Below are 57,222 nucleotides of genomic sequence, written 5' to 3'. Positions count from 1 at the left end.
AGCGGCGGTATGACGCCACTTCGAGGGCCCGGAGCGCCACCGGCCCCGGGAGCACCCCTCCGGACCGGCCAGCACGGGGCCCAGAGTAGCACATAGTGGCGGAATCACGCCGAGCGCCACCGACGGCCCCCAGAGCCCTCCGCGCGCCGACTTCCAACCAGGTTATGCGGAAAGGTCGGCATTGAAACGCCTTACTGCAAACGTGCAACATAACGCCCTGTTCGCTATACCGTCCCACCAGCCACAGCAGCACCTTCAACATCAGCCGGTCCGACCCCGCCGAGGCCATCCCGCACCCGGTGGAACCCGACGAGACTGCCGTCGGATATCCCGACGCATCGAGAACCGCCCTCCGTGCGGTGACCAATTCCGGTGCGCGCGCATTCACAGGAATGCGATGCGAGAGCCTTTCTCGTCCGGAACGGCAGGAACCCCTTAATGCGGCGGTAATTCCCCCGAGATTTCCCCGCCGGCAGTCCGTCCAGGAATCCTTCTGACGAGGAAGGCCCGGTGAATGGGTGTGGCGATGGGAAGAGGCGCTGCAGAAGATGGGAGTGTGAATCGGTCGGCAACCAGGTATGTCGAATCGAATGCCGTTTCCACCGGTCTCGTGTGTCATATCCGTCGGCTTTGCGTGTCATATTCGCCGGTCTCGCATGACTTCTCCGCCGGTTTCGGCGACGATTGATGGGAGATGAGGAGAGGGGCGCGGCCCGCGGGTCGGGGACCGGTGTCCCGGCCCGCGGGCCCTCGTCGTCGAGGAACCCGACCCCCGGATGTCCCAAACCCGGGAGGAAGTTCCTCCTTCGCCGGGACGGCGGCCGCGGGCTCCCTTGGACCCGTGGCCGCCTCGGAGATGGGACCGGTCATCGGGCTCCCCAACCCTGGCGGCGTCCCCCGCCCGGCGGTGAGTCATATGCAACCCGTCGGACCTGGGGGTTCTCCTGACGGGCGCCTGGGAGGGGGCCGGGAAACGAGACACACTCGTGCAACGGCGGACGGGCCGCGAGACGGGGCCGTGACCCGGAACGGTTCGGGTCCTGGACGGCTGGACGGTCCAGGGCGGGAGATGGCGCTCTGGGAGGATCGTTCCGCCCCGCACTCGATCGCGCCGCCGTCGCAACCGCGGAATCACGCGGAAATCGCCGGGCGCATCCGAGGTGCCCGTCCGAACGATCCTCCCGGAGCGCCAGAATCAGGTCCCGCCCGGATTCCCCGCCCCCGCGGTCCGGTCGGCGGGGTGTCCCACGGGCGCGTGGCCCGCGCCGACGGCCACCCGCCCCCGCGGACCGGTCACAGGGTCGTGCCCAGCAGCCCCATGAGCGCGAGGACGACGCCGCCGAGGGCGACCGCGCCGCCCAGCCACTGCAGTGGGATGAAGAACAGGGAGTTCCGGTTGCGCAGCCGCCGCTCGATCGTCGGCCTCTGCCGGGCGACGATCTGCTCGACCTGCTGCGCGGCCTCGGCCTCGTCGCGCGGCGCCGCCGCCCCGGGCTCGACCTGGAACGAGCCCTCGCGCACCCGCCGCCACAGGTCCTGGCGCAGGTCCTCCACGTATCCGCCGGCCTGCTGCCTCGGGCGCGCCACATTGAGCCAGTACCCGAAGACCGCGCAGGCCGTGCCGCCGAGCAGGAGGCCCGCGCCCAGGGACACGGTTCCGGCGGGGCTGTCCGTTCCGTTCTGGCCGGTCAGCCCCATGACCGCCGCTATGCCCAAACCGATGAGGAGGAAACCGATAATGCCCCACCCGCGCCAAATGATCATGACGGCAGCGTAACCGAATCGCGATGCCCACGCCCAGAGGGTGAAAAAGGATGAAGATCACCCGTTCCGGCAGAAATGTGGGACGTCGCACGGTCGCGGCGGAGACCGGGCCCGGGCGCGTCCCGGGCGTCCGCGACGGGACGGGCGGAGTCGTTCCACGTGAAACAACCGGACCGCGCGCCCCGCGCATCCGCACAGCCCCATTGCGGGCCCGTTGCCGGCATGGGGCACACTGTCGGCCATGACACAGCCCGACGACACCCCCGTCCCCCCGCCGCGCAGGCCCACGGGCTCCCTCGCCGGTGGCGGAGGCCCCGAGGGGTCCGCCCCCCCGCCGTGCGAGCCCGCGGCGCCCGGGGGCGCCCGCCCGCCCCTGCCGCGCACCGGCGTGGGCGTCGACGTCCACGCCTTCGCCGCCGAACCCGGCGCGCCCCTGCACCTGGCCTGCCTGACCTGGCCGGGCGAGCCGGGCCTGGAGGGCCACTCCGACGGCGACGTCGTCGCCCACGCCTGCTGCGACGCCCTCTTCTCCGCCGCGGGGCTGGGGGACCTCGGCTCCAACTTCGGCACCGCCGAACCGCGGTGGAAGGGCGCCTCCGGGGCGGTGCTGCTGGCCGAGGCGGCCCGGCGCGTGCGCGCCGCCGGCTACGAGATCGGCAACGTCGCCGTCCAGCTCGTCGGCGCCCGGCCCCGCGTCGCCGCCCGCATGGCCGAGGCCCGCGACGCCCTGTCGGCCGCCGCCGGGGCCGACGTCTCCTTCTCCGCGACCACCACCGACCGCCTGGGATTCCTCGGGCGCGAGGAGGGCCTGCTCGCCGTGGCGACGGCCCTGGTCCACCCCGTCGGCCAGTAGGTGCGGAGGGGCGGCCTGCGATTTCGGGGGTGAGCGAGGAGCAGTGGGACGTCGGCGCAGTGGGCGCGGAGGGGCGGCCCGACGGCGCCGGGCGGACGGCGGCCTCCGCCCGATCCCGGCCGGCGGCCCCGGCGGAACGGGGTCCGGCCGCCTGGCGCGACCCCCTCCCGGTCCCAACCGGGCGGGCCGGTAGTCTGGCCCGGTGAGCACCCAGACCGCCTCCGCGCCCGCCCTGCGCCTGTACGACTCCGCCGCCCGCGCCGTCGTCCCCCTGGCGCCCACCGTCACCCCCGGGACGGTCGCGATCTACCTGTGCGGCGCCACCGTCCAGGGCTCGCCCCACATCGGCCACATGCGCTCGGCCATCGTCTTCGACGTCCTGCGCCGCTGGCTCGAAAGATGCGGCCAGCGGGTCAGCCTCATCCGCAATGTCACCGACATCGACGACAAGATCCTCGCCAAGTCCGCCGCCGCCACCCCTCCCGAGGCCTGGTGGGCCTGGGCCCAGCGCCACGAGCGCGAGTTCGACGCCGCCTACCGGGCCCTGGGCGTGGCCGCCCCCACCTACGAGCCGCGGGCCACCGGGCACATCCCCGAGATGCTCGACCTCGTCCGGCGCCTGCTCGACGCCGGCCACGCCTACCGCGGCGAGTCCGGCAACGTCTACTTCGACGTGGCCTCGCTGCCCGACTACGGCTCGCTGACCCACCAGCGGCTGGAGGACCTGGCCACCACCGAGGACGAGACCCAGATCGACGCGGCCGTAGAGGCCGACAAGCGCGACCCGCGCGACTTCGCCCTGTGGAAGGCCGCCAAGCCCGGCGAGCCGGCCGACGCCGCCTGGGACGCCCCCTGGGGCCGCGGACGGCCCGGCTGGCACCTGGAGTGCTCGGCCATGAGCCGGCGCTACCTGGGCGACGCCTTCGACATCCACGGCGGCGGCATCGACCTGCGCTTCCCCCACCACGAGAACGAGCAGGCCCAGTCCCACGGCGCCGGCTGGGGCTTCGCCCGCCACTGGGTCCACAACGCCTGGGTCACCGTCAAGGGCGAGAAGATGAGCAAGTCCCTGGGCAACTCGCTGACCGTCGCCGAACTGCTGAGGATCTACGACCCCGCCGTCCTGCGCCTGGCGCTGGGCACCGTCCACTACCGCTCCACCGTGGAGTTCTCCGACGAGACCCTGGCCGACGCCGCCGCCCTGTGGGAGCGCCTGAGCGGCGCCGTCGTGCGCGCCCGGGAGGCGGTCGACGGCGCCCGCGGCCCCGGCGGCCCCGACGCCGGTGGGCCCGACGGCGCTGACGGAGCCCGCCCCGGCGGTGCGGCTGGCGTCGGCCCCGGCGGCCCCGCCAGCCCCGACGGCGCGGCCGGCGCGGTGGACGCCCCCGCCGAGGCGGTCCGCGCCCGCGCCCTGCCGGCCGAGTACGTCGCCGCCATGGACGACGACCTGGGCCTGGCCGGCGCCATGGCGGTCATCCACGCCACCCTCAAGCGGCTCAACACCGAGCTCGCCGCCCCGGCCCCCGACGCCGGCGCCGTCGCCGGGGCCGCCCTCGACCTGCGCGCCCAGCTCGACGTCCTGGGCCTGGACCCGCTCGCCCGGCCCTGGCGCGACCGGGTCCTGGGCGCCGGACCGGGCGGGACCGGCGGCGCCGCCACCGCCGCCCTGGACCGCCTCGTGAGTGCCCTGCTCGACGAGCGCGCCGCCGCCCGCGCCGTCAAGGACTGGGCGCGCGCCGACGCCCTGCGCGAGCGGCTCGCGGCGGCCGGAGTCGTCGTCGAGGACGGCGCCTCCACGGCGCGCTGGCACCTGGCCTGACATCGACCGCCGGCCCGACCACCGGCCCAGAAAGGACCGCACCATGCCCGGAAACGAGCGCTACCCCGGCGCCAGCAGGCGCCGACCCGGAAAGAAGAAGGGCCCCACCAAGGGCTCGGGCGGCAACCGCCGTCAGGGGCTGGAGGGCAAGGGACCCACGCCCAGGGCCGAGAATCGCGTCGGCCACCCCAAGGCGCGCGCCAAGGCCCTGGCCGAGGCCCGCGCCGCCCGGCCCACCCGCGCCAAGCAGCTGGAGAAGATCCGCCGCCGCTTCGAGGTCCCCGAGGGCCACGAGATCATCTGCGGGCGCAACGCCGTCGCCGAGGCCGCCCGCGCCGGCGTGCCCATGAGCCGCGTCTTCATGGCCTCCTCCTCCGCCACCGACGACCGCCTGGGCGCCGTCGTCCGCCGCGCCACGCTGCTGGGCGCCCCCGTGCTGGAGACCACCAAGCTCGACCTGGAGGCCCTGACCGGGGGCGCCGTCCACCAGGGCGTGGCCGTCGAGATCCCCGCCTACGAGTACGTCGCCGCCCGCGACCTGCTCGAGCGCGCCCTCGCCGCCGGGCGCACGCCGCTGCTCGTCGCCCTCGACCAGATCACCGACCCCCACAACCTCGGGGCCGTCCTGCGCAGCGCCGGGGCCTTCGGCGCCGACGGCGTCGTCATCGGCGAGCGGCGCTCCGTCGGGGTCAACGCCACCGTGTGGAAGGTCTCGGCCGGGGCCGCCGCCCGGGTGCCCGTCGCCCGCGAGACGAACCTCGTGCGCGCCCTGACGATGCTGAAGAAGGAGGGCTGCTTCGTCGTCGGGCTCGACGGGCGCAGCGAGGAGGTCGTGGACGACCTCGCGCTCGCGGACAGCCCGCTGGTCCTGGTCGCCGGGGCGGAGGGCGCCGGGCTCTCGCGCCTGGTGCGCCAGACCTGCGACACGGTCGTGTCGATCCCCATCTCCCGGACCGTGGAGTCCCTCAACGCCGCCGTCGCCACCGGGATCGGCCTGTACGAGGTCGACCGGCTGCGGCGCCGGGCCCGCCCGGGGCGGGACTGAGAGCGGGAGGCCGGGAGGCCGACGGCGGGCCGGGGTCGCCGACCCGCCGCCCGGCCGATCCGCCCAGGGCGCAGGGCGCGCTCCGCCCGCGGGCGCCCCATTGCTGACACAATGGGTCCGATCGGGCCCCGGCGGCCGGGGCCCGGCGCACCGTCACAACGAGGAGGGCACAGATGGCTCAGGACGCCACCCAGCGCTGGAACCGTACCGAGGGCGTGCTCGTCGCCCCGGGATCCACGCCCGACGACGTCGCCGCCCGTCTGCGCGAGCGCGCGGTGGTCGCGCGCCTGGAGTGGTACCCGGCCAGCGCGCACCTGCTGAGCATCACCCTGCTGTCGGACGCCGAGGGCCGCGTGGCCGTCACCCCGCCCAGCCGCGGGGGCGTCGTGCCGGGGATGGGGGTCTCCGAACTGGCCGAGGGCCTGGCGCGCGAACTCGGCGCGGACGCCACCATCGGTCCGGCGTCGTTCGACGCCCTGCCCGAGGACGTCGAGCTGCCCGAGGTGAGCACCGGCCCCTCGCCCATGTCGCGCACCGTCGTCGTCTCCCCGCTGAGCGCCTACATGGTGCCGCTGCAGGCGACCCTCCTGGAGCGGCCCCTGGCCGTGGCCTCCGCGCCCGGCATCGACCGGCGCATCGTCATGTACTCCGGGGAGGGCGCGGAGCTGGGCGCCTTCGGCTGGGACGACGAGTCCCTGCCGGCGATCATCTTCCGCGTCGACGAGCGCGACATGACCGTGCGCGCCGTCCTGACCGGGGAGTCCGAGGACGACGCCGTCTACTCCTGGTCCATGACCTCGCGCTACGTGTGGGGCGGGGTCGAGGAGCCCGGGCCCGCCCTGTCCGCGCTCGTCAACGAGATGCTCACCGACTCCACGGACGCCTCGCTCATCGCCCGGGCCGTGCCCGACGCCGACGTCGAGGCGGCGACCGCCGCGCTCGCCGTCGAGGGCGTCGAGGGCCTGGCCCAGATGCTCGCGGCGCTCGGGCTGCCGGCCTGGGTGGAGTCGGTGCTCACCGGTCGGCTCGCGCCCGTGGAGGTGCCGGGCGTCGTCGTGCACGAGCCGCGCGGGCTGTCCAATGCGGTGGGCCGCAGCGTGGGCCTCATGCTGGCGGACCCCTCCGTGCCGGGGTCGGCCTTCTGGCAGTCCTACGTGCGCGCCGTGACGGAGACGCCGTGGCTCGTGCGCGCGGGGGCGGCCCTGGAGGCCGGGCTCGGCGGCGCCCTCATCGGGGCGGCGATCCGGCGCCGGGGGCGCACCGGGCGCCTGCCGGGCGGGCTGATCGCGGTGGGGGCGCTGCTCATGGTCGACGCCGTCGCCGAGACCTCGCTGGCCTCGTGGACGCGCCACAAGGAGCTGCGGCGCCGCGCCGACGAGGAGATGGCGCTGGTCGCCGAGGAGCTCGGGGCCTGACGCGGGGCCGGCGGGGCGGCCGGGGGGCCCGGCCGAGGGGCCCGGCCGAGGGGCCCAGGGGCCCGGCCGCGCGGGCCCCGGCCCTACTCGCCCTTGAACTTCATGCCGGCGGTGAAGCCCATGGGGTTGAGCGCGTACTCGTCGGCGGTGGCCTCATCGCGGGCAGCGAATTCGGCGTCGTCGGCCGGCACCTGCTCGTGCTCCTCCTCCCCGCCGTCGAAGATGGCGGCCATCTCCTGGGTGTCGCCCAGGGAGAGGTAGGACTGCTCGTCGCGGTGCTGGGGCAGCACGGTGCGCACGTAGTCCGCGACGGCCTCCTCCGTGGGCACGTCCCGCTGCTGGGCCTCGGACATGTACCAGCGGTGCTCCAGGACCTCGTGGAATATCTCCGCCGGCTCGATCTTGCGGCGCAGCTCCATGGGCACGGCCTGGATCGTGGGCTCGAAGACCGTCGCGAGCCAGGCGTGGGCGACCAGCTCGATGGGCTGGTCCTGCCGGCCGGTGTAGGCGCGGAAGGCCTCCAGGTCGTTGAGCATGCGCTGGCCCTGGCGCTCCTGGACGTCCAGTCCCGTCAGGCGCATGACCTGGCGGTGGTAGTGGCCGGCGTCGACCACCTTGGGCTGGATGGCGACCGTCGTGGTGAGCCCGTCCGCCGTCGTCTTCATGGACAGTTCGCCGACGTCGAAGCCGAGCTCGTTGAGCCGCTCCACGCGCTGGCGCACCCGCCAGCGCTCGTTGAGCGGGAAGGTCTCCTCGGCGGTCAGGACGTTCCACAGGTCGGTGTAGCGGGTGACGATGCGGTCGCCGACCTCGATGGTGTCGACGCTGGGCTCGAGCAGCGCCCCGGCCTGCAGGTCCATGAGCTCGCCGATGATATTGGTGCGGGCGATGTCGATGTCGTACAGGCGCTTGCCCTCGGTCAGGCCGTCCGTGTGCAGCTCGCCGGTCTCGGCATCGACGAGGTAGGCGGCGAAGGCCCCGGCGTCGCGCCTGAAGAGCGTGTTCGACAGGGAGACGTCGCCCCAGTAGAAGCCCAGCAGGTGCAGCCGCACGAGCAGGACGGCGAGGGCGTCGATGAGGCGGGTGGCGGTCTCGGGGCGCATGTACTGGCTGAACAGGGCCCGGTAGGGCAGGGAGTAGGCCAGGTGCTCGGTGATGAGCACGGAGTTGAGGGGCTCGCCGGACAGGTCGGCGCGGTCCGTGATGACGGCGGTGGGCGTCACGCACGGGGCCCCCAGGCGCACGAGGCTGCGCAGCAGCTCGTACTCGCGGTGGGCGACGGACTCGCCGATCTCCTTGACGGCGATGACGCGACCGGAGAGGTTGACGAAGCGCACGATGTGCCGTGACAGGCCGCGGGGCAGCGCCGCTAGCACCTCGGCGGGCCAGGCCTCGAGCGGGACCTCCCACGGCAGGTCGAGCAGCGCGGGGTCGATCGTCGCCGCGGTGATCTGCATGGACTGGGGCATGGCGGCATTCTCTCAGGAAGTCGGCCGGGAGGCTCATCGAAGCGCGCCGGTGCCCGACGTCGTCGGCCGTGTCGGTCCGGAGGGTTGCGGCGGTGGTGTGGTACTGGGGCGGACGGCGGGCCCCGCCCCTCGGTGCCGAGGGGCGGGGCCCGGTCGTGGGGCGCGGCCGGCCGACGCCGCGCGCCCGTGCGATGGCGCCGTCAGGCGGGCAGGCGCTCGCCCGTGGAGGCGGAGAAGATGTGCTCCTGACCGGGGCGGATGCGGACGTAGACCGTCTCGCCCGGCTCCGGCGCGGTGCGCGGGGGAACGCGGACGATGATCTGGCTGGAGTCCTCGCCCGAGCCGAGCTTGGCCTCCGAGCCCTCGGAGCCGACCAGCTCGCCGTAGATGTAGGCGTCGGAGCCGAGCTCCTCGACGAAGGACAGGCGCACGGGGATGGACAGCTCGTCGGAGGCCGTGACCACGTCGAGGGACTCGGGGCGGAAGCCGATGACGACCTTGTCGTTGTCCTCGGGCTTGAGGGCGTCGAGGGTCGCGCGGGAGAGCTTGATCTTGGCGGAGCCGAGGGTGGCGACGTCGCCCTTGACCTCGAAGCGCCCCAGGTTCATGGCCGGGGAGCCGATGAAGCCGGCGACGAACTCGTTGGCGGGCTTGTCGTACATCTCGCGGGGGGTGCCCACCTGCTGGAGGACGCCGTCCTTGAGCACCGCGATGCGGTCGCCCATGGTCAGCGCCTCGGTCTGGTCGTGCGTGACGTACACCGTGGTAACGCCCAGCGAGCGCTGGAGCGAGGCGATCTGGGTGCGGGTCTGGACGCGGAGCTTGGCGTCCAGGTTGGACAGCGGCTCGTCCATGAGGAAGACCTTGGGCTTGCGCACGATGGCGCGGCCCATGGCCACGCGCTGGCGCTGACCGCCGGACAGGGCCTTGGGCTTGCGGTCGAGGTACTCGGTCAGGCCCAGGATCTTGGCGGCCTCCTTGACGCGCTTGTCGATCTCGGCCTTGGGGGTGCCGGCGATCTTGAGCGCGAAGCCCATGTTGTCGTGGACGGACATGTGCGGGTAGAGGGCGTAGTTCTGGAAGACCATGGCGATGTCGCGGTCCTTGGGCTGGACGTCGGTGACGTCCTTGTCCCCGATGAGGATGCGGCCCGAGTTGACGTCCTCCAGACCGGCGAGCATGCGCAGCGAGGTCGACTTGCCGCAGCCGGAGGGGCCGACGAGGACGAGGAACTCGCCGTCGGCGATCTCGAGGTTGAGCTGGTCCACCGACGGGCGGTCGTTGCCCGGGTAGATGCGAGTGGCGTGGTCAAAGGTCACAGTTGCCATGGGGCGTCATCCCTTCACCGGCGGTACGTGCCGGACGATCCATCGTGAAAGGTGCCGAATGCGTGTCCGCATTGACACATGCGAGACCGGATCGGTGCTCACGGGCTCATGGTGTCATAGGACGAGGCTTTCCCGTAAGCATCCTTCTGTATGGACAGCGCTACCCGGGCGTGAAGCCTGCCACATGTCGAGGGCGGCCCCGGCCTGCCGGTACTGTGGCGCCATGACGCAGAACCCGGATGCTCGGCCCGCGACGCCGTCCTCTCTGGCCGGCCTGCGAGCGGGAGCGGATGTCGGCGGGTATCGGCTGCTGCGCCGCCTCGGCGCCGGCGGCATGGGCGTGGTGTGGGAGGTGGCCGACGCCGAGGGCAACCACGTGGCCATGAAGATCCTGCACCCGCAGATCGCGGCCGACCCCATGGCCCGCCGTCGTCTCGATCGCGAGGCCAATGTCCTGGCGCGCGTCAAGGACTCCCGCGTGGCCCGCATCCTCGACATCGAGACGGGCGACGGCGCCGACGGCAGCGGCGTGACTTTCGTCATCACCGAGCTCATTGACGGACCCACCCTGCAGCACGAGGTCGACCACGAGGGCGCCTACGACCTGACCACCGACGCCCGCGACCTGGCGGACCTGGCCCACGGGCTGGTCGACTCCCTCACCTCCGTCCACGCCGCCGGCGTCATCCACCGCGACCTCAAGCCCTCCAACGTCATGCTCGGCGCCCAGGGGCCGGTCCTCATCGACTTCGGCATCGCCCAGGTCGCCGACGACGTCCGCCTGACCCAGACGGGCCAGGTCACCGGAACCCCCGGATTCATCCCGCCGGAGATGCTCGACGGCGGCGAGCCGACCCCCGACGTCGACTGGTACGCCTGCGCCGGCGTCCTCCTGTTCGCGGTGACGGGGCTGTCCCCCTTCGGGTCGGGCCCCTGGCAGGCCGTCTTCCGCCGCGTCTACGCCGGCACCCCCGAGCTGGGCGATCTGGAGAGGACGTGCCCCGCGCTCGCCCGGGCCTTCACCGCGGCCCTGGCCCCGGAGCTCAAGGACCGCCTGTCCGTCGAGGACCTGCTCCTGGTCCTCGACGAGATCGCCGAGGGCGGCAGCGGCGAGGCGGCCCTGACGAAGGCGCTCGGCCCCGCGGCGCCCCAGGAGCGGGACCGCGGCGCCGCCTTCGGCTCGGCCGGCTCGGCCGGCTCGGCCCCCGAGACGCCGTCGGGCGCCTACGGCTACATGAGCGGGCCGGTGCGCCAGCACCCCGGTCCGGGGCCCGGGATGCCGTCCTCCTCGGCGTCCTCGGCGTCCTCGGCGTCCACCGGATCGGGCCTGCCCGTCTCCTTCGCGCCCGGGGCGGGGACGGGCGCGAGCGGAGGCTCCGTCCCCCCCACGTACTCCCCGGCCGCCCATTCCGCGCCGTCGGCGTCGTCCCAGGTCCGTCCCCAGCCCCAGATGCGCCCTCAGCCGCCGATGCGGCCCCAGCCCCAGATGCGGCCCCAGCCGCCGATGCGCCCTCAGCCCCAGATGCGGCCCCAGCCGCCGATGCGCCCCCACCCCCAGTCCCCGGCGCGGCCCCGGCCCCAGATGCGGCCCCAGCGCGCCGCGGCGGCCGGCTCGCCGTCGGGGGCCTCCGGGAAGGCGCTGGACTGGGCCCGCGAACCGGTTCGCCGCCCGGGCCTCGTCGCCTCCATCGCGGCGCTCCTGGTGGGCATCGGCATGGGCGCGCCCTCGTGGGTGGTGATCCTCGCCGGCTTCCTGCTCATCGTGGTCGGCACGGTGGGCAGGGCGGACGACGCCCGGCGCTGGCGGCGCCTGCGCCACGGGGGCGTGCGGCCCAACGACAACGCGCGCATGTGGGCCTTCCTGCCCAAGTACATTCTCGCCTCGCTCCTGTTCTCCGGCTTCGCCCTCCTCTTCGGGGGACTCCTCTGGGCCCTTGTGATCAGCGGCGGCGGCTACGTGCTGGGGCTCCTGAACAGGTCCACGCCCATGCTCTTCAGCACGATGTCGACGGGGCACCGCATGGGCCTGCTGGGCGGACTGGCGACCGCCCTCTACCTCCTGGTGATCTGGTTCGTTCCCTGGGGCGCGCCCAACCGGCGGGGGGCGGCCCACACGATCGAGGTCGTGACGAGATCGGACTCGGCGCGACTGGTGCTCGTCGTCGTCATACTGGCGGCGGCGCTGGGATTCCAGATCCTGTTCCTTCTCGACGCCCTGCCCTGGCAGACCTTCGAGCCGATAATCAGCGCGATGCCGTAGGGCCTTGGCGTGAGGCAGGACGCACCGGCCGGGGGAGGACTTCGGGCCGAATGCCAGGCACAATGCTCAAGATGCATGATGACGGATGGTTGAACGCTCGTCCGTCGGCACAGTTGATCTGAGGAGAGCCAGTGGCTTCGAACACACCGCGTCCCACGAAGGCCGAGCGCCGCGCCGCCGCGCGCGCGAAGGCACAGGCGCTGCGTGAGGAGCAGGAGCGCCGGGAGCGCCGTCTGAAGATCACCCGCCGCGCCCTGCTCGGCGGGGGGGTCGTCGCGGCCGTCGGCGGCACCGCCGCGCTCGTGGTCGTCTCGCGGCGCGATGCCGTCGCCGGCGACCCCCGCATCCCCAAGGGCGTGGGGGGCGACGGCTCGCTGACCTACGGCGCCGCCTTGACGCCGGGCAGTGTCAACGAGGGCGCCCCCGTTCTCGACGTCTACTTCGACTACGCCTGCCACTTCTGCGCCAATTTCGACACCCTGCACGCCGACGAGATCAGCCGGCTGGTCAAGGACGGGAAGATCACCCTGGCGCTGCACCCCTGCAAGATCCTGGACCAGGACTGGACCGACATCGTCATGAACGCCATGGGGGTGGTGCTGGACGAGCAGCCCGAGATGGCGCTGACCTTCCACAACGCCGCCCTCGCCCTCTTCTCCGAGATCTTCGCCTCGCGCGACGCCGGCCGCCAGACGGTCGACGAGCTCGCCGACACCGCGAAGAAGGCCGGCGTGTCCCAGGACGTCGTCAAAGCCTTCGAGAAGGCGGTCAAGGACAACTCCTACGGCAAGTGGACCGAGGCCGGCACCAATGCCTTCAAAGACAAGAAACTGAGCGCGACCCCGACCGTCTTCCTCGCCGACACGCAGCTCAACCTGCAGGCCATCGCCACCGCCACCGCTCTGACCGAGGCGGTCGCGAAGCTGCCCGCCGCCACCGCGACCCCGACCGAGGCCGCCTCCGGGGCGCCGACCGGCGCCGCCACCGAGACCCCCGCCGAAGGCGGTGCGGAGGGCGGTGCCGGGGCGCCGGCCGCGCCCTCCCCGGAGCCGGCCGAATAGGTTCGCATCCGCCGGCGAGCCTGTAGGCTCGTTCGTGCACCGCCGCGTTAGCTCAGTCGGCAGAGCGGCTGTCTTGTAAACAGCAGGTCATCGGTTCGAACCCGATACGCGGCTCCACTGGAACGGCGGAATACCGCCGGAGAACCCGCACGCCCAGCGGGCCGGCGCACCGGTCCGGGCCTCTGCCTCTGAACCGCCGCTTCTGCTGAGAAGGACTCAGTGCGGGCGTCAGTCCGTCCGGCCCTCAACGGGCCGACGACGGTACGTCGTCTCCTTGTGCCCCTGCCCGCCGACCATCTCGACGAATCCGGCGCCGATGAGGTGCTGCAGCGCCCGGCGCAGCTGCTGAACGGACAATCCGGTCGCGCGCTTGAGGGCGCTCATGGAGTGGGAGGTGCTCAGGGCGGCCCACACGGCGGGGGCGTTGCGCGACAGCGCTGCCAGGCCCTCCGGCTCGGCGGCGTCGGCGGCCCGTTTGTCGGCCGGCACGTTCGCGGGGGCCGGCTGGGGCAGGTCGGGAAGAAGGCGCCGCTGAGCGTCGGTGAGCGTCTTCGGAGAGGCCTGGCGGGGCGAGGTGGAAACGGGGCGCCGCTGGGTGCTGGCGGGGGAACCCGGAAAGATCGGGCGGGGTTGCTTGGAGCGGCCGCGCCGCTGGACGCCGGAGGCCGGGGTGGGCGGGGCGATGCGCCGGGGGACGCCCGACGGCGGAGTGCCCGCGGGGGCCTGGCGCTCCGGGTCGGCGGAGCCGGAACGCTGTCGAATGCCCGACGTCGGGGTGGGCGGGGCGGTGCGCCGCTGGATTCCGGAGGCCGGGGTGGGCGGGGCGGTGCGCCGGGGGACGCCGGCGGGTGGAGTGCCGGGGGATCGGCGCGGTGCGGGGGCCTCTTCCGCCGCCTCCTTCTCCTCCTCCGCCGCCTCCGGCGCCGCCTTCTTCTCCTCCGTCGTCGCCGTCTCCGCCGTCTCCGTGGCGGGCCACCGCAGGATCGCCGTGAAGCGGACCCCGGAGTCCCGCAGGATCGGATCGGGCAGGTCGGCGCGGGCGGCGGCGTCGCGCACCTCGCGTATACCGCTCTCGTCCGTGATGAGGCGGGCGCCGTCGGTCGTGTGGAGGTTCTTGCAGATCTCGTACAGGACCGGGTTGACGGCGCACTTGGAGTCGGGCCGGCCGAGCGCGTCCTCGGTGATGCCGCGCAGGCCGCCGGGGCTGGTGATGACGAGCGTGCTGCCGACCACGCGGAGTTCGATCCTCTCGGCCTCGGTGGCGGCGTCGAGGTTGCGGTGGACCAGGGCGTTGACGAGCAGTTCGCGCACCGCCCACATGGGCAGGACCGGGGTCTCGCGGCTGTCGCCCAGGTCGTCGCAGCGAATGCTGGTGGGGGTGTTGCGGGCGATCCACGGCATGGCGCCGTCGAGCAGGTCGGGGATCGGGCCGGTGACGTGGATCAGGTCGCGGGTGCGCTCCTTGGCCCCCACCGGCATGAGGACGGCGGCCGTGATCCCGAGTGAGGGCCGGTAGCGCTGCGGGTTCTTCCCCATGGCGTAGATGCCGGCGAGCGTGACCTCTCCGCTGGGCGCTATGACGCCGGCGGCGCGCAGGACCTCGGTGTCGTCCAGGGCGGCCAGACGGCGCGAGCGGCTCCGGCAGCTCGTGAGGTAGTCCCTCAGGAGCGTCGGGTCGAGCGCTTTGAGGGAGGTGCTGCGGATCGCCTCGGTGTCCGGGTGCGCGGGGTCGAGTCGCCGGGTTCTGGCCAGCTCGATCTGGGCGATCAGGGTGCTGACGTCCGAACTGTCAGTCATACGGTTGAGAGTACGACTCTAACGCCTCATTCGATAGTAGGAGTCCCAGTGTGTGGGCAGCTGATCGTTCGAGCGCAGTTTCCCCGGGGAAGAAGGGGCCGGTGAGGCGCGAGGGACGAGTGATGGCATAGATGCATGGTGGGAGGAATGGGCGATGAGCAAAAGACAAGTGTGCTTGATTCTTGTAGAGCCATCGCAGTGCGCGTGGTAGCCGAAGGGCGGAGAGTCTGATGTTAACGACGGTTATGAACGGGGCCCGCCAGTCCCTGGGGTCGGCCGACGGACTGGCCGAGACCGTGGGCGCGCCATCACCGCGCGAGAAGGGGCGAGTGGGACGTCGGTGGTGGACGATGAGGCGGTCGGACGGGGCCCGACGACGGCGCCCGCCCCGCTCCGTGTCCCCCCCCGGGCGATGGGGGGCGTGCGGTGGCCGCCCTCACGGCCGCGTCGACGGAGACCGTGTCTCCCGGGCGATAGGGGGCGTGCTGCGCTCCACGCGTGAGGAGAGCGCCCGTCTGCGCGTCCCGCCCCGGGGACGTGGCGCCGGTGACGATCAATGGTGCTCACCGCCGTCCTCCCGCGCGTCTCCGCTCCCGCCCCTGGGGGAGTCGGCCGTAGTCGGCGAGGTCGGCCTGCTGGTCGTGATCCCGCCCTCGCCCCGGTTCGCGCCGCCCGGTCTGGATGCCGGCGTCGTCGGACAGCCCGTCACCCGGCTCCTCCGGGTTCGCGCCGCCCGGCCGGCACGGCCCCGGGGCCGAAGCGGGTGAGGCGGCCCGGTCGGGGCCTGCCGCGGCCCCGCCGCCGCTGTCCGAGCCGGCCCGGCCCCCCGCCCCGACCGCGAGTCACTGCGGCCCCCGCCATCGCAGTCCGAACTCCAACCACTCCCGGGCGGGAGCCTCACAGGAACCGCCACCACGCCAGGGGACGCACCCGGCGCCCCCAATCCGCGAGATCGCCGGGTAACCCGCGAGCACGTCACTTGACCCGCGAGCACGTCTGCCAGAGTGACGTGCTCGCGGGTCAAGTGACGATCTCGCGGACCGCGGCGCCCGACGCCGCCGCGCCCCGGGCGTCGAGATGCGCGTTTCACCCTCGAGAACGACGGCTGGACCACCGTGGTCCAACCGCACATGAATGGTCCAAGGAGAACGCCGCCATGAACCCGCCGAACAACCTTCCGGGCCCGCGGGAGCCCGGGTTGGGTTGAGAGCTCTCGCTCTCTGTCCGGCACTATCGCACCGGCGGCGCAGGATCTTACTGGGGTGCCGTCTTGGCCGGCGTCTCGAAGCCGAGACGTCCTCGAGTCGTAATGAGCGCTATGGCGGCAAGGACCGCCATCCCCGCGGTGGCGGGCCAGATGGGCTCCTGCTGGCCGGTGACCCCGGACCACGTCGCCAGGGCCCAATTCATGGAGTTGTGTGCCAGGATTGCCAACAGGACCGAGCCGTGCGCCAAGTTGGTGATCCAGGACATGACGACGGCGCCGGTGATGGTGAAGGCGAAGAAGCCGAGAACATCGGTCACATTGTTGTACGGAGTGTCCCACGCCGACACGAAGAACTGGGGCAGGTGCCAGCCTCCCCAGATGACGCCGAGCACGACGGCGGCCTGAAACGGACGAATACGCTCCTGCAGGACGGGCAGGGCGAAGCCCCGCCATCCCACCTCCTCCTGGATGGGGCCGCCGATGAGGAAGACGACCCCCTGGATGAGGGGGCCGATCACCACGGCCGGACCGACGAAGGATGGGGTGCCCGCCTCCTTGCCGGGCAGCACGGCCGAAGCGATCATAATGGCCGCGGGTATCGCAATGAGGGCCAAGGCGTATGACACCGGTGGAACGTGCCACCGCTTGAATGAGGAAGTCCAGGCGCGCAACGAACCGGTTGTCAGACGAGTCATAATGAGTGAGGCGAGAAATGGTCCGGCCAGTAGCGCCAACTGACCCACCCCCGCCGCTGCCGGTTTATAAGACTCCGCGGGAATGAACTTTTGCAAAGGGATGAAGGGCACCCAGAAGATCCACGATCCCGTATAGGCGAGGACGACGAATCCCGTCAGCGGATGAGATCGCAACCAGCAAATCATCAATACTCCTTCGTATAACCGCCGGCCACCTGGCGCAAGTCCAGGTGTATTCCAGGGGTCGGTGAGGCCGATCGGATCAGAGGGTAGTTCAGCGGGTGCGATTGCGCCAACTCGCCGCTGGACGATTGCGTCCAAGGGGATCGTCGCCGCCTCTTGTCGGGACTGGGTCCGGACTGGGCTCGCCCGGGGCCCGGCCCCGCCCCGGCGGTCCGGCCCACCCGAGGTCCGCGCCGCGGTGTCCGCGAGGCGGTCACCACTTGTCTCCCGGGCGCGTCCGGCGGGTAATCTCGGCGCATGAGCCGACAACGGCGTTGCGCAGCAGCCCTCATCCTCTCCCTCATCCTCACGGCGGCCTGCTCGGGCCACAGCGCCCCGGGCGCCTCCGGGGCCTCGGACGCCCCGTCGTCCGCCTCCACTGCCGCGTCCTCGGCGGCCCCGACGAGCCCGGCCCCGGCCCAGACCCTGTCCCCCGGCGACTTCTCCTCGCAGGAGGGGTACGCGCTGAGCGCGGCCGTGAAGACCGCCGCGCAGTCCTCCCCCTCCGTCACCGACGTGCGGGTCACCCCCGGGGACGTCAATGAGATCGACATCACCCTCGCCGAGGGCTCGACGGCGCAGACGGCCGGCGACCTGCTGGTGTCGCTGCGCGGGAGCGTCGCCGCCGAGGCGGCCGCGTGCATGCCCGCGGAGTCCACCACCATGCTGTGCCGGGCCGAGATCCACATCGACTGGCAGCAGCAGGGCGTGAGCATGACCCTCATGGACGACCCCATCACCTTCGCCGGGGACGAATTCCCCGGCAGCATCGCCAATGCGCTCCAGGTCGCCACCGGAATGCTCGGGGACGGGGTGGAGCACGTCTTCGTCACCTCGCTCAACGTGGATGTGCGGCGCTCCGACGGCGTGGCGGGGATCCGCACTGACCCGCCCGCCAACGGCCTGACCGGGGCCTTCAGCCTGATGCAGGTGGCGCAGGTCGGCGACCTCACCGTCCAGCTGGAGATGGTTCCGGGCTCCACCGCACTCTCCCTGTCCCTGGGGGAGATCGCCAGTCTGGCCGAGAAGGACTGGACCATCCTCAGGGTGAGCCCCTCGAACCCGGAGATGGGGACTCGGGTCGTGCTCAAGGGCCCGACCACCGACGCCGCCACGACGTCGGGCCTCATCCAGTGGGCCCAGAGGAACTGCGGCTCGCTGGGGCAGATCTCCTTCGGCTCCGATGACACCAGCGGCAACAGCAGCGGGCGCTCCGTGGCGTACTACTGCGACAACGGCTCTTTGCGGGTCGTCTCCGACGGCGAGCCGGGGCAGACGTCGAACGGGCCGGACGAGTACGACGAGGAGCTGGCGCAGAGCCTCCTGGACCAGGCGGGCCACTGATCGCGGGCGGGGCCGCCGGCCCGCTCAGGCGCGGGAGGACGGCCGGGCGGCCGGGTCGCCGTCGGGCTCGAGCCGCCAGATCTCGTCGCAGCGGTCGGCGCTGGCGGCCACGAGGCGGGCGTTGGGCACGTCCACGGCCCGCACCCAGTGCGCGGCCGCCACGTGGGAGCGGCCGAAGCCCTTGTGACGGGCGATGAGCCGGCGGATCAGCTCGTCCTGGGCGACGTCGAGCATGACGAGCAGGTCGATGCGGGCCCGCGCGCCCTCCCAGCCGCCCGATTCCAGCGCCAGGTAATTGCCCTCGGTGAGGACGACGCCGCTGCCGGCCACGCGCGCGCCCGCGGCGACCGGCTCGTGCAGGTCGCGCCGGTAGACTGGGACGAGGACCTCCGCGGGCAGGCCGAACTCGTCCAGCCCCCCGACCCGGTCCAGCGCCGCGAGATAACCGGCGACGTCGAAGGTGTCCGGGGCGCCCTTGCGGCCGTGGCGGTCCAGTTCGGCCAGGACGGCGTTGGACATGTGGAAGCCGTCCATGGGAACGCACCCGGCGAGCAGCCCCCGGGCCGCCAGCTCGGTTTCGACGCGCTCGGCCAGGGTCGACTTGCCCGACCCCGGCGCTCCGGTCAGTCCGACGACGAGCCGCGGCGGGGCGCCGTCGGCGGTCAGACGGACGGTGAGGCGCTCGACGAGTCCGGCCACGAGCGCCTGCGCGGTCCCGGTGCGTTCAACAGGAGTCATGGATGGATTATGAACCGTATCACCGTGACCGCGCCGAGGTCCGGCAGTGGGAGAAGGGCCCATGCGGCGACCCGCCGTCCGGTTCTAGGGTGCGTCCATGAGCACGACCCATTCCAGCGAGCCGGATGCGGACCGGCCGCAGGAGGGCGCGCCGGCCCCGGGCCAGCAGCAGGAGGACGCGCCGCAGGCCCCCCGGGTCCCCGCCCGCGCCCTCTCCCGCTGGCGCCGCCCGACTCGGCGGGAGGTCGGCTTCCTCGCCGCCGGCGCGGTCCTCGGCTCCGCCCTCACCCTCGGCGGCGTCGCCCTGACCATGCAGCCCCTCTGGAGGCCGCCCGGCCCGGGCCCGCTGCCGGACCCGAACACCGCCGCCCGCGCCGCCGCCCGCCAGGCCCTCCTGGTGGCGGCGCAGAAGCAGCCGGTCCTGACGAATCTCGCCTTCGGCTCCGACGGCAGCGCGGCGGAGCGGACGCTCACCGCCACCGTCGCCGAGGGCGCGGGCGCGGACGACATCGCCGCCGCCTACGGGGCCATCGTCGACGAAGCCTCCCCCGCGCTGGGATCGGCCGGGATCCAGTACCACCTGGAGCTGACCTGGCCGGTGAACGGACTGGTCATCGGCGTCGAGGCGAACATCGAGACCTGGGGCGTATCGGACGGGCTGCGCTCCCAGCTCATCATGGCGGCCGCGGCCGCCGGTCAGGGGCCGAAGACGGTCGTAGTGGAGCCCGGCAGCGTGACGGTGGAGCGCGGCGAGATCGCCGTCGAGAACCTGTCCACCGCGCGTCCCGGCCTGGAGCAGGACGCGGGCGTCGGCGCCATCAGCTACCGCCAGAGGGCGCACATCGGGCAGGCGGACGTGAACCTTGAGATCGACCCCGGCGTGGGGCGGCTCGACGGCGCCGACCTGGGCGCGTGGGTGGCCGTCGGTCAGGCGCCGGGCGTGGCCGCCCTCGACATCGACGCCGCGGACAGCGGCGTCTACGCCCACATCTTCCTGGCCGACGGCGCGGGCGAGGCGGAGCTGCGCGCCTCGGCGCCCTCGATCCTCGCCGCGGTCGGCGCGTGCCCGGGCATGAGCTGGGCGGAGATCATCGCCCCCGGCACGGGCCGGGGCGACGGTGTCTGCCTGCGCTACCTCCACCGGAACGGCGCGCTCGCGGTCAGCGGCGACACCACCTCGTCCCCGGCCAGCCGGGGCGCTCACGCCGACCCCGGGCTCGCGACCGAGCTCCTCGGCGAGGCGCAGGGCTGAGGCGGGGACCGGCGCGCCCGGGGCGGACGCCGGTGAGACGGCGCGGCGGCTGGGCGCGGCCCGGGGCCGGCGCGCCCGGGGACGGGCGGGGCCCGGCTCGCGAGAACAGGATGTGAGAACGCCGTTGTGGCGCGCGACGTATTTGTATTCCGGGGCTTGCCCGCCATGCTGCACGGCGTGAAGTTGCCCTCGTGCGCGATTCTTCCGACGTCAGCGGCAGCGACATCACGTTGAGCGCCCCTGGTCGCCCGTCGCGCTGGTGTCCGCCAACCTGTTCGTCGTCGCCTTCGGCGCCACCTGGGGGGCCGCTGGTGTGGGTGCTGCTCGGCGAGATATTCCCCAATCGGATCCGCGCCGGGGCGCTGGCCGTGGCCGCGGCGGCCCAGTGGGTGGCCAATTTCTTCATCTTCACCACCTTCCCGACCTTCTCCAGCATCAGCCTCACCTTCGCCTACGGCTTCTACGCCGCGTGCGCCCTGCTGTCGCTCGTCTTCGTCTTCTTCCGGGCGCCCGAGACCAAGGGCAAGGAGTTGGAGGAGATGGAGGACCTGTCGGTCTGACGCGCAGACCATCACCAAAACTGTCAAACATACAGTCAGACTCACAGAATTGCTGTTAGCATGGCTGTATGTCTGACAGTCTCGACCTTCCCGCACTCATTGCGGCTCTGCGGCGGTGAGGCGGGGACTCCACGACGATCGAGGTGAAGTCGGCCCGGGAGGGCTGCCCCTCGCTTGGCCCGACTCTCTGCGCCTTCGGGAACATGCCCGAGGGCGGTCTCATCATCCTCGGCCTGGACGAGCACAACGACTTCATCCCCGTCGGCCTGTCCGACGTCGCCACGCTCGAGCAGGGCATCGCCGGACAGGCGCGCGAGGCGGTGACACCGCCTGTTGCCTGCGCGTTCAGCACGCACAGCGTTGACGGCGCCGACGTCCTCGTCGTCGAGGTGGAGGGTATTCCGCTCATGAGCCGTCCGGCGCGATACCGGGGGTACGCCTACCTCCGTCAGAGCGACGGCGACTACCGCATGAGCGACCTCGAGGTTGCTCAGATCGATGCGCGGAAGGCGCATCGTCTTCACGACATTCCCCGCCCGGACGCTGAGCCCGTCGTCGGCACGAAAACAGACGATCTTGACACCGACCTCGTCGCCGTGTACACGGATGCGTCCCGTAGTGCCTCTCAGCGCCTCGCCTCCCGTACGTCCGAAGAGATCCTGCGGATGACCGGCGTCGTCACGAGTCTCGGCGAGCTCTCCCTGGCCGGCCTCTACGCGCTCGGCGCCTTCCCTCAGGGGTTCCGCCCCGCTCTCGGCGTCACCGCCGCAGTCCGCGCCCCGAGCCGCGGCATGCGCACCCGCGATCTTGTCCACTTCACGGCCCTGTCTCCGACCTTCTCGAGGACGCCATGCAGTGGATCCGTCGCAATCTTCCCACCGGCATGCGCTACGACGAGGCCGGCAACGGCCAGGACGCTCCTGTCCTCCCCCTGCGCGCCGTCCGCGAACTCATAGCCAACGCGCTCGTCCACCGAAACCTCGACGCGGCTACGGACACCAAACGCGTCGAGATCCGCATCGGCGAGGATAAGCTCGTCATCACGAGTCCTGGCGGTCTGGAGGGCGTCTCGGAGCATCAGCTCGGCCAGCCCGACGGTAAGAGCGCGGTCAACCCCCACCTCTATGATATCAGCAGGAGCCTCCGCACCTCCAATGGCGCCCGCGTCATCGAGGGCGAGGGCGGCGGTATTCGCGAGGTGCAGGAAGCCGTCGCACAGGCGGGCCTGCCGCCCCCGGTATTCCGCGACTTCGGAACGCGCTTCACCGCCGTTCTCAGTTGGCGGGAACCTTTCGAGACTCCAGCCGAGCCGCTCCTCGATGACGGGCGCCGCAATGTTCCAGCCGCTCGTCGAGATTCTCCTATTCGGTCACTCGAGAAGGTGTTGCGTCACGCTCCGGTCATTTGGTCGGCGCTCGAGACTCCGCGTAGTATAGCGTCTTTGCGGAAGACGACGGGACTGTCTTACCGGCAGGTTCAGTGGGCGGTTCAACGCCTTCTCGACGAAGGCTTCATCGAGATGGTCGGCGGCCAGGGACGCAGGGCCACGGTCTACAGGCGCATCAGTGAGCCTTTCTCACCAGAACCGATGGCTCAGGGGCCAGGATCGGCGCGATGGTGCGGAAAGGATGGGTGTGGAGTGGGGGTGGTGCGCACAGGAGCCGCACACCTAGCTTTGCCCCGAACTTTTCCGCGTCATCACGCCGATCCCGGCCAGCCCAGGGGTCTTCCTGGTGAGAAAGGCTCAGTACTCTCTAGAATGACCTGTCATGGGCCAGTATCCCCTTTTGAGGTGTGGTGATGCGACCATTGGGCCTTTCTCGTCAGGAGTTGTGGTCCGCGGGTCCGGATCGGCTCAGTGATGGGAACGGGCGGGCGCGGAGGCGGTGCGCATGGGGCTCCTGGGGCGGTCCGGGGCGGGGGCGTGTCCAGATCTGCTGCAAAGGCGTTCCGGGCCGGGAGAAGCGGCGAATGAAAGCGCGGAATATCAACGGTTCTTCTCGCGAGCCCCGGCTCGATCCGGGCCTTTGCAACAGATTTGGACAAACGGCGCCCCCGCGGACCCCTGCGCGGACGGCGGCCGCGGAGATCACCCCGACCGTCGGGCGCCGAGACGCGCACTTCGCACTCGAGCGGGCACTTTTAACCGCACATCTCGAGGGCGAAATGCACGTCTCGACGAGCACAGGGCCGACCCGCCCCCACCACCCCGGACGGCCCCGCCCCGTCGTCGGCCCGTCGCGCGGAGAGGATCCGGCGGCGGCCGGGGCCGGCGCAGGACGTCGCCCGGCGCCCGCTCATGCGGATGGGGTTCGTGCCGCCGCCGTCGGGGCAGGGCGGGATCTGTCCGGCGCCCGCTCATGCGGATGGGGTCTCGACGGCGGCGGGCCCGCCGGGGTGCCCCGCGTGCGCCGTCGTAGCATGACGGCGTCAGCCGCGCCCGCCCGGTGACCGGTGAGGAGCCTCCGCCGGGAGGGGCCGGGCTGACGCCAGCAGTCGCGCCCACCCGGGAGGAGCCCCCATGCCCGAGCCGATCAAGCTCATCGACCGCGTCCAGGCCATCAACTGGAACCGGCTCGTCGACGACAAGGACCTGGAGGTCTGGGACCGCCTCACCGGCAACTTCTGGCTGCCCGAGAAGGTGCCGCTGTCCAACGACGTGCAGTCCTGGGCCACCCTGAATGCGGCCGAGAAGAACATGACCACCCGCGTGTTCACCGGCCTGACCCTCCTGGACACCATCCAGGGCACGGTGGGCGCCGTCTCCCTCATCCCCGACGCCCGCACCCCCCACGAGGAGGCGGTCTACACCAATATCGCCTTCATGGAGTCGGTCCACGCCCGCTCCTACTCCTCCATCTTCTCCACCCTCATCTCAACGGCGGAGATCGACGAGGCCTTCCGCTGGAGCGAGGAGAACGAGAACCTCCAGCGCAAGGCCCGCATCATCCTGGACTACTACCGCGGCGACGACCCCGAGAAGCGCAAGGTCGCCTCCACCATGCTGGAGTCCTTCCTCTTCTACTCCGGCTTCTACGCCCCCATGTACTGGTCCAGCCACGCCAAGCTCACCAACACCGCCGACCTCATCCGCCTCATCATCCGCGACGAGGCCGTCCACGGCTACTACATCGGCTACAAGTACCAGCTGGCCGTGCGCGAGTCCTCGCCGAAGCGCCGGGCCGAGCTCAAGGACTACACCTTCGACCTGCTCATGGAGCTGTACGACAACGAGGAGCAGTACACCGAGGACCTCTACGACGAGCTCGGCCTGACCGGGGACGTCAAGAAGTTCCTGCGCTACAACGCCAACAAGGCGCTCATGAACCTGGGCTACGAGGCGCTGTTCCCGGCCGACGCCGTCGACGTCAACCCGGCGATCCTGGCCTCCCTGTCCCCCAACGCCGACGAGAACCACGACTTCTTCTCCGGCTCGGGCTCCTCCTACGTCATGGGCACGGCCGAGGCCACCCAGGACGAGGACTGGGACTTCTGAGGCCGTGTCCGGCGGAGGCGCCGGAGCCCCGACCGCGTCCGGACCTTCATCGACCGGGCCCGGACCACGACGGCGGGGGCGCCTCGGACTCCACGGGGATCCACGGGGAGGAGGATGGCGGTCACCGTGCACCTCTGCCCATCGCGCGATCACCGCTCGTCCCGCAAGGATGGCCCCATTGGATCGTCGCCAGCAACCAGGGAGGCTCTCATGCGATCGAACACCACTACCACCAGGGTCTTCGCCCTCGCCGCCGCCGCGGCCTGCGCCGCGGGCCTGTCGGCCTGTCAGTCCGATGTTCCCGTGCCGGAGCCCACGGCAGGCGGCGGCACCGCGACCGCCGCGCCGTCGGCCGGCACCGAGCAGCCGACCAGCACCACCCCGACTGGCGCCGCTCCGACCAGCACCCCGACCGGTGCCGCTCCGACCAGCACCCCGACCGCCGCGCCGTCGGCCGGCGCCGCCGAGGCCCAGAACATCGAGCCCATCACCTTCACCGACGAGGCGGTCGGCCTGACCGAGACCTGCGATCAGATCATCACCGACTTCAAGGCGCCGTCCTATCAGACGGGGAGTGATGCGGACACGACCGTCTACCTCCTGCACTGCACCCTGGACTACAGCGGAGACCTGTCCTACAACACGGAGACGGTCGGCGACCTCAAGCTGGTCGATGACAAGGACGAGTACCACTACGGGCGCGCCTGGGGCATGTCCTCCGTTGAGGACGATGTGAAGGCGGCCGGCCTGAACCCGATCGGCTACGACGACTACGGCACGAACCATGTCGACGGCTGGTTCTCCTTCACGGTCTCGGGTTCGGACGGCAAGGCGGACCCGCTGCCCGAGGGGGCCACCACCCTCACCTACGAGCGCAGCTCCTTCACCAACAAGGGCACCGGGAAGACCTACGAGGCCTACTCCACGCGCTCCAAGGTGACCATCAAGTGATCGGTCCCGCCGGCGGGGATCGTCCCGCTGGCGGGCGGGCCGAGCGCCCGGGGCGGGGCGGGCGGACCGACGGCCCCGGGCACTTCTGCCCATCGAATGATTGCCGACCATCTCGCACAATGTCTTCATCGGGTCATTGCCAGTGCTCAAAGGAGACTCTCATGCGACCGGCCACCATCAAGATCCTCGCCATCGCCGCCGCCGCGGCCTGCGCCGCGGGTCTGTCCGCCTGCCAGGGCCAGGTTCCCGTGCCAGGCCCCTCGGGAGGAGACGACGACGCCGCGATTACCGAGCCGTCGGCCGGCGCCCCGCCGCCGGACGGCTCGGACTCGACCGGATCCGTCGAGGGGGCCCAGGATATCGAGCCCATCACCTTCCGTGACGGGGCGATCGGTCTGACCGAGACCTGCGATCAGATCATCACCGACTTCAAGGCGCCTTCCTACCAGACCGGAGCCAGAGAGTACGAGCTCGTCTACCTCCTGCACTGCACCCTGGACTACAGCGGCGACCTGTCCTATGAGGACGCGCGAACTGCCGGCGTCCTCATGCTGAGCGACGACACCGAGAGCGGACACTACGGGTTCAGAACGTACTTCGTCGACGACGATATGGAGGCGGCCGGCCTGAATCCGATCAACGATGGCAACCACCGCGGCATGAACCACGTCGACGGCTGGTTCTCCTTCACGGTCGCGGGTTCGGACGGCAGGGTGGACCCGCTGCCCGAGGGTGCCACCACCCTCGTCTACGAGCGCGATGCCCTCACCGACAGCGGGACCGGGAAGACCTACGAGGCCTACTCCACGCGCTCCGAAGTGACCATCAAGTGATCGGTCCCGCCGGCGGGGGATCGTCCCGCCGGCGGGCGCCGGCATCGCCTCGTGGAACCTCTCCGATCGCCCGCAGGCAAGCGTCGGGCGCTCCGGGGACCGCTCGCGGTGCCGAGGAGGGCGGCGCCGTCGTCGGGCCGACGCCGGGGCGGCGCGCCCGCGGGGCCCAGCGCTGTCGACGCGCCCGATCGGCGGTCTCATGAGGTGCGGGTCGCCCGCGCGGGGCCCGAGCGCCGTAGGCTGCCGGTATGAGCGAGTACTTCGTGGGCGCGGACGATCGCGCCTGGAGCCCGTCCCGCCAGCGCGGCAGGGGCAGGCACGCGGCCCCGCCGGCGATCGAGCGCGTGCGCTTCGGCGTCCCCTTCAACGGCGTCGTCCCCATCTGGCACGGCGACGCGGAGATCACCTGGCACCGGCCGCTGGACGGGACCGACCTGGCCGAGGTCCTCGGGCTCGGGCTGGTCGAGACCGAGCCGGGTCCGGCGCAGGCCCCGCCGGGCTGGTCCGAGCGCGTCGAGCTCGGGTTCCTCGTGGCCGCGGGCGAGACCACCGACAATGTCGCCGTCCACTTCAATCCCGCCGTGGACGGTCCGATCCTGCGGCTGCGGGCGATCACGCCGTCGGGGACCCGCGCCGTCAACGACCCGAGCGACGGCGTTGCCATCCCCCTGTCCGGGCCGCTGAGCATTCAGGAGGCCATGGGGGCCACCGTCGCCGATTTCAATATCACCGGATTCTGCGTGCACGTCGCCCGACTCATGCTGCGGGCCGCCCGCGACGGCGCCATTCTGCTATTCACCCTGAGGGCTCCGCGCGATCCCGAACCCCATCATCTGCTGAGCATTCCCAACGAGGTCGACGACGACGTCGTCATGCACTTCCATTTGGGCACCCTGCTGGAGATGGACGGCGGGGTGTGGAAGGACACGCCCCGCGTCGATGGAATGAGCCTGCTCGACCTGGACGTGCCCTATGCGGAGTTGTTGGGCCAGGCCGGGCCCGACGGCACCGAGAGCCTCGACGAGGAGCAGCTGGTGGCGCTGGCCCAGCCGGCCGTCGACGTGCTCCTCAAACCGGGCTTCCCCTTCGCCCTGGGCACCTCCGTCGTCCTGCCCGACCCCGCCTGACCGGCCCCGCCGCCTTCATCGAAACCGGCGGAAACGACACGCGAAACCGGCGGAAAACGCATGGGTGCCCCGGGCCGCGACCTCGGGGGAGCGGCCCGCCCGCGTCCCGTCGGTCGGCCCGGATGCGTGATGCCTGTTGCCTTCCCGGCCATCGTCTGCCACACTGGTGCGCGTCGAGCGGGGCGGCCCGTGGATTCGCCCCTCGACGCGAACTCTCGTCCCTGAGGAGGTCCACTTGGCTGTCGAATATGCTGTCGACAATTGGGTTAAGGCGCATGCGGGCGTGATTGTGGAGAATTGCGCATCAGAACTCACGTCGGCTGTGACCGGCGCAAGTGCGACGACCGGCAAGGACGAGCCGCACCGAATGACGCCCGTCGCCGTCTGTCCTGAGAGTCCCGGCTCCGACAGGGTTATATTCATGCAGGACATGCCGCATCGGCGTGTTCCGCCCAAGCCCGGTGAGGCGCATGGTCGCATCAATCTCGAGGGCACCGTCAAAGTGGGCGCGGATGAGACCAGCCGGGTCGATGCCTTCCGGGCGCGGGTCAATGCGACCGGCTTGATTAATAATGATCTGCGCGAAGAGGCTCAGGGGTCTTAATGGGTTCGCACGTCGCTCCCGTGGAATCCGAATCGTCTTCGGAGAAGACGGCGAGAACTAGTCGGGCGCGCCTTCCGCGCCGGTGGGCGGTGGTGATCGTCGTGCTGGTGGTCGCTCTCGTGGGCGTCAGCGGGGCGTGGGCGTGGACGTCGTGGGCCGCCGCTCTGCGCCGGGATGATGACTCCCTGTGCCGCGGCGCCTACTCCGCGAGGGAGTTCGCCCGCATCCTGGGCCACCGCGTCACCGAGAATTATTCGGACGAACAAGTAGATATATGTTCTATCGCTGTTGAGGGTGCGCCCATCAACAGAATCGGCTCCGGAGATTTTCTTACACGGCCTGGTTACTTTCCCCTCCGTGGAAATGCAACGGAGGAGAACTTCCAGAATACGACCGAGGGCAGGGTCACGCGTCTGGACACTCCCTTTCTTGCCGGGAGCGTCTACACCTTCGAACAGCCTGATTACTACGCCATCTACGTCATCTGGTTCCTGCCGTCAGGCTACGGTACGGCCTTCGAGATAAGCGTTTTCGACGGTGTTCCCGGGTCTCCGGCCAGGCAGTGGGTCATGGATATCCTGCCCGACCTCATCACCTATATGGGCCCGGCCACCATGCGCGCCTACGTCACACCGTCCCCCGCGCAGCTCATGCCCCCCGCCCCCGGGGAGACGGCCGGCGCGAGCTCCACACCCACGGGCTGACGGTCCGCGGGCTGAATGAGCCCACGCCGAGCGACGGTGCAGAATCCTGACCGTGTGCGGTCCGGCGGACTCGGACTTGAGCTGCACAGTTTTTAGTGCCCTGTCGGGATGTTGAGGGCGGTGATGATGCGCGCCGCCGCCGGCCCCGCCGGGAAACCCGATGCGCGCTTTCCGCCGGTTAAAGAGACGGAGAGGGGCGGCCTCAGCGGCCGGCGCGGCGCAGGCGCAGCGAATTGGTCACCACAATGACGCTGGAGCAGGCCATGGCGGCCCCGGCGATCATGGGGTTGAGCAGTCCGGCCGCCGCCAGCGGAATCGCCGCCACATTGTAGGCGAAGGCCCAGAACAGGTTCTGCTTGATAATGCGCAGCGTGTCCCGGCTGACCCTGATGGCGTCCACGACGGCGCCCAGATCGGTGCGCACGAGAATGATATCGGCGGCCTCAATGGCCACGTCCGTCCCCGAGCCCATGGCGAAGCCCAGGCCCTGCACCCCGGCCTGGGCCAGGGCCGCGGCGTCGTTGACGCCGTCGCCCACCATGCCCACGTGCCGCCCGCCGGCCTGAAGGGCGGCGACGACGTCGCGCTTGTCCCCGGGCAGGACCTCGGCGCGCACGTCCTCAGCCCCGATCCCCACCTCGGCGGCCACCCGCGCGGCCGCCCGGGCGTTGTCCCCGGTGAGCAGGACGGGGCGCACCCCGAGTTCGCGCAGCCGGCCGATCGCCTCGCGGGAGGTGGGGCGGATGGTGTCGCGCACCGCCAGGACGGCCGCGGCGCGCAGCGCGCTCCCGTTCCGAGCGGCGCCGGGCCGAGCACCGTCGTCGGCGGCGACGGCCAGGACGACGGCGGTGGCGCCGTCGGCCTCGAAGGCGGCCAGCGCCTCGCGGGCCCCGCCGGGCAGCTCCACGCCCCGCTCGACCAGCCAGGCCGCCCGCCCCACGGCCGCCTCGCGCCCCTCGACGCGCCCGCTCACGCCCCGCCCCTCGTGGTTGGAGAAGTCCCGGACCGGCGGCAGTTCGCCGAGCTCGGCCCGCGCGGCCTGGGCGATCGCCGCCGCGACCGGGTGCTCGCTCGCCGCCTCCAGCGCCCCCGCCAGGAGCAGGGCCCGCTCCCTGCGCGCCCCACCCACGGTCACGACGCCGTCGCGCGCGTCCAGGCTCATGCGCCCCTCGGTGACGGTGCCGGTCTTGTCCAGGACGATCGTCTCCAGCGCCCGGGTGGACTCCAGGACCTCGGGGCCCTTGATGACCACGCCGAGCCGGGCGGCGCGCCCCGACCCCACCAGCAGCGCCGTGGGCGTGGCCAGGCCGAGCGCGCAGGGGCAGGCGATGACCAGGACCGCCACCGCCGCCATGAAGGCCTGCTGGAGGGACTGGCCCAGCAGGAGCCACACGGCGAGCGTGGCCGCCGAGAGCACCAGGACCGCCGGCACGAAGACGCCGGAGATGCGGTCGGCCAGGCGCTGGACGGGGGCCTTGCCGGCCTGGGCGGCCGTGACCATCGCCCCGATGCGGGCCAGGGTGGTGCCCTCGCCGACGCGGGTGGCCCGCACCAGCAGCGCGCCGGAGACATTGACGGTGGCGCCGGTGACCTCGTCGCCCGCGCCGACGTCCACGGGCACGGACTCGCCGGTGAGCATGGAGGCGTCGACGGCGGAGGCGCCCTCGACGACCACGCCGTCGGTGGCGATCTTCTCCCCGGGCCGGACGGCGAACAGGTCGCCGGGGCGCAGCTCGTCCACGCCGAGGCGCTCCTCGGTGCGCCGGGCGTCGGGCCGCGGGGCGCCGTCCTCGTCCAGCACGTCGACGGCGTCGGACGAGCCCGACGGCGAGGTCAGGCGCACCACTGTGACCTCCTTGGCGCCGAGCTCGAGGAGGGCGCGCAGGGCGTCGCCGGAGCGGTACTTGGCGCGGGCCTCGGCGTAGCGGCCCGCCAGGAGGAAGGTGACCACCCAGGCGGCCGACTCGAAGTACATGTGGGCGTGGTGTCCCTGCGCCCGGGGCAGGAATTCCATGGACATGCGCATGCCCAGGTGGCCGGCGCCGCCCCAGATCATGGCCCACAGGCTCCAGCCGGTGGCGGCGATGACCCCGAGGGACACGAGCGTGTCCATGGTGAAGGCGCCGTGGCGCAGGGCCCGGAAGGCCGCCTTGTGGAAGGGCCAGGCGGCCCAGGTGACCACCGGGGCGGTCAGCTCGGCGATGATCCACTGCCAGCCGACGAACTGGAGGGCCGGGACCATGGAGATCGCCATGACGGGGACGGACATGAGCAGGGCGAGGATGAGGCGCTGCCTGAGGTCGGCGGCGCGCTCCAGGTGGGAGGCGCCGATCCGCGGGGCGGGGGCGGCGGGGGCGGGCTCGACGGCGGCGGCCGGGCCCGTGGCGGCGAGCGCGGAGGATGCGCCGGGACTGATAGCGGCGGCGGCCGGGCCCGCGACGGCGACGGATTCGACGGCGGGAGCGCCTGGCGCGCCGGGGTCGGCGGCGGGCCCCGCGGGGGCGGCGGTCGCCGGCGTCGGGGCGGCCGGCGCGGCGGGCGGGGCTGCGGCCGGCGCGCCGGACCCGGCCGCTTCGTCCGGCCCGGCCTGCTGCCGGGCGTCGGCGTCGGGCCGCGCCGTCGTCCGCCCGGTGACGGCGGCGGTGTATCCGGCGCGGGCCACGGTGGCGATGAGCTCGTCGTCGCTCACGTCCCGGGTCAGGACGATGTGGGCGGACTCGGTGGCGAGGTTGACGCTGGCGGTCACGCCGTCGAGCTTGCCGAGCTTCTTCTCCACCCGCGCCACGCAGGAGGCGCAGGTCATGCCGCCGACGGCGAGGTCGACGGTGCCTATCGGGGCGGTGGCGATGGGGGTCTGGCTCATAGAAGGCTCCTGGGGGACGGCGACGGGCCGGTCGCGTTCGCGGTGCGGTCCGGCCCGTCGTCGTTGGTGGGTCGGCGGCCGGATGGGCCGCTCGGGGGTGCGGGGTGTGACCCGCGTCAGGCGACGTCGCGCTCGATGGCGTCGACGGTGTAGTCGCCCGCCTCGTCGACGGCGTCCCTGAGGGCGTCGTCGTCGAGGAGGACGTCGGAGACGACGGTGGCCACGGACTGCCCGCCCTTGTGGAGGACGACGCTCACGTTCTTGACGCCGTCGAGGGCCTTGAGCTCCTCGGTGACGTGGGCGACGCAGTGCTCGCAGGTCAGGCCGGAGAGCCTGAGGGTGGTGGTGCGGTCGATGCCGTCGGCGGTGAAGTCGGCCATAATATTGCTCCTTCGTGTGAGTGCGTGCTCGCGGTGCCCGCGCGCCTCAGGACTTGACGAGGCGGGCGATGGCGTCGGAGGCCTCGCGGATCTTGGCGCGGCCCTCGGCGTCGGAGGACTGGGCGGCGTGGAGGACGCAGTGGTTCATGTGCTCCTCCAGCAGGCCGAGGCTCACGGCCCGCAGCGCGCTGGTGGCGGCGGAGATCTGCGTGAGCACGTCGATGCAGTAGGTGTCCTCCTCGATCATGCGGGAGATTCCGCGGACCTGGCCCTCGATGCGGCGCAGTCGCCTGAGGTGGTCCTCCTTGCTGCCCGTGTAGCCGGCCACGGCTGCCTCCCGGTGATCGGTGCGGATGTCCTGATACCGGAGAACATACCCCTAGGGGGTAGGGGTGTCAATTGTTCTCCGGGGCATGCCCGACGCCGATCCCCCGCCCGCGGGGGATCGGCGTCGGGCATGCCCTCCGCGGCGGACCCGGGCGGGGCGATCCCCGCGGGCGGGGGAGCGGAACAGAGGGCGCGGGCGTGTGGGATGCTGGGGGCATGACCGACCAGCGCCGCCTCGTGGACGATATCGACACCTGGGCCCCCGCCGGCTGGACGCCCTCGGACGTCGGCTGGCAGGACGACGAGCCCTTCGGCTCCGTGCTCGGAGACCCGCTCATGGGCTCCCCGCTGTTCGACGTCTCCGCCTTCGACGCCGCCCCCGAGCAGGGCGAGGGCGCGAACGTCGGGTCCGACGGCGGCGGATTCGGCGCCGGGTACGCCGAGCTGCGTCGCCAGGCCGCGGCGCAGCAGCGGGCGATGCGCCAGGAGGTCGTGCAGCACGAGCACCAGGTCGCCCAGCACCGGGCTCCGCAGCGCCAGGACCCCGCGTACGGTCGGCAGGCCCCGACCCCGCAGCGCCAGGGATCGCGGTACCAGGTCGCCGCCCAGCGCCAGGCCCAGGCCCAGGCGCTGGCCCAGCGTCCGGCCGCGCCGGGGCGGCCGGCCCCGCCGCAGCGCCCGGCTCCCGCTCCCGGCCGGATCCAGGCTCCGGGTCCCGCGCCAGCGCCGCCTCAGAGCTTCCGCCCGTCCCCGGGTCCCCGTCCGCCTCAGGGCTTCCGCCCGTCCCCGGGTCCCCGTCCGCCTCAGGGCTTCCGCCCATCGCAGGACTTCCGCCCGCCTCAGGGCATCCGCCCGTCCCCGGCGGCCCGGGTCGATCGGAGCCTCCAGTACCGCGCGAAGCGTCCGTCTCAGCCGGCCACCGGCAAGTTCGGCCCGGCCATCATCATCGGCTGGATCATCCTGTCGATCCTCATGTCCATCATGAGGCAGTTCCGGTAGTCGGGTAGTTCCCCGCGCGGCGCCGGACCCGCGACCGCCGCTCACCGTGCGCCGCGAGCGCCGTCCGCCGTCCCGGCGCGCGCCGCCCCCGCGACCGCCGTCGGCGCCCCTACTCCTCATCCAGGTGCGACACCAGGTGGGCGGCCAGGCCCGTGTAGGCGGCGGGGGTCAGGGCGAGCAGGCGGGCCTCGACGTCGTCGGGCATGCCCAGGCCGGAGATGAACTCGCGCATGGCCTCGGGCGTGACCCTCCTGCCGCGGGTGAGCTCCTTGAGGCGCTCGTAGGGGTCGGCCATGCCCCTCGCCCCGGCCACGGCGGCCGCCCGCATGGCCTGCTGCACCGGTTCGCCCAGCACCTCCCAGGCGTCGTCGAGGTCGGCCTCCAGGCGGGCGCGGTCGACGTCGAGCCCGGCCAGGCCGCGGCGGATGTTGTCGATCGCCAGCAGCGAGTGCCCCAGGGCCACGCCCGCATTGCGCTGCGTGGTGGAGTCGGTCAGGTCCCGCTGGAGGCGCGAGGTGACCAGCGTGGCGGCCAGCGTCTCCAGCAGGGCGCAGGAGATCTCCAGGTTGGCCTCGCCGTTCTCGAAGCGGATCGGGTTGACCTTGTGCGGCATGGTCGACGAGCCGGTGGAGCCCTGCGCGCTCAGGCGCTGGCGGAAGTAGCCCAGCGAGATGTAGGTCCACACGTCGGTGGCCAGGTTGTGGGCGATGCGGTTGAAGCGGGCGACGTCGGAGTAGAGCTCGGCCTGCCAGTCGTGGGATTCGATCTGGGTGGTCAGCGGGTTCCAGGTCAGCCCCAGCCCCTCCACGAAGGAGCGGGCGACCGCCTCCCAGTCGGCCCCCGGCACGGCCACGACGTGCGCGCCGTAGGTGCCGGTGGCGCCGTTGATCTTGCCCAGGTACTGCGCGCCCTCGACGCGGCGCGCCTGGCGGGCCAGGCGGTGGGCGAGCACCGCCATCTCCTTGCCGAGCGTGGTGGGCGTGGCCGGCTGGCCGTGGGTGCGCGAGAGCATCGGGGCGTCCGCCTGCTCGCGGGCGAGGGCGGTCAGGTCCTCCACGAGCCCGCGGGCCGCCGGCAGCCACACCCGCGTCACGGCGGAGCGGATGGTCAGGGCGTAGGCGAGGTTGTTGATGTCCTCGCTGGTGCAGAGGATGTGGACGATCTCGTGCAGCGCGGGCAGGACGGAGGGGCCGCGGTCCGCCGACGCGACCGAGGCGGGCACGGCGTCGAGCCGCCGCTTGAGCAGGTACTCCACGGCCTTGACGTCGTGGCGGGTGACGGCCTCGATGTCGGCCAGCTCGGCGATGTCCTCGGCGCCGAAGGCGTCGACGAGCCCGCGCAGGTAGCTCCTCTCGGACTGGCTGAGGCGGGGGGCGCCGGGCAGGACGCCGCCGTCGGTCAGGTGGATGAGCCACTCGACCTCCACCTGCAGGCGCGCCCGGTTGAGGGCGGCCTCGGACAGGTGGTCGATCAGGGGGGCGACGACGGCGCGGTAGCGGCCGTCCAGAGGGCCCAGGGCGATGGGGAGGGCTGACAGGTCGGTGCGGGGCATGGGGTCATTGTGGCAAATGGTGCGCCCGGATCGACGACGGCGGCGCGCCGGGGCTCAGTCGTCCTTGCCGGAACCGATGAAGCCGACCACGACCGCCGAGATCAGCGAGACCAGGAGCGAGCCGACGACCGCCGTCCCGAAGGTCGCCACGTGCAGCCCGAGCGTCAGCCCCAGCTCCTCGCCGATGCCGGTGAGGGCGTCGGTCACGTTGCTGGTCAGCAGCAGCATCGCCCCGTTGACCACGAGCGCGAACAGGCCGAAGGTGATGAGGTACAGGGGGAAGGCGATGAAGCGGGCCACCGGCTTGATGATCGAGTTGACCAGCGCCAGGACGAGCCCGACGACGAGCAGGTTGGCGATCATCGCGAGGGTCGTCGGCGCGCCCGGCACGCTCATCCCGGACAGCAGTTTCACGGCCAGCCACAATCCGGCCGCGTTCCCGATCGTGCGTGCGAAGAGGTCCATGGCGCCATCATGACAGGCGCACCTGTGCGAGAGCCGTGAGGCGGTCTTCGCCGGCGGGCCGGTCGGGTGCGCGCCCAGCCGGTCCGACGGCGGGCCGGTCCGACGCGTCGTCGGCGGGCCGACCGCCCGGGACTCAGGTGCCCATGGCGCGTCCGCGTATCCAGTAGGCCTGGGCCTGGATCGCCCGGCGGGGGACGCCCGCGCTCCCGACGAGCCTCCTGATGGACTTGGTGGCCGCGCTCTCCAGCGCCACCCACGCCCAGTCGGGCCGCGCCCGCCCCAGGGCCTCCTGGACGGCGTCGGCCAGGGCGGCGGGATCCTCCGACGGGACGCGGATCAGCCGGTACTCGCGATCGGGCAGGGGCGGGGAGTCGTCGCCGGACTGGAGGACGACGATGATGCGGCAGCTCGCGTCGGCGGCTTCGACCGCCTCGACCATGGCGGGCGCCGAGGCCGGGTCGCCGACCAGGAGCATGCGCTGTCCGGGTTCGGGCGTGCGGTAGCGGGTGCCGCCCATGATCTGGGCGGACACCTCGTCCCCCGGCACGGTGGTCAGCGCCCAGCGCGAGGCCGGCCCGTTCGGCTCATGGTGGAAGACGAGGATGTGGGCGCTCGCCCTCTTCCGGTTGACGCCGGTGAGGGTGTAGGCGCGCTGGTGCTCGCGCATCCCCTCCGGGATCCACATGCGCACCCAGACGGTTGGCGGCAGCGGTTCGGCCCCCTCGCCCAGGAGCGGCGGGCAGACGACGGTGATATCCGTGTACGGATCGGCCGTCGTCACACGAGTGACCATCAGGCGGTACTCCGGCACCCGGAGCATCCTGAGAACCGCCCCTTGGACTCCGCGTCCCATGGTGTCTCTCCTTATTGCATATGATCAACCGACCCTATCCAATGGCGGGCGGGTGGCGGCAGTGAGATTCAACGGATGGACAGATGCGGGTCTGTGGGCGGACGGCGGTGGCGCTCTTCGACAGGGCCGCGACCTCGTCGGGCACCGCCGAGGCCGCATCGGACCGGGGGAGGGCAGGGCGCCGCGCGGCGGGAGCGCCGTGAAGCGCACGCCCGTGTCCTGGGATTCGAGAGCGCCGGTTCGGGCGGGTCCCGGTGGACGAGCGCGTCGGCCCCGCCGGGCGGATCAGAACATCGGGTCCCAGCTGGGCAGGATGATCGGCTCGGCCTCCAGCGCCGCCCGCACCTCCGCGGGCAGGCGGCTGGCGCGCACCACCACCTGGAAGACGTACTCGTCGAACCACGAGTCGTTCATGGTGTGGAAGCCCTTCTCGCCGACCTTGTCGCCCCAGGAGTTCTCCACCCGCCAGCGCCGCGGCTCGCCGTCGACGAGGTCCACGCCCGTCAGGCACATGGCGTGGGTGAGCGCCGACTCGCGCGCCACCAGCCGCTCCGCCTTGGTCATGGACAGCTCGATGCCGTACAGGCCCTCGTAGTCGTGCAGGGCGGCGTCCCAGATCCCGGCGTCCTTGTCGCGCTGCTTGGCCACGTCGCAGGCGAACCACACCGGCTCGCCGTCGCGGATGGCCGCGATCGCCGCCGCCTTGAGCACGGACAGCTCGGCGGTGACGTGCTCCTGGGTGGGCTCGCCCACCATGAGATCGGTGCGGTCGATGCCGAACCTGGTGTTGAGGGGGATCTCGGGGCGCGGGTCGTGCGCCACCACGACGAACTCCTCCAGGCCGGGCGCGTAGCGATCGGCGAACTCGCGCGGGGTCAGCGTCCCGACGCGGTGGAAGGCCTTGTCCTTGTCCCGGTACTGCCACACGAACTCGCTCGGCGGGGCGCCCAGGTGGATGGTGAGCATCCGGTGGACGTCCTCCATCGCCGCCGCGCGGATCGGCTCGGGGTCCGCGCCGTCGGCCACGGCCGCGCGCAGGCGCAGGGCGGCCCGGCGCAGCGCCGTGGCCAGGTGGTCGTTCATGGCGTCGGAGTTCGCGGCCGAGTCCGTGTCCGGCATGGCGTAGTGCGGCGCCATCCCGTACTTGGCGACGAGCCGGGCGAACTCCGGCCACCAGCCGCCGTCGCCGATCGGCTCTTGCAGGGCCTCGATCACCTCCCGGTCGTCCAGCGGCCGCTCGGCGTCGGCGATGGCCCGGGCCAGGAAGGCGGCGGCCTTCTCCAGCTTGTCGTGGAAGTAGACGAAGCTCTGGCTCAGCTCCACCGACTCCACGTTCAGCTCCTTGATGAGGCGGGCGCGCAGGACGTTGAGGCCGGCGAAGGCCCAGCAGCGCCCCGAGTGCTTCTGGTCGGTGATGGCGGCGTCGGGGATGAGGTCGGAGACCGAGGGGTCGATCGAGGTGACGACGGCGCGGTCCAGGGTGAGCTTCTCGACGCCGGTGGTGGCCACGGCGTTGCCCGCGAGGCGGGCGGCGGGGTCGGCGAGGAGGGCGGCGTTGCGGGAGGCGACCCAGGCGGGGTCGACGGCGTGGGGCTCGGTCATGGCGCGAGGGTAGCGCCTCGGGTCGCCAGGTAGCGGCCGGTCATCGACGACTCCGCCGCCGCGACCTGCGGGGGCGCGCCCGTGGCGACGACGCGTCCGCCGTCGGCCCCGCCGCCGGGCCCCATGTCGATGACCCAGTCGGCGTTGGCGATCATGTCGAGATCGTGTTCGATGACGAGCACCGTGGCCCCGGCTTCCACGAGCCGGTCCAGCACCCCGAGCAGGACGCGCACATCCAGCGGGTGCAGGCCGATGCCGGGCTCGTCCAGCACGAACACGGTCCCGTGCTGGTCGCGCCCCAGGTCGTTGGAGAGCTTGAGGCGCTGCGCCTCGCCGCCCGACAGGGCCGTCGTCGTCTCCCCGAGGGCGAGGTAGCCCAGGCCGAGGTCGACGAGCAGCTGCAGCCGCCGGCGGACCTCGGGCAGGTCCGCGCAGGCGTCCAGCGCCCCCTCGACGGTGAGCGCGAGCAGCTCGGGCAGGGAGAGGTCCGCCGGCCCCGCCGGTTCGGCCCGCATGGTGGGACGGCGTCTCGCATGCCGTGACGCGCCCCGGCCCGCGAGCACGTCACCCAACCCGCGAGATCGTACCCCGACCCGCGAGCACGTCACTTGACCCGCGAGCACGTCTGCCAGAGGTACGTGCTCGCGGGTCAAGTGACGTGCTCGGCGGTTATCCGACGATCTCGCGGACCGTGGCGCCCGGCGCCGCTGCGCCCCGGACGCCGAGACGCGCACTTCGCACTCGAGCGGGCAGTTCCAACCGCACGCAAGTGGTCCAAGCAGACCGGCCGCGTCACGACATGTGAGACGCCGTCCCACCATGCGGGACGGCCGGTGGGGCGGAGCGGGGGCGGGGCGCCGGAACCACCCCGGACGACCAGCCCGCCGAGCCCACCGCGCCCAACACCCTCCAGCACACCCGGAGGAGACTCGAATGGGTCATCGCGGCCGGCCCCCGCGCCCCACCGCTCAACAATCCTCCGCATTGCACCCGGCGAACGCATCCAGACGCCCCCGAACAACCTCCCAGACGAGGAAGATTCGTCCGAGCAGGTCGCCGCGACCCTCGTGCTCCGCGTTTTCAAAACCATCCTTTGAATAACCTTCATGTTGAAGCCTTTCTCACCGGGAACGGCGGCTCGCAGGGCCGGATCAGCATGATGGCGCGGATGGGCGGGCGCGGGGTGGTGCGCATGGGGCTCCTGGGGCGGTCCGGGGCGGGTTCGTGTCCGAATCTGTTGCAAAGGCCCTCCGCGGCGAGATCGGCGGCGAGCAGAAGCGCGGAATATCAACGTTTCTCTTCCGGCGTTTCGGCGCGATCGGGGCCTTTGCAACAGATTTGGACAACTGGTGTCGCCGCGGGCCCCGCAGGGAGGGCGGGCGCGGGCCGGGGACGGCGCGACCCGGGACGGGAGTCCGCCTGGCCGTGGCCGCCGCGGCGTGCGGGTGCGGTCGCCGCCGTAGCCGGGGACGCGGCCGGTGCCCGGCGGCCGCCGCGGCGTGCGGGTGTTGTGCATATCCCCGCTCAAGGCCCTGGGCGGCGGATAGTCTCGCCCCATGAGTGAGCGTCAGGAGCAGTGGGAGGCGCGTTACGCCTCCGTGGACCGCCTGTGGTCGGGCGAGCCCAACGACTGGCTGCCCGAGCTGGCCGCCGGCTGGGCCCCTGGCACCGCCCTCGACATCGGCTGCGGCGAGGGCGACGACGCCCTGTGGCTCGCCGCTCGCGGCTGGGAGGTCACCGGCGTGGACCTGTCCCCCACCGCCGTCGGGCGCCTGCGGGACGGGGCGCGCCGGGCCGGCCTGGACGGGCGCGTGCGGGCCCTGATCCTCGACGTCACCGCCGAGCCACTGCCGGCCGGCCCCTTCGACCTGGTGACCTCCTTCTACGTCCACGGCGGACCGGCGCCGGACGCTCTCGACCTGGTCGCCCTCCTGGCCGACGCCGCCGCCCGCGTCGCCCCCGGGGGCCGCCTGCTCATCGCCGTCCACTGCGTCAACCCGCCCTGGCACCGCCACGAGGCCCGCACCTACCGGCCGGACGAGCTGCTCGCCGCGCTTGGGCGGACGGCCTGCGAGGGCTGGGACGTCGAACTCGCCGAGGAGCGCCCCCGCGAGGCCGTCGGGCCCGACGGCGCCCCCGGGCTCCGCTCCGACGCCGTGCTCTGCCTGCGACGGCCGGGGCGGTGAGGCGCGCGTTCCGGGGCGGGCCCGGAGGCGGCACAATGGCGCCATGACGCAGCAGGAGCCCGACGACGCCCAGGTCCCCGAGTGGATCGGCCGGCTCGTGCGCCTGGCCGAGCGCGCCCGCGGGGTCCTCATCGCCGAGCTGCCGGTCATGGCGGTCACCGCCGTCCTGGCGGGGGCGCTGACCCGGGCGGCCGGCTCCATGACGCCCTGGCCGCCGGTGCTGTGCGCCCTGGAGGGCTTCGCGCTCGTCGAGCGCCGCGGCGGGGCCGGCGCGGGGGCGCTGCTCGCCGTCGCCGACATCGTCGGCTCGGGCCTGGGGGCGGTGGTCCTCGTCGTCGGCCTGCTGGCGGGGGCGCCCCGGCCGGTGGTGGGCGCGGCCCTGTGCGCGACCGCCCTCATGACGGTCACCGCGGCCGGCGCCCTCCTCGCCGAACTGCCCGCGACGGCGCACCGGCGCGGACTGCGCACGGGCGCGGGGCTCGCGGTCCTGGCCCTCGCCGCGGGCGCGGCCGTCCTGAGCCGGTCCTGGTGGGCGGTCCTGGGCCTGGCCGTGGCCGCCGACGTCCTGGGCCTGGTCGCCCTGCGCGCCGAGACCCGCCGGGAACGGCTCTTCCGGCCGGACTGACCCTCTCGGCCGCGGCGGCCTTCCGCCCGGCCGGGCCGGCTCTTCCGACCGGGCCAGTCCGCCCGGCCGGGCTCCACAGGGGCCCGCGCCGACAGGGCGCCGAGGCCCCGTCCACAGGCCCCCGGCGGCGCCGGACCGCGCACCCCTACCGTGGGGGCATGAACTCGCTCACGCTCGGCGTCGCCTCCCAGGAACTCGACTCCGGCATCACCGCGGTGCCCACCGCCGTCCCCACCAGCTGGAAGGGCGGCGCCTCAACCGCCTGCCAGGGCAGCCTTGACGACGTCGTCGCCCTCCTGGCGGGCCTCACCACCCGCATGGAAGCCGCCATGGCCTCCGTCGGCGCCGTCAACGACGGCGCCGAGCAGTGCACGGTGATCCCATGAGCCCGGCCGGCACAGGCGACGGCGGATCGGGCCGGACCCCGTCGGTCGACGACACCACCGACGCCCCGTACCACCTCGACTGGCAGGGGGACGCGCCCGGCACGGTCGTCACCGCCACCATCACCGGCGGCGCCTACGAGGTCGACACCGCCGACCTCGACGCCTTCGCCTCCACCCTCACCACCGCCGCGGGCTGGTTCGACGACGCCCGCCGGCACGCCCTGAGCGTGCGGGCGGAGGTCGAGGCCGCCCAACCCCCCACCGAACCGGATCCGTGGAAGGACCCGAACCAGCTGACCCTCAGGACCTGCATCTCCTCCACGGCGGGCGGGGACGGCAACTCGAACGGGTTCGGAGCGCACGCGTTCATCGACCAGCCCGGCGTCACGTCCTGCTCGTCATGGGGGCCGCCCGCCCCCTCCGGCACCTTCGAGTTCAACATCGCCCAGAACATCGCGCTCGCGGACCTGGACGCCCTCATCGACGGGGCCGGGTCCCTCGCCGACGTCGCCCAGACCCTGCACGACCTCGCCGACGACGTCACGCGCTGCTCGGAGGTCTACCGGGGCGCCGAGACCGACGCGACCGCCGACACCGGCCTGCCGGGCACCGTGGCGCTGTGGCACGACTACTTCACGCGCATGTCCCAGGACGGGATCGCGGACGAGGCCCTGTTCGGGTTCATCATGTTCGTCAACTTCCTGACGCTGGGCGGCGCGATCCTGCCCGACGGCGTCGCCGACGCCTTCGACACCTTCAACGTCATCCTGGACTCGAGCGACCTGGGGGACTGGGTCAGGGATGACCTTCTCTTCCTCGTGGTCCTGGTCATCGTGGCCGGGAGGGCCCGGACCGGCTCCGAGGCGGCCGTTATCGAGACCCACCTCGCCCAGACCGCCGAGCGCCTGGACCCGGCCATCTCCGCGCAGCTCCCCGACCAGATCCAGGTCGGCTCGCGGCTCGTCCCCACATCCTCCCTCAGTCCCATGGAACGGGTCGCCGCCTACCTCGCCATGCGCTCGGCCGACCACGCCTCCAACCGCTACGGGACCCAGGCCGGTCTGACCATCACCCCGCGGGGTGGTGCGCCCGTGCGCGTCGCGACGAGCCCGGCCGACCCCCTCGGACTGGGCGGGGCGGCGGTCGTCGGCGCCCCGCCGCCCGGCGACGCGGAGGAGACCGAGGCGCTGGGCGGCCCCGCCGACGTCATCCGCTACTCCGACCGGGTCCAGGCCGGCAGGAAGGACGACTCCACCGGCGTCATCTCCGTGCTGCGCACCGACCACGCCGACGGGACGACCTCCTGGGTCGTCGTCGTCCCCGGCACCGCCGACTGGGGGCTCGGCGGCCCCAACCCCCAGGACCTGCTCACCAACTTCCAGGCCGTCTCGGGCATGCCCACGGACATGGAGACCGCCGTCGTCGCCGCCATGCAGCAGGCCGGCGTCGGGCCGAACGACCCCGTGGGCCTCTACGGGCACTCCCAGGGCGGCATCGTGGTCACCCGGCTCGCCGGCGACCCGGGGGTCAACGAGCACTACAACGTCACCACCCTGCTCACCGCCGGCTCGCCCGTGGGCGGCATAGACCTGCCGGACTCGGTCAGCGCCCTGCACCTGGAGAACGGGGGCGACGCCGTGCCCTCCCTCGACGCCGCCCCGAACCCGAGCTCGCCCCACCGGATCACCGTGAGCGTCAACACCACCGACACCGGCATCGCCAAGTACCCGCACCACGCCTCCCACTACGCCCAGGCCCTGGAGAACATGCCCGACGACCCGAACGTGGAGGCCTGGAACGCGCAGATGAGGGGCCTGACCGGCGCCGGGGAGGAGGGCGCGGTGACCACCGCCTACGTCTTCGACATCGAGCGGGAGAGGATGCCGCGCGACGCCGGCGACTCGTCCCACTTCGACGTCGTGCAGGCGGCGCCGCAGGGCAATGGCAGCGCCTCCCGCTTCTGACGGGCGGGCCGGAGCGGTCGGCCCCTGCGGCGCCCCGCCCCCGGACTGGCCCGCCGCCGGACCGATTCCGGCGGCGCCCCGCCGGTGCGAGGATGGGGCCATGAGCCGCCTCCACATCCGCAAGGCCGTCGCCACCCTGCCCGCCTACATCCCCGGGGCCCGCCCCGCCGGCCCCGACACCGCCAAGCTGTCCAGCAACGAGCTGCCCTACCCCGCCCAGGAGGGCGTCGTCGAGGCGATCCGCCGGGCGGCGGGCGGCGTCAACCGCTACCCGCAGATGACCGGGGAGGACCTCGTCGCCGCGCTCGCGGCCCGCCACGGGGTCGGGACCGGCGACGTCGTCGTCGGCAACGGCTCGGTGGCCCTCATCCAGCACGTCCTCGACACCGTCTGCGACGAGGGGGACGACGTCGTCCTGCCGTGGCGGTCCTTCGAGGCCTACCCGATCTGCGTGGCGGTGGCCGGGGCGCGCGCGGTGCGGGTGCCGCTCACCGCGGACGGGCGCCACGACGTGCCGGCGATGCTCGCCGCCGTCACGCCGCGCACCCGCGCGGTCCTGGTCTGCACCCCCAACAACCCCACCGGCCCGGCCCTGCGGGCGGCCGAGCTCGAGGCGCTGGTCGACGGCGTGCCCGACGACGTCCTCGTGCTCGTCGACGAGGCCTACCTCGACTTCGTCACGGACCCGGCGGTGGGCGACGCCCTGACCCTGCTGGGGCGCCACCCCAACCTCGTGGTCTCGCGCACCTTCTCCAAGGCCCACGCCCTGGCCGGGATGCGGGTGGGCTACCTGGTGGGCGAGAGCGGGATCATCTCGGCGATCCGCTCGGTGACCACGCCCTTCGGCGTCTGCCTGCCCGCTCAGGCGGCCGCGCTGGCGGCCCTGGAGCCGGCCGCCCTGGCCGAGACCGCGCGGCGCGCGGGGCTGGTGGCCGCCGAGCGGGACCGGGTGGTGGCGGGGCTGCGCGAGCAGGGCTGGGCCGTGCCCGAGACGCAGGGCAACTTCTTCTGGCTCGGCGTCGGGCCGGAGACGACGGCGCTGGCCGACCACTTCCGGGCCGCCGGGATTCTGGTGCGTCCCTTCGCCGGCGAGGGCGTGCGGGTGAGCGTGGGGACCCCCGGGGAGAACGACCGCGTCCTGGCGGCCGCCGCCACCTCCCCTCTCCTCCGCCGTTTCCGGTGAAGGGGCGGGCGGCGGTTCAGGCGGAGCGGTCGGTGAGCGCGGTCCGGGTCAGGGACGCGGTGAAGGTCGAGGAGCCCTCGTGCGGGCCGTCGCGGCTCAGCATCATGATCGGCTCGGTGCTCACCGGACCGGGGGCGTCCATCCATCCGGCCGTCTGCGGGGTGAAGGCCGGGCCCCTGTCACTCTCCGACCACGCGGGCCTCCAGCGGGTCGTGATCCATCCGCTCGCCGTCGGCACATGGGAGAGGGTGAAGCCGGTGGTGTCGGCGGTCGCGCCCGAGGCGGGATCGAGCAGCTCGCGGCCCAGCGCGGCCCACACCTGGTTCCAACTCGATTCCCCGCCCTGGTTCACCGTGCTCGCGGGCGCGTCCCGGGCCACGGCCGTGAGGGCGTCGTCGTCCGCCTTCCCGCCGGTGAAGCGCTCGAGGAATCCGTTGGGGTGGACGGCGTAGACGCCGTCGATCTGTCCGGTGGCCCGGCCCGAGGCGGTCGCGAGGGCAGCCCGGTAGCCCAGGCAGTCCCCCGTGCGGCATGCGGAGTCGATGCGGGAGGCCCCCAGGATGAGCGAGTCGCGGGTCGCCCCGAGCAGCCACAGGGGCGTCGACCCGGTGGCGGGCGGGGCCTGAGGATCGGCCAGGGGGAAGGCGGTGAGCGTGGAGCTCGTATCGCCGCCGGTGCCGGTGTCCGGCCCGTCGGATCCACCTGACCCGCCGGCGGGCCCGCCCGACCCGCCGGCGATGACGGTCTCGCTCCCCGGGTGGAGGAGGCTGGAGGTCTGGATGACCAGGGCGTCGTCGGTCAGGGCCTGCCCGAGGACGAGCCCGCGGATCTCCTCGGTGCGCACCGCCCGGCCGCTCGCCCGGTCGAGGACCGCCACCGCCGAGACGTGCTCGCCCGGGGTGAGGCTGACATAGGCGCGCACAATGACCGAGGCGTAGCGGCCGTCGGGGCTGACGACGACGTCGCTGCGGCCGGCGATCTTTCTGACCTCGTCCTCCACATCGCTCTTGTAGTTCGCCCACCAGGGCGCGGCGCCGTCGGGCAGGGAGATCAGCCGCGCCCACGCCAGTGAGCCGTCCGCCGGGTCGAGCGCCACGAGGGCCGCGTCGAAGTCGTTCTCGGAGTAGTAGTAGGGGAGGAGGGAGACCAGGGGGCCAGCCCGGGTGGGGAGAATATCGAGCTTGGCGGTCCCCGCCCTCTCGGACGTGAGGTCGGTTCGCCATCCCTCCCCGCCCCGATCGGACTGCACGGCGTCGACCGTCAATTCCGTCACCTGCGGCACCATGGAGCCGACGGCGGGGGGCGGCATGCCGGCGGTTCCGGCACCGGGTCCGCCCGACCCCTTGCAGGCGGCCAGCACCGGGGCGCAGCCGAGCAGGGCGGCCAGCGCCGCGCGGCGGGTGATGCGGCGGGCCGTGCGACGGCGGGTCGTGCGCGCATGTTTCACGGGAAACCTCCCGGGACGGCGTAGATCCGGATGGGCGGTGCCGGAGTCGAGTAGATCGGGTGACCGGAGGGGATCACTATGAGAAGGGTCGCGCCGGGGACGGTGAGGGCGGCGGTGCCTCGGCGCGTCAGAGCGTTTTGCAGCTGCTGCGCCGGCGGGCGCCTGTCGTCGGGAGTGCTGCTCGGGTCGAGGGCGGAGCCCTCGCCGATCGGCGCGCTGATCGGCGCGCCGCCGTTCCCGGGGCGCACGACGACGCTGCCGGTGGCGCTCCCGTTGTGGACGGTGGCTTCGATGCCGACCTCGGCGGAGGCGAGTCCGGGGTCGGTCTCGGGGGTGCGGACGGTGCGCGTGGCCGTGTCCAGCAGGGAGCTCACCGCGGCGACCCGGTCGTCGCCGGGGTCGGGGTTTTCCATGGAGAGGTCGCTCGGGTGCTGCCCGACCAGGCACAGGTCGCCCGAGGCGAGGGAGGCGCCGCTGTTGATCCCGCTGCTGATCCCCATGGGGACGGGCGCCGTGCCGGCCTCGGCGGCGGAGCCGGCCAGGGCGTCGATATTGACGGCCTGCGTCTGCCAGCCCATCATGACGGGCTCGGCGTCGGCGCTGTTGGTGCGGGCGGTTCGGGCGGCGGCGCGGGCCTCCCGGATGGCGGCGAGCGTGGCCTCGGCGGCCCGGGCCCCCTCCCCGGTCAGCTGGGCGGTCCAGCCGTCGACGATGACGAAGCGCCGATTCGTCGGGTCGGTGAGGACGTGGTCGATGCGCGTGGCGGCGGTCGGATCGGCGTCGGGTATGAGGATGAGATCGTCCCAGGTGCCCGGCCGGAACTGCCCCGGGTCGTCGTAGCCGATGAAGGTCGAGTGGCCCGCCGAGCCGGTGTAGCCGGAATCGTAGGACCGGCTGTCCTTCCCGTCGGGGTCGGGCAGCGTCCACAGGTCGCGTCCGTCGATCAGGGAGAAGGCGCGGTCGCCGTCGAGGGCGGCGGTGTCGGTGAGCTGGAGTGAGGAGCGGTCACCGCCGGGGTGCTCGGCCGTGACCCGGCCGGTGCGGGTGTCCAGGACGACGGTGAGGGCTGACTGACGGTCGGTGCCGACCCGCAGGGCGGCGTAGCGGCCGTTGGGGCTGGTGACAATGTGCCGCTCGCCGACGAGACCGCTCTCCCCGTTGATGCGGATGAAGTCTGCGCCGGGGCGCTCGTAGCTCCACCGGACGGCGCCGGTGGTCGGGTCGAGTCCCCTCACGGCGCCGGATTGGACGACGACGGGGCCGGCCTCCCCGGCGACGACGTCGAGCGGGTCCTCCACCAGGCGCGTCCAGGCGAGCTCTCCGGAGACCGCCTCGGGTCGGGCGGGGATCGCCGCGGGGACGGGTGCCGTCGTGCTGATCTCCGGGCGGACGAGGACGGAGGGCAGGACGGCCAACCCGGTGCAGGCCAGCACGGGGACGAGGAAGCCGACGGCGCCGACCGCCAGGACGCGCGGGGCGGGGGCCGGGCGCGCGAGCCGGCGGCGGATCGCGGGCGGACGGTGGCGACGGAGCGCGCCGCGGGCGACGGATCTGGCCGGTCGCTCGGCGCGGCGTCGGAACCGGACGGAGGCGATACGGAATATGTGGACGATGAGGAGCCCCGCGGCCAGGTAGGCGGCGGCGAGCGCGGCGAGATAGTGCGGCGGAACGGTGGTCTGACGGTAGATCTTCCACCAGTCGCGCAGCGGGAGGGCGGCGGGGACGCACGCTCCCAGGAACAGGATCGCCCAGATGCACCTGACGACGGTTCGGAATTGTTCGACCGCCGCCAGCGCGGGCAGGAGGATGAGCCCGCCGAGTACGCCGTACACGATGCAGGACGTCGCGTTCGAGAAGTCCGTGAAGGGCATCTGCCGGTGCCGGACGACGGCGAGGACGATCGTGACGCCGAGGGCGGCGAGGGAGCCCAGGAGGAAGCCCGTGGAGACGGCCCGCCGGCGGGCGGGGCCGGGAGCGCGGCGGCGCGGGCGAGGGGCGTCGGCGCGGTTCGGCGCCGGAGGGGAGGTCGGCTCCGGCGGCGAGTGCCCGGCGGCCTGGGCCGGGGCGGGGTCAGGGGCGTCGTCGGCGGGCATGGCACCAGTGTGCCCGGTTCCTCCCGCGGAGGGGGAGGGGGCGGAGCGGCGATGGCTAGGCGGGGCGGCCGGTGAACGGGGTCCGGGTCAGGGACACGGTGATGACCGACGAGTCCGCGGACAGTTTGCCGGCGCAGTTCATTGTCATGGTCGGCTCGGTGCTCACCGGGTCGCCGGGCGCCGCCATCCAGCCGTCCGCCTCGGGGGTGAAGCTCAGATCCCTGTCCCCCTTCGACCATGCGGGCCTCCAGCGGGCCGTGATCCACGTGGTCGCCGTCGGCACGTCGGAGAGGGTGAGGCCGGTGATGTCGGCGGCGGCGCCCGAGGCGGGGTCGAGCAGCTCGCGGCCCAGCGCGACCCACGCCTGCCGCCGGCTCAGATCCTCGTCCGGGTCCGGCGTGCCGCGGGTCAGGTCCGGGTTCTTGCTCTGAGCCGCGCGCGTGAGGAAGTCGTCGTCCGCCTCCCCGCCGGTGAAGCGCTCGAGGAGGCCGCTGGGGTGGACGGCGTAGACGCCGTCGATCTGCCCGGTGGTCTGGCCCGTTGCGGTCGCGAGGGCGGCCCGGTAGCCCAGGCAGTTCCCCTCGAGGCATTCGGGGTCGATGCGGGCGGCGCCCAGGATGAGGGAGTCGTGGGTCGCTCCCAGCAGCCACAGGGGCGTCGACCCGGTGGTGGGCGGGGCCTGGGGGTCGGCCAGGGGGAAGGCGGTGAGCGTGGAACCGGCGCCGCCCGAGCCTCCCGCGTCCGCGCCGGTGCCGGCGCCCGGCCCGGCGATAACATTGTCGGCGCCCGGGTAGGGGGTGTTGGAGGTCTGGACGATGAGGGCGTCGTCGGTCAGGGCCTGCGCCACGACGAAGCCGCGGATCTCCTCGGCGCGCACCACCTGGCCGTTCGCCGCATCGAGGACCGCCGCCGCCGAGACGTGCTCACTCAGGACGGAGGACACGTAGGCGCGCAGGATGACCGACACGTGACGGCCGTCGGGGCTGACGGCGACGGCGCTGCGGTTGGCGGCCTCCCTGACCTGGTACTCGAGCCTGCCGAGGTCATCCCCCCAGTGGGGTGCGGCGCCGCCGGGCAGGCAGACCAGCCGCGCCCACGTCAGCGAGCCGTCCGCCGGGTCGAACGACATGAGGGCCGCGTCGGGGCTGTCGGGGCTGTTTCCGAGGGACTCGTCGTAGTACTTGGAGACGAGGGCGACCAGGGGGCCGGACTGCGAGGGGAGCACGACGGTCCTGTCATTCTCCAGCCCCTCCTGGGGCATGAGGGTGACCGACCATCCCTCCTCGTCCTGGTTGGGCTGCTTGACGTCGACTTTCAGGTCTCTCACCTCCGGCACCATGGAGCCGACGGCGGGAGGCGGCGCACCGGTGGGAGTGCTGCCGGCGGCGCCGTCGATCCTCGTGCAGGCGGCCAGCGCCGGGGCGCAGCCGAGCATGACGGCCAGCGCCGCGCGGCGGGTCATGCGGCCGACGGCGGTGCGGCGGGCGGCGCCTCGGACCGCGCGGGGGACTGCGTGTCGGACGGCGCCCCGGGGGCCCGGCATCGGGTCGGCCGGGGAACCGGGGAATATCGGTGCGGACTCGGGCGTCATGACGGGGCTCCTGTGAAGGCGCAGAGGCGGATGAGCGACGGGGAGTGCGACGACCCCGAATCGTCGAAGGGAGTCAGGATGAGGAGGGTCGCGCCGGGGACGGACATGGCGGCGACGTTCGAGCTCTCCAGAGTCACCCGACTCTGCGGCACCGGACGGTACTCGCCGTCGAGCATCTCGGATGGTCTTGCGAGGGAGCCGTCGTCGATGGGCATGGTGATCCCCGCGCTGCCGTCCCCGGGGCGCACGACGGCGCTGCCCCCGGTATTGCCGTGCTGAACGACGGTTTCTACGCCCACCCGGGCGGAGGCCAGGCCGGGGTCGGCGTCGGGGGCGAGGGCGGAGCGCGTCGCCGGGTCGAATACGGCGCCCGCCGTGGGAGCATCCGGCCCGGAACCGCTCTGGCCCTTTGCGAGCAGGCGCAACTTGCCCGAGATGAGGGAGGTCCAGCGGTCGACCCCGTTGCCGGCGCCCATGGGGACCGGCTGCGCGGGGGCGGCGGAGGCCGCGGAGCCGTCGCCGCCGGCGGCCAGGGCGTCGATGTCAATGGCCCGCGTCTGCCAGCTCTGCGCGGCGGTATCAGCGCCGGCGTCGGCGTTGGGCTTGCCCCGGGCCTCCTCGAGGGCGGCGATATCGGCTTCGGCGGCCCGGGCCCCGTCCTCGGTCAGCTGGGCGGTCCAGCCGTCGACGACGGCGAAGCGCCCATCCGTCGGGTCGGTGAGCACGTGGTCGATGCGCGTGGTGGCGGTTGGGTCGGAGTCGGGGATGAGGATGAGATCGTCCCAGGAGCCGTGGGGATCGGCCGCCCACGCCCGGACGACGAAGGCCGAGTGGCCGGCCTGGCCGGTATGACCGAGGTCGGCGGACGACACGGGCCCCTCGTCCTGCGCGTTCCGGAGGCTCGTCCTCTTCCCGTCGGGGTCGGGCAGTGTCCACAGGTCGCGCCCGTCGGCCAGGGAGAAGGCGCGGTCGCCGTCGAGGGCGGCGGTGTCGGTGAGCTGGAGCGAGGCGTCCTCGTGGCTGGGGCGCTCGGCCGTGACCTCGCCGGTGCGGGTGTCCAGGACGACGGTGAGAACCCACTGCCAACTGGCGTCGATACGCAGGGCGGCGTAGCGGCCATCGGGGCTGGTGACGAGGTAGCGCTGGCCGAGCAGATCCGCCCGGTCGACTGCGGCGAGGGTGGCGCCGGGGCGCTCGTAGCTCCACCGGACGGCGCCGGTGGCCGGGTCGAGTCCCCTCACGGCGCCGGATTGGACGACGACGGGGCCGGCCTCCCCGGCGACGACGTCGAGCGGGTCCTCCACCAGGCGCGTCCAGGCGAGCTCTCCGGCGGCGGCCCGGGGGCGGGCGGGGATCGCCGCGGGGGCGGGCGCCGTCGTGCTGATCTCCGGGCGGACGAGGGTGGAGGGCAGGACGGCCAACCCGGTGCAGGCCAGCACGGGGACGAGGAAGCCGACGGCGCCGACCGCCAGGGCGCGCGGGGCGGGGATGGCGCGCAGGAGCCGGCAGGGACGGCGCCCGCTCGCGGCCGGACGCGAGCGGCGGGCCGCGCGGCGGGCGGCGGATCCGGGTGCCCGCCCGGCGCGACGCCGTCGGGGCGGTGCGGGGACGGGGCGGAGCGCGCAGACGCCGAAGAGGCACCCGGCCAGGAAGGCGGCGGCGATGGCGGGGAGGTAGCGGGGCGGGACGGTCGTCTCGCATTGGATCTCCCACCACCTGCGCAGAGCGAGGGCGATGGGGATGCCGGTGGCCGCGAGCAGAACGGCGCGGACGCACCAGGCGAGGATCCGGATTCGCCTGACGCTTGCGCACAGCGCCCATGCGAGGACGAGCCCGCCGCCCACGCCCCACAGGATGTAGTCCTTCACGGCCTCGCTGGGCATCTGCCGGTACCGGACGACGGCGAGAACGACCGCGCCGAGGAGGGCGGCGAGGGAGCCCAGGAGGAAGCCCGTGGAGGCGGCCCGCCGGCGGGCGGGGCCGGGACCGCGGCGGCGCGGGCGAGGGGCGTCGGCGCGGTTCGGCGCCGGAAGGGAGGCCGGCTCCGACGGCGAGTGCTCAGCGGCCCGGGCCGGGTCGGTCGGGGAGTCCGGGGCGATCGGGGCCGGCGCCGGGTCGGTTGAAGAGTCCGGGCTGGTCGCGGGGACCGGGTCGTCGGCCGGAGTCGATGGCGGGTCGGCCGGGGCGGTGTCAGGGGCGTCGTCGGCGGGCATGACACCAGTGTGCCCCGGTTCCTCCCGCGCCGGGGCGGGTTCGGCGGGATGCTCGGACCGGCCCCATGTGCGGTTTCCGCCGGTTTCGCTGGTTACTCCCGCGCTTCGACGGGGTCGACGACGAGCAGGCCGAGGTGCTCGGCGACGGCTCTCATCGCATGATCGTGGGTCGCAACGGTGACCGCCTCGTCGATGAGGAGCGCCGTCGCCAGGTGCAGGGCGTCAAGAGTCTTGATATGACGCTCGATGGATTCGGCAGTGGCGTGCACCCGGCGGGTGATGTCGATGAGACCAACCCGATCGAGGAGCGGTTTGCCATCGCCGAGTGGCCTGCCGTCGCGTCGCAGGACGCGGATCACCTCCGTGCGCAGAAGACGTGAGGAGACGAAGGCCGTCCCGGCCTCCTGCATCCAGGACTGCACCCGTCGGCGTTCGGGGACGTCCAGGATCGTGCGGAGCGCCACCGAGGAGTCGAGGTAGATAAGACCGGCGGGCACGGTCAGTGGTCCCCGCGCGCCTCGTCGAGCAGCGCATCGGCCTCTGCTGCGGTATAGGTCCGCCCGCCCGGGTGACGGGGCCAGGGCGCGGGTGTCGATGACGGCGGGGTGTAGCGCCCCTCCCGCTCCAACTGCGCCAGCGTCGTATCCGCGCCGTGCACTGAACTGATCCGCCAGCGCGGTTCACCGCGCTCGGTCACCACGAGGTCGGCGGTGTCGGTGACCTGGGAGAGGGCCGCCGCCGTATGCTGGTTGAGCTCACGCTTAGTGATCGTTCGCATGCGCCTAATGTACTACCTATGTCAGACTTCTTTAAGCGGCGTCCGACGACTGCGGCCCGCGCCGGACGGGGCCGCGGCTGCCACGATCGGCGGTTGGCGTCGTCGCGACCGGTGCGAGCGCGACCGGTGGCCGGCGCGGGCGCGGCCGCCGTCAGAGCGCGATCGTGATCAGGAAGGCCGCGGTGAAGAGCATCTCCGTGCGCCCCAGAGTCCGCGGGGGCATCGGCCGCCTCTCCCCGGCCAGTTTCCACTGCCGCAGCGGCATGACGAGGGAGCGCACCGCCAGCGCCACCCACACGACCGCGTGCGGCCACCCCAGGCACCCCCCGGCCGCCAGCCACACCGCGGCCGCCGCGACGAGCGCGTGCGCCGCCACCGTCCCGACCAGCAGGGGCCTGTTGAAGCGCTCGCGGATCATCGACTTGATATAGGGGACCGTCCCGCAGAAGTAGGCGGCGGTCGACGCCGTGACCACCCACATCCACGCCCATCCCGTCAGCGCCCCGTTCGGGCTCGACCCCGGCAGCCCGCTCGCCCCGCCCGTGCCCAGGAAGCCGCCCGCGCCGCCGACCGCGAGGCTGTAGGTCACGGCCGACATGAGGCTCGCGGCCGCCGTCGTCGCCAGACCGGAGAGCAGGGAGCGCTCGCGCCCCCGCCACACCTCCCACGCGGCGACGGCGAAGAGCGGGACCAGCGGCACCGCCCAGCCCAGCAGGTAGGGCGCCACGAGGAGCGTGATCAGTCCCAGGCAGGCGGTGGAGCAGGTGTAGACGAGCAGCGGCAGCAGAAGGAGCCGGCGGCGGCGCGGCGAGCGCGTGCGCAGCCACTGCGACCAGGCCCAGTAGGTGAGATAGGCGTCCCACCAGGCGGGCAGGAGCAGCAGGTTCACCCAGCTGAAGCCGCCCACGATCCAGCCGATGATGGGCGGCAGCACGAGCATCGAGTAGGCGCCGTGCTGGTTGGGCACCCACGCCTTGCGACCGGGCCGGCGGCGGATCCTCTCCTGCTCGGCCTTGGCGGCCTCGATGCGCTCGCGCACCGTGGCGGACTCGGGGGCCCCGCGCGGGCGGCCGGTGGCGAGCATGATGTCGTCCTCGGGGCCGGGCCTGGACTGATGGGAGGGGATGGCGGAGACGGCGCGGCCGGTCGGGCTCGCCGCCGGATCGGCCGAGGGCGACGACGGCGCGCCCGGCGCCGGCGACGGATCCTGGCTCTCCTCGCGGGAGGGCCGGGAGGGCGGGGATGGACGCGACTGACTCATCCCTTCAGGATAATAAAACCGGCTCGATCCGGCATTGGTGGGGACAGTCCGTCAGATCGGCGGGCGGCGTGTCGGGACCGGGTCGGGTTCCGACGCCGCGAGGGACGATGGCGTGAGGGTAGACGGTGTGAAGGTCGACGGCGTGAGGGCCGACGGCGTGAGGAGCGGGCGGTCCGTCGAGCACGAGGCGCGGTCTCCGGAATGCGGCGTCCGGAATGCGGTATCCGGCCGGCCCTCACGCGAGCCGCCCGGCCGACCGGCCCCTTCCTCGTCGAGATGTGCGTTTTGCACTCGAGGGGTGCACTTTGCACTCGAGAATGACGGTTGGAACTGCACTTTCGAGTGCGAAGTGCACGTCTCGGCGTCGGGGGCGCCCGGGGGCCGTCGCCGCGACCCGTGCTGCCCATCCCGGGGGCCGCAGCGACGCCGTTTGTCCAAATCTGTTGCAAAGGCCCGGATCGAGCCGGAGCGCCGGAAGAGAAACGTTGATATTCCGCGCTTTCGTCCGCGGCCTATCCCGGTCCGGGGCGCCTTTGCAACAGATTTGGACACGACCTCGCCCCGGGCCGTCCCAGGAGCCCCACCCGCACCACTCCGCGCCCGCCTGCCCCCGTCACCGCGCCGATCCGGGCCCAGGGACCGTCGTTCCCGGCGGGAAAGGCTCATCCCAATTCCGGGGTTCTTCTATCCGATGGTTCTTCGGCGGATCCGCGGGTCCGTGCGGGTCGTTGTGCTCGAAGTCGTTGGAACTGCGGTCGTTCCACCATGCTCAGAAAGCATTCTCGGCGGGTGAGCCTGAGTTCGCCGTCGGGCCAGGTGCCGAGGCGGCACACTCGGATGCGCTCGCCGGTCGCGGGCCAGAATTCTTCGGCGCAGCGGGCGGGGTCGTCGTCCATGAGGCGGCGCCGCAGCGCTCCGACGTCGCCCGAGACCTCCAGGTGCACTGAAACGCCCCAGTCGTGATGAGTCGTGACGACGCCCCATTCCACTGATCCCAGACCGGATGAAACGGAATCGCGCCCCGCTGGCGACTCCGGCACATCGTGCGGAACCGCCAGAAGGCGCAGCTGCTCGTTCCATCCCGTCAGCCGTCGCACCTGGATGCGTTCCCCCGGATCCGGCCAGTACTCCTCATTGAAGTAGATCGGAGCATAATGAATCTGCGCCCTGTCAACGATTCCCTCATCGCCGGAATCCTCTAAACGCACACCCAGACCCCAGGGGTGATGAGTTGTGACGGTGCCCCACTCGATCGGCCCCAGTCGTACGTTTCCCATGCCCGTTCTCCAAGCCGGTCGCCGCGGTGCGGTTACGCGTCCTCCGTTGCGCGCGGGAAGGCCCAAGGCGGGTCGGGTGGCCGGTCAACGAAGCGGGGTCGGCCGCTCAGTCGCAGACTGCCGTCGGGCCAGAGGCCCAGGGGCCGGATGCGGACCCGCTCGCCGATTCCGGGCCAGCGCTCCTCGGGGGCGGGATCGGGCCCGCTCTCCATGAGCCGGGCCCGCAATTGCCCGACCCGCCCGGAGTCCAGGCGCACCTCCACGCCCCAGTCGCGGTGGGCGACGACCGTTCCCTCCTGGGCCGGTCCGGATCCCTCCGGGGGCGGGTACTGGCGCGGCGGGTCGTACCCGTTCACCAGGCCCTCCATGGCGCTCTCGCAGCTTGGTCAGGCGCACCTCGTCATTGGGGGACCTGTAGAGGTACCTGCGCACCCGGATGCGCTCGCCGATTTCGGGCCAGTACTCCGAGTCGCAGTGTCGCGGGTCGTCGTGAATGGAGGTCAGGACGATGACCCCTTCATCGCCGGACTCCTCCAAACGCACACCCAGACCCCAGGGGTGATGAGCCGTCACGACGCCCCACTCGATCGGCCCCAGCCGTATCTCCTCCATATCCGTTCCATACCCGCTTCCGCTTCTAGATGCCTATAAACGAGGGCAGTATAACTCCATATTCAGGCGGACGCGACCCGGTTGTGGGAAGTCATGCTTCATCGTGCCGAGTCGGACCGCCGAACCGCTGTTCCCGGTTAAGAGGGTCCGTCCGTTGATGTTCGGATTCCGCATTCCTCGCCCATTGCTCGAAGTCCCTGCGCCACTCTTCGGAACTGATATCAGGGATAACTTTCTTGTATTCATCGATGCTAAGAGTGCCGATGAGGTGAACCAAGGACCACGCCAGGCCGTAACTCGTGCTCCCGTCCTCCGGGAACAAAGAGGCCAGCACTCTCGCTTCCTCCATGGTGATAGGGGGGTCGATGGCGGCCAGAAGGAGTTCGAAGTCGAGCAGTTCCCGGTCGATTCCGGGATAGTCGTCATCGTCCGTCGGCAGGGGGCCGAGACGCTCGAGGTTCCGGATCTCCGCTCGGATCACATTAGTCCTCTTCGTGTAGGAGATTGTCCCGGAGGTATCTGGATGCGTTTCCGGAGACGGTATGACGACGGCCCGTTCTTCATGAATCACGAATGCTCGTTTCCGACATTCATAGTACTCCGTTCTGCGGCGTCACGCGATCAGTTCGCCGACTCTGTCGACATCCTCAATCACAATTCTTCCCAATCGACTCCGGTGAAGCGCCCACCATTGCGCGCGAACTCCAGGACGCACCGTTTCCCCAGACTCCATGGAATGATTGCGTCGCCGGGCATGTCGGAGACGGCTCTGATCCCTCCGGTCATATAATCTTTGAAGGGAACCCAGTCGTTCCTGCTTCGATCGCCTGTGCTGATGTACGGCTCCTCATCCCTCGAGGCGTAGTGAACAACGCACTCGTTTCCTCGGACGAATATGGTGATGTTTGGGAAGATGACTTGATCGAATGACATGATGAACCGATTCGAATCGCCTTCGAAGCGTCGTGCAAGAAAACGGCGCAGAGCCGCCTCGTCTGAGAGCAAGATATTGTTGACTTCGAAATCACAGCAGTGCAGCGATCGAAACATACGTTCAAGTCCTTTCAGGTTGAATGCGGAGATTTCTAATTTCCGGTGCGCGATCTCGGCGAGAGGGACCCGATGAGTGCTCATCATGATGTTGTGCGCGAAGAATGGGTTCGCATCTCCTCGGGGCGATAGCGCGCATCTCGATCCCGATGGTCCTGCTCATTCCATCTCCCAGACGAAGCTCGAGGGCTTCCCGGAGAGCAGCTCTCCCACGGCCAGTGCAGCGATTCTGGCGCTCACGATCGTGCGGTCGGGGAACTCGCCCGGCTGTCCGCAGGCGAACAACTCGGTCGTGCCGTCCGCCTCTTGGTCGCCAATGAGATTGTAGAACGTCGTGTCGTCCTCGGTGCGGTATACGACGACTTCTCCGTTCTCACCTCCGCCCGCCCCGATCGTCTGCGGGTCATCGAAAACCGTCACGCAACTTCTCGACAGGCCGTTGAGCCTGCGTATGAGGTCGCAGATAGTATCCACGGACTCGACCGTGTCGTGGTTCCCGTCCTCGTCATCCCAACTGACATTTCGCATCGCATTCATATCTGTACTCTTACATTCGGCTGAGCCGTTGTCGAGTCACTCATTTAAAGGAGCCGGGATTCGTCGCCGGCGCCGGGCGCGTCCTCCATGGAATTGCGTCAGACTCTCGACGGAGGATATTTCTATGACTCCGAGGGGAGCCGCTTCCCCGGCCACCGGTGGCGTCTGGGCATCCGGTCCACGAAACTGGACCTGCCACTCAGTCGCAGGCCGCCGTCGGGCCAGAGGCCCAGGGGCCGAACGCGGACCCGCTCACCGATTCCGGGCCAGCGCTCCTCGGGAGCGGGATCGACGCTGTCCTCCATGAGCCGGGCCCGCAATCGCCCCACCCGCCCGGAGTCCAGGCGCACCTCCACGCCCCAGTCGCGGCGGGCGACGACCGTCCCCTCCTCGACCGGCCCGAACCCCTCCGGGAGCGGGTACTGGCGCGGCGG

General features: G+C 72.3%; 50 protein-coding genes and 1 tRNA gene. 24 read left to right on the top strand and 27 right to left on the bottom strand.

Going from position 1 to position 57,222, the window contains the following annotated elements; all coding sequences use genetic code 11:
- Positions 1-1,293 precede the first annotated feature (1,293 nt).
- Entirely contained in the window at positions 1,294-1,764 is a 471-nt protein-coding gene (locus G446_RS0107380) for a PEX11 family protein (protein WP_026409678.1), read from the bottom strand.
- Positions 1,765-2,005: 241 nt separating this feature from the next.
- On the opposite strand from G446_RS0107380, the gene ispF reads away from it, so the two are divergent.
- The 4 genes from ispF (at position 2,006) to G446_RS0107360 (ending at position 6,896) form a co-directional block, all read left to right on the top strand.
- Positions 2,006-2,617, top strand: a complete 612-nt coding sequence (ispF, locus tag G446_RS16580; protein WP_084779072.1) for a 2-C-methyl-D-erythritol 2,4-cyclodiphosphate synthase — start codon at positions 2,006-2,008, stop codon at positions 2,615-2,617.
- A gap of 202 nt (positions 2,618-2,819) precedes the next feature.
- On the top strand, positions 2,820-4,436 hold the full coding sequence (gene cysS, locus G446_RS0107370; RefSeq protein ID WP_026409677.1) for a cysteine--tRNA ligase: 1,617 nt from the start codon (positions 2,820-2,822) through the stop codon (positions 4,434-4,436).
- Positions 4,437-4,479: 43 nt separating this feature from the next.
- A complete protein-coding gene (gene rlmB / locus G446_RS0107365; RefSeq protein WP_026409676.1) occupies positions 4,480-5,481 on the top strand; it encodes a 23S rRNA (guanosine(2251)-2'-O)-methyltransferase RlmB in 1,002 nt (333 codons plus the stop codon).
- Between the two features lie 173 nt (positions 5,482-5,654).
- Positions 5,655-6,896: a hypothetical protein gene (locus G446_RS0107360; RefSeq protein WP_026409675.1), complete on the top strand. Its 1,242-nt coding sequence runs from the start codon at positions 5,655-5,657 to the stop codon at positions 6,894-6,896.
- A gap of 83 nt (positions 6,897-6,979) precedes the next feature.
- Here G446_RS0107360 and G446_RS0107355 read toward each other — a convergent pair whose 3' ends face one another.
- Together G446_RS0107355 and G446_RS0107350 are read right to left on the bottom strand one after the other, a co-directional pair.
- Positions 6,980-8,365, bottom strand: a complete 1,386-nt coding sequence (locus G446_RS0107355) for a DUF4032 domain-containing protein (protein WP_026409674.1) — start codon at positions 8,363-8,365, stop codon at positions 6,980-6,982.
- Positions 8,366-8,565: 200 nt separating this feature from the next.
- Complete coding sequence (locus tag G446_RS0107350; RefSeq protein ID WP_026409673.1) at positions 8,566-9,693, bottom strand: ABC transporter ATP-binding protein; 1,128 nt, start codon at positions 9,691-9,693, stop codon at positions 8,566-8,568.
- A gap of 223 nt (positions 9,694-9,916) precedes the next feature.
- Here G446_RS0107350 and G446_RS16575 point away from each other — a divergent pair, with 223 nt between their 5' ends.
- The 3 genes from G446_RS16575 to G446_RS0107335 all read left to right on the top strand — a co-directional run bounded on the left by G446_RS16575 (position 9,917) and on the right by G446_RS0107335 (position 13,131).
- Positions 9,917-11,953 (top strand): serine/threonine protein kinase, encoded by a 2,037-nt coding sequence (locus tag G446_RS16575; RefSeq protein ID WP_051285751.1) that lies wholly within the window; start codon positions 9,917-9,919, stop codon positions 11,951-11,953.
- 131 nt (positions 11,954-12,084) lie between these two features.
- Complete coding sequence (locus tag G446_RS16570) at positions 12,085-13,014, top strand: DsbA family protein (RefSeq protein ID WP_051285750.1); 930 nt, start codon at positions 12,085-12,087, stop codon at positions 13,012-13,014.
- A gap of 41 nt (positions 13,015-13,055) precedes the next feature.
- Positions 13,056-13,131 (top strand) — tRNA-Thr (locus tag G446_RS0107335).
- A 111-nt stretch (positions 13,132-13,242) separates the two neighbouring features.
- Here G446_RS0107335 and G446_RS18710 read toward each other — a convergent pair.
- Positions 13,243-14,811, bottom strand: coding sequence for an ATP-binding protein (locus G446_RS18710; RefSeq protein ID WP_051285749.1), 1,569 nt, complete (start codon positions 14,809-14,811; stop codon positions 13,243-13,245).
- 1,254 nt (positions 14,812-16,065) lie between these two features.
- Positions 16,066-16,602: a CPBP family intramembrane glutamic endopeptidase gene (locus tag G446_RS20305; RefSeq protein ID WP_169721274.1), complete on the bottom strand. Its 537-nt coding sequence runs from the start codon at positions 16,600-16,602 to the stop codon at positions 16,066-16,068.
- Between the two features lie 591 nt (positions 16,603-17,193).
- On the opposite strand from G446_RS20305, the gene G446_RS0107320 reads away from it, so the two are divergent.
- Positions 17,194-18,279, top strand: coding sequence for a hypothetical protein (locus G446_RS0107320; protein WP_026409671.1), 1,086 nt, complete (start codon positions 17,194-17,196; stop codon positions 18,277-18,279).
- A 24-nt stretch (positions 18,280-18,303) separates the two neighbouring features.
- Here the strand turns inward: G446_RS0107320 and G446_RS16560 are convergent, their stop codons facing one another.
- A complete protein-coding gene (locus G446_RS16560) occupies positions 18,304-19,017 on the bottom strand; it encodes a nucleoside/nucleotide kinase family protein (RefSeq protein ID WP_034469598.1) in 714 nt (237 codons plus the stop codon).
- Between the two features lie 97 nt (positions 19,018-19,114).
- Between G446_RS16560 and G446_RS0107310 the strand changes: the two genes are divergently transcribed.
- From G446_RS0107310 to G446_RS0107275, 10 genes are all read left to right on the top strand, one after another.
- The gene (locus G446_RS0107310) at positions 19,115-20,269 is read left to right on the top strand and encodes a hypothetical protein (RefSeq protein WP_026409670.1); all 1,155 of its coding nucleotides are present in this window, start codon (positions 19,115-19,117) and stop codon (positions 20,267-20,269) included.
- 311 nt (positions 20,270-20,580) lie between these two features.
- The gene (locus G446_RS0107305; RefSeq protein WP_245574625.1) at positions 20,581-20,829 is read left to right on the top strand and encodes an MFS transporter; all 249 of its coding nucleotides are present in this window, start codon (positions 20,581-20,583) and stop codon (positions 20,827-20,829) included.
- Positions 20,830-20,966: 137 nt separating this feature from the next.
- Complete coding sequence (locus tag G446_RS18705; RefSeq protein WP_156916568.1) at positions 20,967-21,785, top strand: AlbA family DNA-binding domain-containing protein; 819 nt, start codon at positions 20,967-20,969, stop codon at positions 21,783-21,785.
- Positions 21,713-22,630 (top strand): ATP-binding protein, encoded by a 918-nt coding sequence (locus G446_RS19240; RefSeq protein WP_169721273.1) that lies wholly within the window; start codon positions 21,713-21,715, stop codon positions 22,628-22,630. Before G446_RS18705 ends, G446_RS19240 begins: the two co-directional genes overlap by 73 nt.
- A gap of 720 nt (positions 22,631-23,350) precedes the next feature.
- Positions 23,351-24,325, top strand: a complete 975-nt coding sequence (gene nrdF / locus G446_RS0107295) for a class 1b ribonucleoside-diphosphate reductase subunit beta (protein WP_026409668.1) — start codon at positions 23,351-23,353, stop codon at positions 24,323-24,325.
- A gap of 210 nt (positions 24,326-24,535) precedes the next feature.
- On the top strand, positions 24,536-25,276 hold the full coding sequence (locus tag G446_RS0107290) for a hypothetical protein (RefSeq protein ID WP_026409667.1): 741 nt from the start codon (positions 24,536-24,538) through the stop codon (positions 25,274-25,276).
- A gap of 161 nt (positions 25,277-25,437) precedes the next feature.
- Entirely contained in the window at positions 25,438-26,109 is a 672-nt protein-coding gene (locus tag G446_RS0107285) for a hypothetical protein (protein ID WP_026409666.1), read from the top strand.
- Positions 26,110-26,357: 248 nt separating this feature from the next.
- On the top strand, positions 26,358-27,236 hold the full coding sequence (locus G446_RS0107280) for a hypothetical protein (protein WP_084779067.1): 879 nt from the start codon (positions 26,358-26,360) through the stop codon (positions 27,234-27,236).
- 235 nt (positions 27,237-27,471) lie between these two features.
- Positions 27,472-27,840, top strand: coding sequence for a hypothetical protein (locus tag G446_RS19890; protein WP_156916567.1), 369 nt, complete (start codon positions 27,472-27,474; stop codon positions 27,838-27,840).
- Between the two features lie 92 nt (positions 27,841-27,932).
- The gene (locus G446_RS0107275; protein WP_156916566.1) at positions 27,933-28,544 is read left to right on the top strand and encodes a hypothetical protein; all 612 of its coding nucleotides are present in this window, start codon (positions 27,933-27,935) and stop codon (positions 28,542-28,544) included.
- 202 nt (positions 28,545-28,746) lie between these two features.
- Here the strand turns inward: G446_RS0107275 and G446_RS0107270 are convergent, their stop codons facing one another.
- From G446_RS0107270 to G446_RS0107255, 3 genes are all read right to left on the bottom strand, one after another.
- A complete protein-coding gene (locus tag G446_RS0107270) occupies positions 28,747-31,407 on the bottom strand; it encodes a heavy metal translocating P-type ATPase (RefSeq protein WP_026409663.1) in 2,661 nt (886 codons plus the stop codon).
- 116 nt (positions 31,408-31,523) lie between these two features.
- Positions 31,524-31,787 carry a heavy-metal-associated domain-containing protein gene (locus G446_RS0107260; protein WP_026409662.1) on the bottom strand — a complete coding sequence of 88 codons (264 nt, stop codon included), beginning with the start codon at positions 31,785-31,787 and terminating at the stop codon, positions 31,524-31,526.
- Between the two features lie 46 nt (positions 31,788-31,833).
- Complete coding sequence (locus tag G446_RS0107255; protein ID WP_026409661.1) at positions 31,834-32,115, bottom strand: metal-sensitive transcriptional regulator; 282 nt, start codon at positions 32,113-32,115, stop codon at positions 31,834-31,836.
- Positions 32,116-32,330: 215 nt separating this feature from the next.
- Between G446_RS0107255 and G446_RS16550 the strand changes: the two genes are divergently transcribed.
- Complete coding sequence (locus G446_RS16550; protein WP_034469596.1) at positions 32,331-33,113, top strand: hypothetical protein; 783 nt, start codon at positions 32,331-32,333, stop codon at positions 33,111-33,113.
- A 109-nt stretch (positions 33,114-33,222) separates the two neighbouring features.
- Here G446_RS16550 and purB read toward each other — a convergent pair whose 3' ends face one another.
- The 5 genes from purB to G446_RS0107225 form a co-directional block, all read right to left on the bottom strand.
- Entirely contained in the window at positions 33,223-34,665 is a 1,443-nt protein-coding gene (gene purB, locus G446_RS0107245) for an adenylosuccinate lyase (protein WP_026409660.1), read from the bottom strand.
- Between the two features lie 54 nt (positions 34,666-34,719).
- Positions 34,720-35,130 (bottom strand): phage holin family protein, encoded by a 411-nt coding sequence (locus tag G446_RS0107240; protein WP_026409659.1) that lies wholly within the window; start codon positions 35,128-35,130, stop codon positions 34,720-34,722.
- A 133-nt stretch (positions 35,131-35,263) separates the two neighbouring features.
- Positions 35,264-35,983: a siderophore-interacting protein gene (locus G446_RS0107235; protein WP_026409658.1), complete on the bottom strand. Its 720-nt coding sequence runs from the start codon at positions 35,981-35,983 to the stop codon at positions 35,264-35,266.
- Positions 35,984-36,268: 285 nt separating this feature from the next.
- On the bottom strand, positions 36,269-37,585 hold the full coding sequence (locus G446_RS0107230) for a C1 family peptidase (RefSeq protein ID WP_026409657.1): 1,317 nt from the start codon (positions 37,583-37,585) through the stop codon (positions 36,269-36,271).
- Positions 37,582-38,100: a hypothetical protein gene (locus tag G446_RS0107225; RefSeq protein WP_026409656.1), complete on the bottom strand. Its 519-nt coding sequence runs from the start codon at positions 38,098-38,100 to the stop codon at positions 37,582-37,584. The genes G446_RS0107230 and G446_RS0107225 overlap by 4 nt, the downstream gene beginning before the upstream one ends.
- 1,041 nt (positions 38,101-39,141) lie before the next feature.
- Between G446_RS0107225 and G446_RS0107220 the strand changes: the two genes are divergently transcribed.
- The 5 genes from G446_RS0107220 (at position 39,142) to hisC (ending at position 43,929) form a co-directional block, all read left to right on the top strand.
- Positions 39,142-39,771, top strand: coding sequence for a class I SAM-dependent methyltransferase (locus tag G446_RS0107220; protein ID WP_026409655.1), 630 nt, complete (start codon positions 39,142-39,144; stop codon positions 39,769-39,771).
- A gap of 43 nt (positions 39,772-39,814) precedes the next feature.
- The gene (locus tag G446_RS0107215; protein WP_026409654.1) at positions 39,815-40,396 is read left to right on the top strand and encodes a hypothetical protein; all 582 of its coding nucleotides are present in this window, start codon (positions 39,815-39,817) and stop codon (positions 40,394-40,396) included.
- 158 nt (positions 40,397-40,554) lie between these two features.
- Positions 40,555-40,782, top strand: coding sequence for a hypothetical protein (locus tag G446_RS16545; RefSeq protein ID WP_051285747.1), 228 nt, complete (start codon positions 40,555-40,557; stop codon positions 40,780-40,782).
- Positions 40,779-42,746 carry an alpha/beta hydrolase gene (locus G446_RS16540; RefSeq protein WP_051285746.1) on the top strand — a complete coding sequence of 656 codons (1,968 nt, stop codon included), beginning with the start codon at positions 40,779-40,781 and terminating at the stop codon, positions 42,744-42,746. The genes G446_RS16545 and G446_RS16540 overlap by 4 nt, the downstream gene beginning before the upstream one ends.
- Positions 42,747-42,846: 100 nt before the next feature.
- Positions 42,847-43,929: a histidinol-phosphate transaminase gene (gene hisC, locus G446_RS16535; protein WP_034469594.1), complete on the top strand. Its 1,083-nt coding sequence runs from the start codon at positions 42,847-42,849 to the stop codon at positions 43,927-43,929.
- A gap of 16 nt (positions 43,930-43,945) precedes the next feature.
- Here the strand turns inward: hisC and G446_RS0107195 are convergent, their stop codons facing one another.
- From G446_RS0107195 to G446_RS20300, 13 genes are all read right to left on the bottom strand, one after another.
- On the bottom strand, positions 43,946-45,376 hold the full coding sequence (locus G446_RS0107195) for a ribosome-binding factor A (RefSeq protein ID WP_026409653.1): 1,431 nt from the start codon (positions 45,374-45,376) through the stop codon (positions 43,946-43,948).
- Positions 45,373-47,469, bottom strand: coding sequence for a PQQ-binding-like beta-propeller repeat protein (locus G446_RS0107190; protein ID WP_026409652.1), 2,097 nt, complete (start codon positions 47,467-47,469; stop codon positions 45,373-45,375). Before G446_RS0107190 ends, G446_RS0107195 begins: the two co-directional genes overlap by 4 nt.
- A 55-nt stretch (positions 47,470-47,524) precedes the next feature.
- Complete coding sequence (locus G446_RS0107185) at positions 47,525-48,931, bottom strand: hypothetical protein (RefSeq protein ID WP_156916565.1); 1,407 nt, start codon at positions 48,929-48,931, stop codon at positions 47,525-47,527.
- 125 nt (positions 48,932-49,056) lie between these two features.
- On the bottom strand, positions 49,057-51,273 hold the full coding sequence (locus G446_RS16530; RefSeq protein ID WP_034469591.1) for a hypothetical protein: 2,217 nt from the start codon (positions 51,271-51,273) through the stop codon (positions 49,057-49,059).
- A 92-nt stretch (positions 51,274-51,365) separates the two neighbouring features.
- Positions 51,366-51,770, bottom strand: coding sequence for a type II toxin-antitoxin system VapC family toxin (locus G446_RS0107175; RefSeq protein WP_034469588.1), 405 nt, complete (start codon positions 51,768-51,770; stop codon positions 51,366-51,368).
- Between the two features lie 2 nt (positions 51,771-51,772).
- Positions 51,773-52,051, bottom strand: coding sequence for a type II toxin-antitoxin system Phd/YefM family antitoxin (locus G446_RS0107170; RefSeq protein WP_026409649.1), 279 nt, complete (start codon positions 52,049-52,051; stop codon positions 51,773-51,775).
- A gap of 151 nt (positions 52,052-52,202) precedes the next feature.
- On the bottom strand, positions 52,203-53,312 hold the full coding sequence (locus G446_RS0107165; RefSeq protein WP_026409648.1) for a YwiC-like family protein: 1,110 nt from the start codon (positions 53,310-53,312) through the stop codon (positions 52,203-52,205).
- Between the two features lie 662 nt (positions 53,313-53,974).
- Entirely contained in the window at positions 53,975-54,589 is a 615-nt protein-coding gene (locus G446_RS19885) for a hypothetical protein (RefSeq protein WP_156916564.1), read from the bottom strand.
- Between the two features lie 32 nt (positions 54,590-54,621).
- A complete protein-coding gene (locus G446_RS0107160; protein ID WP_156916563.1) occupies positions 54,622-54,945 on the bottom strand; it encodes a hypothetical protein in 324 nt (107 codons plus the stop codon).
- 347 nt (positions 54,946-55,292) lie between these two features.
- Positions 55,293-55,772 (bottom strand): hypothetical protein, encoded by a 480-nt coding sequence (locus G446_RS18700; RefSeq protein WP_156916562.1) that lies wholly within the window; start codon positions 55,770-55,772, stop codon positions 55,293-55,295.
- Positions 55,773-55,852: 80 nt separating this feature from the next.
- Positions 55,853-56,335, bottom strand: coding sequence for a hypothetical protein (locus G446_RS19880; RefSeq protein WP_156916561.1), 483 nt, complete (start codon positions 56,333-56,335; stop codon positions 55,853-55,855).
- A 75-nt stretch (positions 56,336-56,410) separates the two neighbouring features.
- Positions 56,411-56,788: a hypothetical protein gene (locus G446_RS0107150; protein WP_156916560.1), complete on the bottom strand. Its 378-nt coding sequence runs from the start codon at positions 56,786-56,788 to the stop codon at positions 56,411-56,413.
- A gap of 122 nt (positions 56,789-56,910) precedes the next feature.
- Positions 56,911-57,222 (bottom strand): S1 domain-containing protein (locus G446_RS20300; protein ID WP_034469584.1); only part of this gene is annotated, 312 nt, incomplete at its 5' end.

This window comes from Actinomyces dentalis DSM 19115 (genome assembly GCF_000429225.1).
Taxonomy (GTDB): domain Bacteria; phylum Actinomycetota; class Actinomycetes; order Actinomycetales; family Actinomycetaceae; genus Actinomyces; species Actinomyces dentalis.
The sequence above is the reverse complement of the archived record's forward strand: the minus strand, read 5'-3'. Positions and strand labels throughout refer to the sequence as shown.

Excerpts from the sequence above, each read along its gene's own strand:
- G446_RS0107380 (WP_026409678.1), bottom strand. The coding sequence starts at position 1,764 with ATGATCATTTGGCGCGGGTGGGGCATTATCGGTTTCCTCCTCATCGGT.
- ispF (WP_084779072.1), top strand. The coding sequence starts at position 2,006 with ATGACACAGCCCGACGACACCCCCGTCCCCCCGCCGCGCAGGCCCACG.
- rlmB (WP_026409676.1), top strand. The coding sequence starts at position 4,480 with ATGCCCGGAAACGAGCGCTACCCCGGCGCCAGCAGGCGCCGACCCGGA.
- G446_RS0107360 (WP_026409675.1), top strand. The coding sequence starts at position 5,655 with ATGGCTCAGGACGCCACCCAGCGCTGGAACCGTACCGAGGGCGTGCTC.
- G446_RS0107355 (WP_026409674.1), bottom strand. The coding sequence starts at position 8,365 with ATGCCCCAGTCCATGCAGATCACCGCGGCGACGATCGACCCCGCGCTG.
- G446_RS0107350 (WP_026409673.1), bottom strand. The coding sequence starts at position 9,693 with ATGGCAACTGTGACCTTTGACCACGCCACTCGCATCTACCCGGGCAAC.
- G446_RS16575 (WP_051285751.1), top strand. The coding sequence starts at position 9,917 with ATGACGCAGAACCCGGATGCTCGGCCCGCGACGCCGTCCTCTCTGGCC.
- G446_RS18710 (WP_051285749.1), bottom strand. The coding sequence starts at position 14,811 with ATGACTGACAGTTCGGACGTCAGCACCCTGATCGCCCAGATCGAGCTG.
- G446_RS20305 (WP_169721274.1), bottom strand. The coding sequence starts at position 16,602 with ATGATCGCTTCGGCCGTGCTGCCCGGCAAGGAGGCGGGCACCCCATCC.
- G446_RS0107320 (WP_026409671.1), top strand. The coding sequence starts at position 17,194 with ATGAGCCGACAACGGCGTTGCGCAGCAGCCCTCATCCTCTCCCTCATC.
- G446_RS16560 (WP_034469598.1), bottom strand. The coding sequence starts at position 19,017 with ATGACTCCTGTTGAACGCACCGGGACCGCGCAGGCGCTCGTGGCCGGA.
- G446_RS0107310 (WP_026409670.1), top strand. The coding sequence starts at position 19,115 with ATGAGCACGACCCATTCCAGCGAGCCGGATGCGGACCGGCCGCAGGAG.
- G446_RS19240 (WP_169721273.1), top strand. The coding sequence starts at position 21,713 with ATGCGCTACGACGAGGCCGGCAACGGCCAGGACGCTCCTGTCCTCCCC.
- nrdF (WP_026409668.1), top strand. The coding sequence starts at position 23,351 with ATGCCCGAGCCGATCAAGCTCATCGACCGCGTCCAGGCCATCAACTGG.
- G446_RS0107290 (WP_026409667.1), top strand. The coding sequence starts at position 24,536 with ATGCGATCGAACACCACTACCACCAGGGTCTTCGCCCTCGCCGCCGCC.
- G446_RS0107285 (WP_026409666.1), top strand. The coding sequence starts at position 25,438 with ATGCGACCGGCCACCATCAAGATCCTCGCCATCGCCGCCGCCGCGGCC.
- G446_RS0107280 (WP_084779067.1), top strand. The coding sequence starts at position 26,358 with ATGAGCGAGTACTTCGTGGGCGCGGACGATCGCGCCTGGAGCCCGTCC.
- G446_RS0107270 (WP_026409663.1), bottom strand. The coding sequence starts at position 31,407 with ATGAGCCAGACCCCCATCGCCACCGCCCCGATAGGCACCGTCGACCTC.
- G446_RS0107260 (WP_026409662.1), bottom strand. The coding sequence starts at position 31,787 with ATGGCCGACTTCACCGCCGACGGCATCGACCGCACCACCACCCTCAGG.
- G446_RS16550 (WP_034469596.1), top strand. The coding sequence starts at position 32,331 with ATGACCGACCAGCGCCGCCTCGTGGACGATATCGACACCTGGGCCCCC.
- purB (WP_026409660.1), bottom strand. The coding sequence starts at position 34,665 with ATGCCCCGCACCGACCTGTCAGCCCTCCCCATCGCCCTGGGCCCTCTG.
- G446_RS0107240 (WP_026409659.1), bottom strand. The coding sequence starts at position 35,130 with ATGGACCTCTTCGCACGCACGATCGGGAACGCGGCCGGATTGTGGCTG.
- G446_RS0107235 (WP_026409658.1), bottom strand. The coding sequence starts at position 35,983 with ATGGGACGCGGAGTCCAAGGGGCGGTTCTCAGGATGCTCCGGGTGCCG.
- G446_RS0107230 (WP_026409657.1), bottom strand. The coding sequence starts at position 37,585 with ATGACCGAGCCCCACGCCGTCGACCCCGCCTGGGTCGCCTCCCGCAAC.
- G446_RS0107225 (WP_026409656.1), bottom strand. The coding sequence starts at position 38,100 with ATGCGGGCCGAACCGGCGGGGCCGGCGGACCTCTCCCTGCCCGAGCTG.
- G446_RS0107220 (WP_026409655.1), top strand. The coding sequence starts at position 39,142 with ATGAGTGAGCGTCAGGAGCAGTGGGAGGCGCGTTACGCCTCCGTGGAC.
- G446_RS0107215 (WP_026409654.1), top strand. The coding sequence starts at position 39,815 with ATGACGCAGCAGGAGCCCGACGACGCCCAGGTCCCCGAGTGGATCGGC.
- G446_RS16545 (WP_051285747.1), top strand. The coding sequence starts at position 40,555 with ATGAACTCGCTCACGCTCGGCGTCGCCTCCCAGGAACTCGACTCCGGC.
- G446_RS16540 (WP_051285746.1), top strand. The coding sequence starts at position 40,779 with ATGAGCCCGGCCGGCACAGGCGACGGCGGATCGGGCCGGACCCCGTCG.
- hisC (WP_034469594.1), top strand. The coding sequence starts at position 42,847 with ATGAGCCGCCTCCACATCCGCAAGGCCGTCGCCACCCTGCCCGCCTAC.
- G446_RS0107190 (WP_026409652.1), bottom strand. The coding sequence starts at position 47,469 with ATGCCCGCCGACGACGCCCCTGACCCCGCCCCGGCCCAGGCCGCCGGG.
- G446_RS0107185 (WP_156916565.1), bottom strand. The coding sequence starts at position 48,931 with ATGACCCGCCGCGCGGCGCTGGCCGTCATGCTCGGCTGCGCCCCGGCG.
- G446_RS16530 (WP_034469591.1), bottom strand. The coding sequence starts at position 51,273 with ATGCCCGCCGACGACGCCCCTGACACCGCCCCGGCCGACCCGCCATCG.
- G446_RS0107170 (WP_026409649.1), bottom strand. The coding sequence starts at position 52,051 with ATGCGAACGATCACTAAGCGTGAGCTCAACCAGCATACGGCGGCGGCC.
- G446_RS0107165 (WP_026409648.1), bottom strand. The coding sequence starts at position 53,312 with ATGAGTCAGTCGCGTCCATCCCCGCCCTCCCGGCCCTCCCGCGAGGAG.
- G446_RS19885 (WP_156916564.1), bottom strand. The coding sequence starts at position 54,589 with ATGGGAAACGTACGACTGGGGCCGATCGAGTGGGGCACCGTCACAACT.
- G446_RS19880 (WP_156916561.1), bottom strand. The coding sequence starts at position 56,335 with ATGAGCACTCATCGGGTCCCTCTCGCCGAGATCGCGCACCGGAAATTA.
- G446_RS0107150 (WP_156916560.1), bottom strand. The coding sequence starts at position 56,788 with ATGAATGCGATGCGAAATGTCAGTTGGGATGACGAGGACGGGAACCAC.